Here is a 56,520-nt window from a genome sequence, read left to right on the forward strand (position 1 = left end):
TCGAACAAAGTGGGGCTGGAATCAGACCCGCAGAACTTCCTGCTGATGCACGCGATGGGCCCGAACGTGGCGGGGGTTATCGGTTCGGCCATTGCGGCGGGCGTGATGCTGAAATATGTGCTGGCGATGTAATCCAATCTAATCGGGAGCAGTGATTCTGCTCCCGCAAAATGAGGACACAGTAATGAGTGAAATGGTTGCGTTTTGGCAAGGTACATCCATGCCATCCAGAGAAACCATCTTGCGTTATGTTGTTGAGACGGTGAATCAGATAACTGAGCTTGAGCCAGCGCTGCATTTGCTGCCGTGGTCTGGCGTCAACTCAGCAATATATGAGCAACGTTTTGCACAGTGTTACGACGAGGGGCTTTGTGCCGCACAGACGTCGGCACCGAATGTTCCGCAGGGGATTCTGCCATCAACCGATTGGGCTCAGGGTATCGGGTTACTCTGTTTTGCCGCAGGGTATATGAGCGCAGGCGAGCGGCCATTAACACACAATCAGTTATGCGATTTCGTCAAACAGGCGGCTGTTGGTTTATCGCCGATTGAGGGGGAGGCGGCGAGCGGTTTCTCGACGGTACGTAGTATTGCATTACCCGTATTCAGGCGATTACAACGCGATGGTCACGCGTCTCGGGTCCTGCTGTTACAAACGTTGCTGCATCTGGTCGCCTGGAAAAGCGCATCGCAGTATGCGCGTCAACAGGCGCAACGACTGCTCTGGATGGGCGGCATTCTGGGGGAAGGGGGCGAGTCTGGCTTATTGGCACTCGATAAGGCGCTGCGTGAAGAGGCCGTCGGGGAGAAAAGTCTCCCCGCTCTGCTGATCTTCACGAGTTTCCTGGCGCATTTTCCGGCAGGGCCAGTCTTTATTGACTAGCCGTCGAACGACGCAGGCAAAAGCTGCGTCGTTTTAGTTCGACGCCGGGTATTCCTGCACCGTCACCTGGAACGTGAGCTGCTTATCATCCCGCATTACCACGACCGGAATGACGGAGCCCGGGCGGATTTCCGCCACCTGATCCATCGTCTCCAGCGCGGACACGGCGGGTTTATTATTGACCGAAATAATCAAATCATTAACCTGAATACCGGCAAGCGCGGCGGGGCCGTTTGGCGTCACTTCATTAACGACAATGCCCTGAATCGGGTCCATGCCGCTACCCTGCTGCGCGTGCAGCGGCGCGATTTCTCGTCCGCCAATACCGATATAGCCGCGAATCACGCGACCGTCGCGGATAAGCTTATCCATAATTTTCGTGGCTAGCTGGAAGGGAATCGCAAAACCAAGGCCTTCCGGCGTTTCGCCATCGTTACTCTTATCAAAAGAGAGGGTGTTGATCCCCATCAGTTCGCCTAACGAGTTGACCAGCGCGCCGCCGGAATTACCGTGGTTAATCGAGGCGTCGGTCTGGAGAAAATTCTGTCGCCCCGTCGGGTTCAGGCCGATACGACCCGTTGCGCTGATGATTCCCTGGGTGATGGTCTGTCCCAGATTATATGGGTTGCCGATAGCCAGTACGACGTCGCCAATATGCGGTGTACGCTTTGTATTAATCGGGATGGTAGGCAGCCCGCCAGTGGCGTTGATCTTCAGCACCGCCAGGTCGGTAAGCGAATCGGAGCCAACCAGTAGCGCTTCAAAGACGCGGCCATCCTGTAGCGCGACGATAATCTGATCGGCATCGTTAATCACGTGCTTGTTGGTAATAATATAACCACGTTGATCCATGATCACGCCGGAACCCAGCGTGCGGATCTCCAGTTGATTATGCGCGGTACTGTTCATACTGCGGTTATAGACGTTGACGACGGCAGGCGCGGCGCGGCGAACCGCAAAATTATAACTGGCTGGCGTCTCATCGGTACTGTCGAATTGCGGGACGGTGATAGGATTAATTTTGCGCAAAGAAGGCATGACGGCCAACAGAATAGCGCCGACAATTAAACCTATTGCGACCGAACGTAAGAGCTTCACAAACATGATGGAGGCGTCGTTAAAAAAGGGAACGGCAGCAGCATACCATGAGTTAACCGGACATCACATCGCAGGCTGATGCCCGGTTTAAGACAGGATTAGCGCAGCAATAGATAAATGTTCTCGTTGCCGCGTACTACCTGAAGAGCAATGATGGACGGTTTTGCCGCCATCACTTTGCGCATTTCGGCGATAGAACTGATGCGATCGCGATTAACGCCGATGATAACATCATCTTTTTGCAAACCGGCCTGCGCGGCAGGACTGCTTTTTTCGACGCTATCAACCTTAACGCCTTTCGTCCCGTCTTTCAGTTGGCCGTCGCTCAACGTCGCGCCTTGCAACGCCGGGGCGATCATTTCGGCGCTGGCGGAAGAAGAGGTATTGGAATCCAGCGTGACTTCCACCTCCAGCGGCTTACCATCGCGCAGCAGGCCCAGCTTCACTTTCGTGCCCGGTTCGGTGGTGGCGATACGTGAACGCAGTTCGGCAAAGCTATTCAGCTGCTTACCGTTAAGACTGATAATCACGTCTCCGGATTTCACCCCGGCCTTCGCCGAACCTGAATTGGGTAAAACCTCGCTGACAAAAGCGCCACGCTGAACGTTCAGTTTGAATGCCTTGGCGATATCAGCGGTCATTTCAGTGCCTTTAATTCCCAGCAATCCGCGTTTGATTTCGCCGAACTGAATCAACTGCTGCGCCAGCGTCTGCGCCATATTGGAAGGAATAGCAAAGCCAATGCCGATGCTCCCGCCCCCTGGCGCGAGGATCGCGGTATTAATCCCGATCAGCTCGCCGTTCAGGTTAAGCAGCGCGCCGCCGGAGTTGCCGCGGTTAATAGAGGCATCGGTTTGAATAAAGTTCTCAAGCCCTTCCAGATTAAGCCCGCTGCGTCCCAGCGCTGAAATAATCCCGGAGGTGGCGGTTTGTCCAAGACCAAACGGATTACCGACCGCCACGGCGAAATCGCCGACGCGGAGTTTGTCGGAATCGGCGATGGCAATTTGCGTTAACTTGCTGGGATTCTGAATTTGTAACAGAGCGATATCGCTCTGGTCGTCGCCGCCGATCAGCTTCGCGTCGAATTCGCGTCCGTCATTCAGTTGAATACTGATCTTCTGTGCCTGATTAATCACATGATTATTGGTTAATACATAGCCTTTCGCGGCATCGATAATCACCCCCGAACCGAGTCCTTCAAACGGCTGGGACGGCTGGTCTGGCAGATCCTCGCCAAAGAATTTTTTAAACTCCTCCGGCACTTTTTGGCTCTGGGCGGCGGTTCCCTCGACTTTTACGCTGACGACAGCAGGCAGCACTTTCTCCAGCATAGGGGCAAGGCTTGGCAGCGTCGCCTGGCCTGGCACCTGGCCTGGTATCGATGCAAGGGCTGGAAACGGCGCCGAAAGAGTTAACCCGACACTTAACGCTAATGCACTTAACAGCTGGGTGTGTTTTTTCATGGATGCTGCTCTCGTACCTTGAATGAACGGATAGACAATTCAAAACAGATTGATGTTATTGAATTTTCAGCCTGGTAACAATGATAATAGCTGGGACAGGAAAGATAGAGAGAGGGCGCAAGCGATGCGCCCGATAAATTTCTTAACGGCGTGCGATTAATCGCGTTTCGCGCCGCTACGTAACAGGCCAGACGCGCCTTCAGAATAATCACGTGGCATTTGTACTGGCGCCTGATCGTTGCTCGCCTCAGACTCCGCCAGACGGTTACGGAACGGATTCGACTCCGCAGACATTTCCGGCAGCAGGCTGCTGGAGCTTTTCGCCATATGCTGATACAGCTGGCGGTAATCATGCGCCATGGTATCCAGCAGTTCCGCGCTGCGAGCAAAGTGGCTAACCAGCTCTTCACGGTACTCTTCCAGCTCAGCTTTGTTTTTTTCCAGTTCGTACTGCAATGCCTGCTGTTGACGTAACTTACGATTACCAAAACGCATGGCCACGGCACCAATGATGATACCGACGACTAATCCAATTAGCGCATATTCCCAGGTCATGAACATCTCCCGTTGTCTTATGTTTCCGTAGGGTGTTGGCTCCAGGCTCCATGCCCGCGCCTGATTATGCCACTATAACCGCTAATTCCGTAGAAGTGGAATCCCGACAGCATATCGCGTAGTGTAGAACGGCCTTTTTTTCGTCAGCCGTGAACGACGGCACATCGATTTTCAAGGAATAACAATAACATTATGCAAAGCCTTTCCCCTACATCGCGTTATCTCCAGGCACTCAACGAAGGCACCCATCAGCCTGACGACGTACAGAAAGAGGCGGTCGACCGTTTGGAAACCCTTTATCAGGCGCTCACCGCGAAAAAATCGTCGGCTACGCCACCCGGCGGTCTGATAGCGCGACTGGGGAAATTATTAGGCAAAAACGAACCGGACGTGCAAATACCGGTTCGCGGGCTGTATATGTGGGGGGGCGTGGGGCGCGGCAAAACATGGCTCATGGATCTCTTCTACCACAGCCTGCCGGGCGAGCGAAAACTACGCCTGCATTTTCATCGGTTTATGCTGCGCGTGCATGAAGAGCTTACCGCGTTACAGGGACAGATCGATCCGTTAGACATTATTGCCGATCGGTTTAAAACCGAGACGGACGTACTGTGTTTCGATGAGTTTTTCGTCACCGATATTACCGACGCCATGCTGCTGGGCGGTTTAATGAAAGCGCTGTTTGCACGCGGCATTACGCTGGTCGCGACCTCCAATATTCCGCCGGATGAACTCTACCGCAACGGTTTGCAACGCGCCCGCTTCCTGCCGGCTATCGATGCCATTAAACAGCACTGCGATATTATGAATGTGGACGCCGGCGTCGATTACCGACTGCGGACGCTGACGCAGGCCCATTTATGGCTAACGCCGCTTAATGATGAAACCCGGCGGCAAATGGATAAACTGTGGCTGGCGTTAGCGGGGGCTGCGCGCGAGCACGCTCCGACGCTGGAAATCAATCATCGCCCTTTATCCACCCTGGGCGTTGAAAACCAAACGTTAGCGGTCTCTTTCGCTACGCTGTGCGTCGAGGCCCGCAGCCAGCATGATTACATTGCGCTCTCAAGGTTATTTCACACGGTTCTGCTGTTTGACGTGCCGGTCATGACGCCGCTGATGGAGAACGAAGCGCGCCGCTTTATTGCGCTGGTGGATGAGTTTTACGAGCGCCACGTTAAGCTGGTGGTCAGCGCCGCCGCGCCGTTATATGAAATTTATCAGGGGGAGCGGCTCAAGTTTGAATTTCAGCGCTGTCTGTCACGCCTGCAAGAGATGCAGAGTGCGGAGTACCTCAAGCGGGAGCATATGCCGTAAGCCGGACAAGCGCAGCGTCCCGGCATTGTGCGGTATTATATCTGTGCAACCTCCCCGACCGAGGGTGAACCAGGCCTGAACAAAACCCGCGGCAAATCGCAAAAAGGGGTCGATCTTTGACCTGGACTTCTCTATAATCCTGCGACCCCACGTTACAAGAGAGTTTTTTCCCAAACTTTCTCTGTGCCGGCCAAACATATCCGAGGGGGTAGGTTTACCGGACTTTGTCGTGTGAACCTCAACTATTTAAAACGTTTGGGTGTTCACCAACGTGTAACTTATTTATTTGGGTAAGCTTTTAATGAAAACTTTTACAGCTAAACCAGAAACCGTAAAACGCGACTGGTATGTTGTTGACGCGACCGGTAAAACTCTGGGCCGTCTGGCTACTGAACTGGCTCGTCGCCTGCGCGGTAAGCACAAAGCGGAATACACTCCGCACGTAGATACCGGTGATTACATCATCGTTCTGAACGCTGACAAAGTTGCTGTAACCGGCAACAAGCGTACTGACAAAGTGTACTATCACCACACCGGCCACATCGGTGGTATCAAACAAGCGACCTTTGAAGAGATGATTGCCCGCCGTCCTGAGCGTGTGATTGAAATCGCGGTTAAAGGCATGCTGCCAAAAGGCCCGCTGGGTCGTGCTATGTTCCGTAAACTGAAAGTTTACGCGGGCAACGAGCACAACCACGCGGCACAGCAACCGCAAGTTCTTGACATCTAATCGGGATTATAGGCAATGGCTGAAAATCAATACTACGGCACTGGTCGCCGCAAAAGTTCCGCAGCTCGCGTGTTCATCAAACCGGGCAACGGTAAAATCGTTATCAACCAACGTTCTCTGGAACAGTACTTCGGTCGTGAAACTGCCCGCATGGTAGTTCGTCAGCCGCTGGAACTGGTCGACATGGTTGAGAAACTGGATCTGTACATCACTGTTAAAGGTGGTGGTATCTCTGGTCAGGCTGGTGCGATCCGTCACGGTATCACCCGCGCTCTGATGGAGTACGACGAGTCCCTGCGTGGCGAACTGCGTAAAGCTGGCTTCGTTACTCGTGACGCTCGTCAGGTTGAACGTAAGAAAGTCGGCCTGCGTAAAGCACGTCGTCGTCCGCAGTTCTCCAAACGTTAATGGGTTTCTGCTTCGGCAGACAACTGTTAGCGAAAAAACCCGCTTCGGCGGGTTTTTTTATGGCTAAAGTCCGAATCCAGTCTCTTTTCCTCCCTATCTTTAGCATTATTCTCATCTTATTCATCTTTCATGCACGCTCAGAGAAAAGGAAGTCGCAGTGGGATTTTTTAACGCATTGTTTACTAAGAAAGAGTCGTTAATGCTGTCGAATAAATGGGAATTCTTTATAACAACGGTGGATGACCATGTTACGGGGATACGTGTGGATATCGGCGCCATTCAGGATGAAAAATTTGATCGCCTTATCCATACCTGGTTCTTACGTGTTCATTACACCAACTGTTATGAAAATGGTTTACCGCAGCCCGATGAAACACAGCGTTTAAATCGTATAGAGGACTGGCTTGATGAAAAGGGGAAGACGTTTCCGATCTGGCTGGTGGGTGTGGTTACCCAACAAGGCTGGCGCGATTTTGTGTTCATGTCGGAAGAGGATCTTAACTGGGAAAAGACGCTGGATAAATTGCTCGCTGGTGGCCCGGAAATCTCTTTTAGTTATAGAGAGAGTCACAATGATAAAGGAAACTTTTACCGCCAGTTCTTGTATCCAACCCGATACGACTGGAACTGGATACACGATTCCCGCGTGTGCCGGGGATTACAGGAACAAGGTGATGATCTGACGCTTCCGCGCGCTATTGATTATTATGCGACATTGCCTACAGAAGTCGCCGCGCGCGACCTGGCGCAAGATATTGCTGCATTACCGTATGGCATAACGCTGGTCAGTATTCGAATGAATGACCCGCAACAGGGGTTTATGGCGTCTTTTATCAGCACCGATGCTCCGCAACAATGGCATATGACAGAAATCACTTGCCAGCTTACCGATCTGGCTGAAAAACATGGCGGCAGTTTTGATGGCTGGGGCGCACCGGTAGTACAGGCATAACAGGCGAAAGACAATATCTCAGGTGGGGCGAGCATTTCAGACCAGGAATATCTCTTTTTCCTCATTTCCAGAATCGACTCACCACAAAGGTCACAAAATCTGGTAAACTATCATCCAATTTTCTGCCCAAATAGCGGGGAATGTTCATTTTTTGTCTCGTTTCTGAGCAATGATGGCTTTTTTCGCCCTGGGTGACATAACATCTGGCTGGTCACATTGTGGCTGGTAGCAGTAAAAATTCTGAATATACCTGGAGGTTTTCATGGCTGTCGCTGCCAACAAACGTTCGGTAATGACGCTGTTTTCTGGTCCTACTGACATCTATAGCCATCAGGTCCGCATTGTGTTGGCTGAAAAGGGTGTTAGTTTTGAGATCGAACATGTGGAAAAGGACAATCCACCTCAGGATCTGATTGACCTCAACCCGAATCAAAGCGTTCCGACACTGGTGGATCGTGAGCTGACCCTGTGGGAATCTCGCATCATTATGGAATATCTGGATGAGCGTTTCCCTCATCCGCCGCTGATGCCGGTTTATCCGGTCGCGCGCGGTGAAAGCCGTCTGTACATGCACCGTATTGAAAAAGACTGGTATACGCTGATGAACGTCATCGTAAACGGGTCTGCTTCCGAGGCCGACTCTGCGCGTAAACAACTGCGTGAAGAGCTGCTGGCGATTGCGCCGGTATTTGGTCAGAAACCGTATTTCCTGAGCGACGAATTCAGCCTGGTTGATTGCTACCTGGCGCCTCTCCTGTGGCGTTTACCGCAGTTGGGTATTGAATTCAGCGGCGCAGGGGCGAAAGAGCTGAAAGGCTATATGACCCGCGTCTTTGAACGTGATTCTTTCCTGGCTTCTTTAACCGAAGCTGAACGTGAAATGCGCCTCGGTCGGGGTTAACCTGTATGGATTTGTCACAGTTGACGCCGCGTCGTCCTTATCTGTTGCGTGCTTTCTACGAGTGGTTGCTGGATAACCAGTTGACCCCGCATCTGGTGGTGGATGTGATGCTGCCTGGCGTGCATGTCCCTATGGAATATGCGCGCGATGGGCAAATCGTCCTCAATATTGCGCCGCGGGCGGTAGGTAATCTGGAGCTGTCTAATGATGAAGTGCGTTTTAATGCGCGCTTCGGCGGCGTTCCCCGTCAGGTTTCTGTGCCTTTGGCTGCGGTGCTGGCGATTTACGCCCGTGAAAACGGCGCAGGCACCATGTTTGAGCCTGAAGCCGCCTATGATGAAGACGTTGTCAGCTTAAATGATGATGACAATACCGCAGGCGCGGAAAGCGAGACCGTGATGTCCGTCATTGATGGCGATAAGCCCGACCACGATGACGACAGTAGTCCTGATGACGAGCCGCCTCCGCCGCGTGGCGGACGTCCGGCGCTACGCGTAGTAAAATAATCAACAGGCCCTGAAGGGCCTGTTTTGTTTGGTCTCCTCGCGGGTTCACCCTGCTTTTGAAGCTGTGTTACGATAAGCTTGCTATTATTTGCCACCGACCACTCATGAATGGACGTTATGAACGCATTTGATTCGCAAGCAGAAGATTCACCGACATCCCTCGGGCGTAGTTTGCGCCGCCGCCCGCTGGCGCGTAAAAAACTGTCTGAAATGGTTGAGGAAGAGCTGGAGCAGATGATCCGCCGTCATGAGTTTGGCGAGGGAGAACAGCTACCGTCTGAACGTGAATTAATGGCCTTCTTCAATGTGGGACGTCCCTCCGTGCGTGAAGCGTTAGCTGCGCTGAAGCGTAAAGGTCTGGTGCAAATCAATAACGGCGAACGCGCCCGCGTCTCGCGCCCCTCCGCTGATACCATCATCAGTGAACTGTCGGGTATGGCGAAAGATTTTCTTACTCATCCTGGCGGCATCGCTCACTTTGAACAGCTACGGCTTTTCTTTGAATCCAGCCTGGTACGCTATGCGGCGGAACATGCTACCGACGAGCAGATCGCGTTGTTAACGAAAGCGCTGGAAATTAATAGCCAGTCGCTGGATGACAACGCGCTGTTTATTCGTTCAGATGTCGAGTTTCACCGGGTGCTGGCTGAAATTCCCGGCAATCCGATCTTTATGGCTATTCATGTTGCTCTGCTGGACTGGCTAATCGCCGCTCGCCCAAGCGTTCCCGATCGTGAGCTGCATGAACATAATAACGTGAGTTATCAACAGCATATTGTGATTGTTGATGCCATTCGCCAGCGAGATCCCGATAAAGCGGATCGCGCTCTGCAAACCCACCTCAATAGCGTTTCCGCTACCTGGCACGCGCTCGGTAAAAAAAGTCAAAAAATGCGGTAGCGATCGCACCTCCGATCCCGGTTTAGTGAAGCAGATCGCACTATAAGCGTTCTGTATTATTTGCTGCTTATTTGATCTGGTATAACAGGTATAAAGGTAGGTAGTTAATATATTCATCATCCGTAGAGGTAGGTATGGCAAAAGCATTGCAAGGCGTAATGGCGGCGTTGTTGACCCCATTTGATCATCAGCAGCAACTGGATAGCGAAAGCCTGCGCCGTCTGGTGCGTTTTAACATCGGGCAGGGTATCGACGGGCTGTACGTTGGCGGTTCCACCGGGGAAGCATTCGTACAGAGCCTTGCTGAAAGAGAGCAGGTACTGGAGATTGTCGCCGAAGAGGCGAAGGGAAAAATCACGCTGATCGCCCATGTCGGGACGGTAAGCACCGCAGAAAGCCAGCAGCTTGCCAGCGCCGCAAAGCGTTACGGTTTTGATGCGGTCTCTGCGGTGACGCCTTTTTATTACCCTTTCAGTTTTGAAGAGCACTGTGACCATTATCGGGCAATCATTGATTCCGCAGATGGATTGCCGATGGTGGTATACAACATTCCGGCGTTAAGCGGCGTAAAACTTACCCTCGATCAGATCAATACGCTGGTGACATTACCGGGCGTGAGCGCGCTGAAGCAAACCTCCGGCGATCTCTTCCAGATGGAGCAGATCCGCCGCGCGCATCCGGATCTGGTGCTGTACAACGGTTATGACGAAATCTTCGCTTCCGGTCTGCTGGCGGGCGCGGACGGCGGTATCGGCAGCACATACAACATTATGGGCTGGCGTTATCAGGGGATTGTTCAGGCATTGCGTGAGGGTGATATGGCGAAAGCGCAGCGTCTGCAAACCGAGTGCAATAAGGTTATTGATTTACTGATTAAAACCGGCGTATTCCGCGGCCTGAAAACGGTCCTGCATTATATGGATGTGCTATCGGTGCCGCTGTGTCGTAAACCGTTTGCGCCTGTTGATGAAAAATACCTGCCGGCGCTCAAGACGCTGGCTCAACAACTGATGGAAGAAAAGGCGTAACAGCATAATGCCGGGGGCGCTACGCTTGCCCGGCCTACAACAGTGTGAACAGTAGGCCGGATAAGGCGGAGCCGCCATTCGGCATAACGACAACAAAAATCGTCGGGAGAGTAAAATGAGTACTTCTACCCAAAACATCCCGTGGTATCGCCATCTCAACCGGGCGCAGTGGCGGGCATTTTCCGCTGCCTGGCTGGGATATCTGCTTGATGGTTTTGATTTTGTGTTGATTGCTCTTGTACTGACTGAGGTACAAAGCGAATTTGGGCTGACGACGGTACAGGCGGCAAGCCTGATTTCTGCGGCTTTTATCTCTCGCTGGTTCGGCGGGTTATTACTGGGCGCGATGGGCGATCGCTATGGGCGTCGTCTGGCGATGGTCAGCAGCATCATTCTGTTTTCGGTGGGAACCCTGGCATGCGGGTTTGCGCCCGGTTACACCACCATGTTCATCGCCCGACTGGTGATTGGTATGGGCATGGCGGGCGAATATGGTTCCAGCGCGACCTATGTGATTGAAAGCTGGCCAAAACATTTACGCAATAAAGCCAGCGGTTTTCTGATTTCCGGCTTCTCCGTCGGCGCGGTCGTTGCCGCGCAGGTGTACAGCCTGGTGGTGCCTGTCTGGGGCTGGCGCGCGCTGTTTTTCATTGGCATTTTGCCAATTATCTTCGCTCTCTGGCTGCGGAAAAACATTCCGGAAGCGGAAGACTGGAAAGAGAAACACGCGGGTAAAGCGCCGGTACGCACGATGGTCGACATTCTTTATCGGGGCGAGCATCGCATCATCAACATTTTAATGACTTTCGCCGCCGCCGCTGCGCTGTGGTTCTGTTTTGCCGGTAACCTACAAAATGCTGCGATTGTGGCGGGGCTGGGACTACTGTGCGCGGTTATCTTTATCAGCTTTATGGTGCAGAGCAGCGGTAAACGCTGGCCCACTGGCGTCATGCTGATGCTGGTGGTACTGTTTGCTTTCCTCTATTCCTGGCCGATTCAGGCGCTATTACCCACTTATCTGAAAACCGAGCTGGCCTACGATCCGCATACGGTGGCGAATGTCCTGTTCTTTAGCGGATTTGGCGCGGCGGTTGGTTGCTGCGTAGGCGGTTTTCTTGGCGACTGGCTGGGAACGCGTAAAGCATATGTCTGTAGCCTGCTGGCCTCGCAAATCCTCATTATTCCGGTCTTTGCGATTGGCGGCACAAACGTCTGGGTTCTGGGTCTGCTACTGTTTTTCCAACAGATGTTGGGGCAGGGGATTGCCGGGATTCTACCGAAACTGATCGGCGGTTACTTCGATACCGATCAGCGCGCGGCGGGGCTGGGCTTTACTTATAACGTCGGCGCGCTCGGCGGCGCGCTGGCGCCGATCCTGGGAGCGCTGATCGCTCAACGTCTGGATTTGGGCACTGCGCTGGCATCGCTCTCTTTCAGCCTGACGTTTGTCGTGATCCTGCTTATTGGGCTTGATATGCCGTCTCGCGTACAGCGTTGGCTACGTCCGGAAGCGTTACGCACCCACGATGCTATTGACGACAAACCGTTCAGCGGAGCCGTACCGCTTGGCAGTGGTAAAGGTGCCTTTGTAAAAACGAAAAGTTAATCCGCTTGCCCGGTTTTCAACCGGGCAATATTTGTAAGGGAGTAGTATGTCGTTACTTGAACAACTGGATAAAAATATTGCCGCTTCTGGCGGCCTGATTGTCTCCTGCCAGCCCGTTCCGGGCAGTCCGCTGGATAAGCCGGAGATTGTAGCGGCAATGGCGTTGGCAGCGGAACAGGCGGGCGCGGTTGCGGTGCGTATTGAAGGCATAGACAACCTGCGTATGACCCGCTCGCTCGTTTCGGTACCCATTATCGGCATTATCAAACGCGATCTGGACGACTCTCCAGTGCGCATTACCCCTTTTCTCGACGATGTAGATGCGCTGGCACAGGCCGGAGCAGCTATTATCGCCGTTGATGGAACCGCTCGGCAACGGCCGGTAGCCGTTGAGGCGTTGTTGGCGCGCATTCATCACCACCATCTACTGGCGATGGCCGACTGCTCATCCGTGGACGATGGTCTCGCCTGTCAACGGTTGGGCGCGGACATTATCGGCACGACGATGTCTGGCTACACCGCCCCCGATACGCCGGAGGAACCCGATCTGCCCTTAGTCAAAGCGTTGCATGACGCCGGATGCCGGGTAATAGCCGAAGGGCGCTATAACTCGCCAGCACTGGCGGCGGAGGCGATCCGCTATGGCGCATGGGCGGTGACGGTGGGGTCCGCCATTACCCGTCTGGAACATATCTGTGGATGGTATAACGACGCATTAAAAAAGGCGGCGTCATGACTACGTTAGCAATCGATATTGGCGGTACTAAACTTGCCGCCGCGCTCATCGACAACAACTTGCGCATTAGCCAGCGTCGCGAGCTACCAACCCCCGCGAGCAAAACGCCGGATGCGTTACGTGAAGCATTAAAGGCGCTGGTTGAACCACTACGGGCAGAGGCGCGTCAGGTAGCGATAGCTTCTACCGGGATCATTCAGGAAGGGATGCTGCTGGCGCTAAACCCCCATAATCTGGGCGGCTTGCTACACTTTCCGTTAGTACAAACACTGGAAACGATCGCTGGCCTGCCGACGCTGGCGGTGAACGACGCGCAGGCGGCGGCCTGGGCGGAGTATCACGCGCTCCCTGATGATATCCGCGATATGGTATTTATCACCGTTTCAACCGGCGTTGGCGGCGGCGTTGTCTGCGACGGCAAACTCCTTACCGGAAAAGGCGGTCTGGCCGGGCATCTGGGACACACCCTGGCGGACCCACACGGTCCCGTATGCGGCTGTGGACGCGTTGGCTGCATAGAGGCCATCGCCTCCGGACGAGGGATGGCCGCGGCGGCGCGGGACGATCTGGCGGGATGCGACGCCAAAACCCTATTTATTCGCGCTGGCGAAGGTCATCAGCAGGCGCGACATCTGGTAAGCCAATCCGCGCAGGTAATAGCGCGGATGATCGCCGATGTGAAAGCGACTACCGACTGCCAGTGTGTGGTCATTGGCGGCAGCGTAGGGTTAGCTGAGGGATACCTGGAGCAGGTTCGCGCGTTTTTGATGCAAGAGCCTGCGCCTTATCACGTGGCGCTGAGCGCCGCTCGCTATCGGCATGACGCAGGATTATTAGGCGCTGCGTTGTTAGCTCAAGGAGACACATTATGATGATGGGGGAAGTACAGTCGTTGCCTTCTTGCGGGTTGCATCCGCGATTGTTGGATGCCTTGACTCTCGCGCTGGCGGCAAGGCCGCAGGAGAAAGCGCCGGGGCGCTATGAATTGCAGGGCGACAATGTCTTTATGAATGTAATGCAGTTAACGACGCAAATGCCGGCCGAGAAGAAAGCGGAATTGCATGAACAATACATTGATATTCAGCTACTACTAACCGGCGTCGAGCGTATTGCGTTTGGGATGTCCGGTGCCGCTCGCCAGTGCGAGGGGATGCACGTTGAAGAGGATTACCAGCTTTGTAGTCAAATTGCCGACGAGCAGACTATTACGCTGCAAGCGGGGATGTTTGCTGTGTTTATGCCAGGAGAACCGCATAAACCGGGATGTGCAGTGGGTGAGCCGGATGACATCAAGAAAGTGGTAGTGAAAGTACGCGCCAGTCTGCTGGCGGCCTGAATCTCTTGCCGGAGCAGTCTTCCGAACGCAGCCCCTTACGGGCTGCGTGGTGAATGTGCCGGAGAGCGCGGGTATGACGGGTTAACGCTTAAACGTCACGGCTTCCGGCTGGGTCAGGTGCAGCGTCGTCTGGCTCGGCACCGTCTCGGCAATCACTCGCCCGTGGCGAATCGAGTAACGCGCAGGCGTCTGGCGACGTACCGCATCGAATCCATTCTCAGCGGGTAAGATAACCAGATTCGCGGCATTGCCGACGCTCAGACCGTAGTCCTGCAGGTGCAAAGTTTTTGCGCTGTGGATAGTGATCAGATTTAACCCGTCGTTGATTTGCCCATACCCCATCAACTGGCAAACGTGTAACCCCATATGCAGCACCTGCAGCATATTGGCGGTGCCTAATGGATACCACGGGTCGAAGACGTCATCATGGCCAAAGCAGACGTTGATCCCCGCTTCCAGCATCTCTTTCACCCGCGTGACGCCACGACGTTTCGGGTAAGTGTCAAACCGTCCTTGCAGATGAATATTCACCAGCGGGTTGGCGACGAAGTTAATCCCCGACATTTTCAACAGGCGGAACAAGCGTGACGCATACGCGCCGTTGTACGAGTGCATAGCCGTGGTATGGCTGGCGGTCACGCGCGCCCCCATGCCATCACGATGCGCCAGCGCCGCGACCGTTTCGACAAAGCGAGACTGCTCGTCATCAATTTCGTCGCAGTGCACATCGATCAAGCGATCGTATTTCTGCGCCAGGGCGAAGGTTTTGTGCAGCGATTCAACGCCATATTCCCGCGTGAACTCAAAGTGCGGAATGGCGCCAATAACGTCAGCGCCCAAACGCACGGCTTCCTCTAACAGCGCTTCACCGTTAGGATAAGACAGAATACCTTCTTGCGGAAAGGCGACAATTTGCAGGTCTACCCACGGCGCAACCTCTTGCTTCACTTCCAGCATGGCTTTCAGCGCGGTGAGCGTAGGATCTGAAACGTCAACGTGAGTACGAACGTACTGGATGCCGTTAGCCATCTGCCATTTCAGGGTCTGCATCGCGCGCGCTTTCACATCTTCATGCGTGAGCATTGCTTTACGTTCTGCCCAGCGCTCAATCCCTTCAAACAGTGTGCCGGACTGGTTCCAGCTCGGTTCACCCGCCGTTTGCGTGGTATCCAGGTGGATATGTGGCTCAACAAACGGTGGAATAGCCAGACCGCCTTCGGCATCAAGCACTTCGCCCTGCGGTAACGATGCGGCTTCCTGAGGCTCAATCCGGCTAAAGCGCCCGTTTTCAATCGTAATCTGCCATAATCCTTCGTGTCCCTGCAGACGCGCCTGACGAATGGTGATGTTATTGTTCTGCATGGCTGACCTCTGGTGATTTAGCAAGGCTGCGGTTGAAAAGTGGACTCAGCAGGATATAGCTGAAGACGCCGCCGAGTACGGCGTTGACGGGCACAATACCAGGAACATAATGTCCGGCGGCGATGCCCAGCGCGACGGAAAGAATAGCAATCCAGTTAACGGGAATAAAGCGCACGGTGTTGAAGTCGGCATAGCGGCGACGGTTCAACAGATAGTCGGCAATAATCACTCCGCCAATCGGTGGGATGGCAGATGACAGGAACGTCAGCCAGCCGACAAAATTATTGTAAAGCCACAGCGCGCACACGGTACCGATAATCCCGTTCACCACCGACAGCGTACGGCTGGAAAGACCGGTAATATTGGCGAAGCCCAGACCCGATGCGTACAGCGCGTTATCGTTGGTGGTCCAGATATTCAGGCCAAGCACCACGATCGCGGGCAGCAGCAGCCCCTGCGCTATCATCACGTCAGAGATATCCGCCTGACCGACGGCGGCAGCGCCTGCCGCGCCAAAGATAAACATCAGCGAGTTGCCGAGGAAAAAAGCGACCATCGCAATCAGTACGGCGCTTTTGGCATGACGCCCGAAGCGGACGAAGTCAGCGGTCAATGTACCGGCGCTGACAAACGAGCCCACCACCAGCGCCAGCGCGCTGGAAAAATCCAGCGGCGTCTGCGGCACTATCGTTTTTAAATGCTCCAGCCCACCCACGCCGCTGACCGCCAGCCAGACGGAGTAGCTGCCCAGAATCACGATCGCGGGTACGGCAATGATAGACAAAATGGTCAACGCCGAGATGCCGAAAAAAATGGTCAGGGTCATCAGTAGACCCGAAACGGCAATCAGAATATTGGCATCAATGCCCGTCGCTTTACTGACCGGAATAGCGAACATCGCTACGCCAACGCCAAACCAGCCCACTTGAGTACCGCCTAGCAGTAGCGAGGGAAGCCATGAGCCTTTAACGCCAAAGGAGTAACGTGCAAGGAGGTGGGTGGAGAGTCCGGTTTTTGCGCCGATGTAACCAAGAAATGCAGTGTAGATACCGAGGAGGAGATTACCGAAGAGAACTGCGAGGAAGAAATCATTATAAGAAAGACCGGTGCCGAGTGTCCCTCCGGTCCACATACTGGCGGAAAAAAACGTTAAACCCAACATGACAAACGTCAGTGGAATCACGCCCTTCCGCGCCGCCAGAGGGACGGGGCCCTGGCTATAATTGTTGTCCTGCGACACAACGCCTCCATGAATTTTGCTCAAAAAATCCGCCGCATAATATACAGTTCTCAAAATAAAGCAAACGTTTTCGTATGATATTTTTTTGATAATTATTCATGGCATTAATGGTTCGCTAGTTTTTCTCCGTTGTCAGTGAACCACCGCGTGTGAGCTGAGTTTCCAGCATGGTTTGCGAACGAATAAGTTCGTCTGTGAGTAATTTTTCGTCGGGCAACTGCACTTTGTACTCGCTCGCCATGATGGTGTTTGGCAGGCCAGTCAGCGCGTAATGCGCTTCCCCCGCGCCTTTCCCTGCGCACAAAACCAGGCCGACTGGCGGGTTTTCTCCGGGCATTGTCCAGTGCTCTTTGGCATAGTTCAGGTACATATTCATCTGCCCGGCATCCGCATAACCGAATTTGCCTACCTTCAGGTCAACGAGCAACAGGCAGCGCAAGCGACGATGGAAGAACAGCAGGTCGACGCGGAACCAGCTATCGTCTATGCGTAGTCGGCGTTGGCGGCCAACAAAAGCAAAATCGTCACCAAGCTCCAGCATAAAGTCCATCAGGTGGCTGAGCAGCGCGTCTTCGAGATCTGATTCGGAATATTCGTCCTTCAGGTTAAGAAATTCCAGAATGAACGGGTCGCGTATGGCTTGCTCCGGCAAAACGTTTGGCTCGGCGGGTGCAGGCTGCTGCAACATGGCGGATTTGTCGTGGGACAGTAGCGTTCGTTCGTAAAATTGAGTGGCGATTTGCCTGTCGAGTTGCCGTACGGACCAGCCGTTACGTAGCGTCTCTTTCTCGTAAAAAGTGCGGGCATTGGGATTTTTTACCGACAGCAGACGCACATAAGCTGACCAGAGAAGAGGGAATGTTTTGGCGAGCGGTATGAGATTTGAAGATTCCGCAGACAGTGTCTGCGGAATTTCAATGTGTTGAAAACAAAGATAAAATGTACGAATTTGCCATAGGTTTCTGGTGGAAAAACCGCGCTTATAGCGCTGACTTAAATCTACCGATAATCGTTCGATAAGCTGGGTGCCATAGGCCGCTCGCGCTTCTCCTCCCTGTTCAAATTCGACAATGCGTCGGCCAATTTCCCAGTAGGTGGCAGTCATAATGGCATTGATGCTGCGCACGGTCTCGGTACGTGCCGTATCGACCAGACGAATAATACCGTCATGAATTTGCTGATATTCATCAGACTGTGGCGCTAAAGTTGGATTCGTCATGTCATCCCTTTCGTGATAGTTTCATTGTGAAATTAGAACGCTATCAATACGCTTCAGGCGTAAACGGATCAATCCATGAACGGATTTTACATGGCATTACATCTCGATTTACGAGCGGGTTTCCAGAATCGGCAGGAGAGATATTGAGGAGAGGAATATCGGCTCCCCAGCCATCAGCCAAGGCAGTAAGCGGGGAGCCGGAAGGGTTATACTTCGAGGTAGTTCATAATCCCGTCAGCCGCTTTACGGCCTTCCGCAATCGCCGTCACCACCAGATCGGAACCGCGCACGATGTCGCCACCGGCGAAGATTTTCGGGTTGCTGGTCTGGAAAGCATTATCGCTGCGTTCCGGCGCGATAATTCGTCCCTGCGAGTCCAGTTCCACGCTGTGTTTCGCCAGCCATTCCATGCTGTGTGGACGAAAACCAAACGCCATCACCACCGCATCAGCCGGAACCACATGCTCGGAACCGGCGACGATCTCCGCCCGCCGACGGCCTTTGGCATCCGGTTCGCCCATTTCAGTGCGCACCATTTTTACGCCGCTCACTTTGCCGTTGGCATTGACTTCAATGCCCAGCGGTTGAACGTTAAACTGAAATTCGACACCTTCCTCGCGCGCGTTCTTCACTTCGCGTCTGGAACCCGGCATGTTCTCTTCATCACGACGATAAGCACAGGTTACGTGCGTTGCGCCCTGACGAATGGAGGTACGTACGCAGTCCATTGCGGTATCGCCGCCGCCCAGCACCACCACGCGCTTGCCTTCCATACTGACATATGGTTCGTCGCTGGTTTCGCCAAACCCCATGATCTGCTTCGTATTGGCGATCAGGAACGGCAAAGCGTCGAAAACCCCGTCCGCATCTTCATTTTCCAGCCCGCCGCGCATCGACTGATAGGTGCCGACGCCAAGGAATACCGCATCGTAATCTTTCAGCAGATCTTCAAGCTGTACATCACGACCCACTTCGGTATTAAGTTTGAACTCAATACCCATGCCGGTGAAGATCTCGCGACGGCGGGTCATCACCTCTTTTTCCAGTTTGAAAGCTGGAATACCGAAGGTCAGCAGGCCGCCGATTTCCGGATGGCGATCAAAAACCACCGCCTTCACGCCGTTGCGGGTCAGCACGTCGGCGCACGCCAGCCCTGCCGGACCTGCGCCGATAATCGCTACCCGTTTGTCCGTCTGGCGTACGCCGGTCATATCCGGGCGCCAGCCCATCTCAAACGCTTTATCGTTGATATAGCGCTCAATGTTACCGATGGTCACTGCGCCGAACTCATCGTGCAGCGTACAGGAGCCTTCGCACAGGCGGTCCTGCGGGCAGACGCGGCCACACACTTCCGGCAGGGTGTTGGTCTGGTGCGATAGCTCAGCCGCCTCAAAAATACGCCCTTCGTTAGCCAGTTTCAGCCAGTTCGGGATGTAGTTATGTACCGGACATTTCCACTCGCAGTAGGGGTTACCGCAGGACAAACAGCGATCCGCCTGGGCTTTCGCCTGACCTTCAGAAAACGGTTCGTAGATTTCAACAAACTCGATCTTACGGATCTTCAGCGGTTTCTTCGGCGGATCAACGCGCTGCAGGTCGATAAATTGATAAACATTCTGGCTCATTTCAATTCCTTACTGCGCCTGCACGCGCAATTCTGCCGCACTACGACTACGGTGGCCCAACAGGGCTTTGACATCGCTGGACTTGGGCTTAACTAACGCGAATTGGGTTGAGAAGCTTGACCACCTGGACAGGATCTCTTCGCCGCGTTGCGAACCAGTATGTTGCACGTGCTCGGTGATCAGGCCGCGCAGATGCTCTTCGTGGATAGCCAGCGAATCAACGTCCAGTACTTCTACCAGTTCCGGGTTCACGCGTTTACGGAATTCGCCATCTTCGTCCAGCACATAGGCGAAGCCGCCGGTCATCCCCGCGCCGAAGTTAACGCCGGTTTTACCCAGCACGCAGACGATGCCGCCGGTCATGTATTCACAGCCGTTGTCGCCGATGCCCTCTACTACGGTAATCGCCCCGGAGTTACGCACGCCGAAACGTTCGCCCGCGCGCCCCGCTGCGTACAGACGGCCACCGGTCGCTCCATACAGGCAGGTGTTGCCGATAATGCTGGCTTTATGACTGAGGAAGGCGGAACCTACCGGTGGTCTGATGGCGATCAAACCGCCTGCCATACCTTTACCGACATAGTCGTTGGCATCGCCAGTCAGATATAACTCCACGCCGCCCGCGTTCCACACGCCAAAGCTCTGGCCTGCGGTACCGCTGAAGTGCGCTTTAATCGGATCGGAAGCCAGCCCCTGATCGCCGTGGGTCTGTGCGATATAGCCGGAAAGCGACGCGCCGACGGAACGATCGGTGTTGCGGATGTCGAACCAGAAGGTTTTGCTCTGGCGCGCATCGACAAACGGTTTCGCCTGCTGCAACAGTTGCGCATTCAGCACGCCGTTATCAAACGGCGGGTTATTCTCGGTGCAGTACAGCGCTTTACCCGGATGAGGTTCAGCGGTTTCCAGTAGACGAGACAGCGCCAGCTTCTGCTGTTTCGCCGTAAAGCCATCCAGCTCTTTCAGCAGGTCGGTGCGGCCAATCAAATCCACCAGGCGGGTCACGCCAAGCGAAGCCATCAGCTCGCGCACTTCGCGGGCGATAAATTCAAAGTAGTTGGTTACTTTGAACGGCAGGCCGTGATAGTGGTTCTTACGCAGTTTTTCATCCTGCGTCGCCACGCCGGTTGCGCAGTTGTTCAGATGGCAAATGCGCAGGTATTTACAGCCCAGCGCCACCATCGGACCGGTGCCGAAGCCGAAACTTTCCGCACCGAGAATCGCCGCTTTAATGATGTCGACGCCGGTTTTCAGACCGCCGTCCACCTGCAGACGAATCTTGTGACGCAGACCGTTGGCGACCAGCGCCTGCTGGGTTTCAACAAGTCCGAGTTCCCACGGACAGCCCGCATATTTCACCGAAGAGAGCGGGCTGGCGCCGGTACCGCCGTCGTAACCGGCGATGGTGATCAGATCCGCATAGGCTTTCGCCACGCCGGTCGCGATGGTGCCGACGCCCGGTTCGGACACCAGCTTCACGGAGATCATCGCCTTCGGGTTGACCTGTTTGAGGTCGAAAATGAGCTGCGCTAAGTCCTCGATAGAGTAAATATCGTGGTGCGGCGGCGGGGAGATCAGCGTCACGCCCGGCACTGAATAGCGCAGTTTAGCGATATACGGAGTGACTTTATCCCCCGGCAACTGACCGCCTTCGCCCGGTTTCGCGCCCTGCGCGACTTTAATCTGAATCACATCGGCATTGACCAGGTAGGCCGGCGTCACGCCAAAGCGACCGGAGGCCACCTGCTTGATGCGCGACACTTTATTGGTGCCGTAGCGCGCCGGGTCTTCGCCGCCTTCGCCGGAGTTGGAGTTGCCGCCGAGGCTGTTCATCGCTTCCGCCAGCGCTTCGTGCGCTTCCGGACTTAATGCGCCGATAGACATGGCTGCGGTATCAAAGCGTTTAAACAGCTCACTGGCGGGCTCAACCTCGTCGATAGTCACCGCCTCGCCGTCTGGATGTATCGCCAGCAGATCGCGCAGCGTTGCCGCCGGACGCTCATTAACCAGTTTGGCGTATTCCTGATAATCGCTGTACTCGCCGCTCTGTACCGCCTGTTGCAGGGTACGCACGACATCCGGGTTATAGGCGTGATATTCGCCGCCGTGGACGTACTTCAGCAGGCCGCCCGGGCTAATGGGTTTGCGCGCCAGCCAGGCGCGTTTGGAGAGATTCAGCAGATCCTGCTGGAAGTCATCAAAGCTTGCGCCGCCGATACGGCTGACCACGCCCTGGAAGCACAGGTTTACCACATCATCGTGCAGTCCGACCGCTTCAAACAGTTTGGAGCAGCGGTAAGAGGCAATGGTCGAAATGCCCATTTTGGACATAATCTTGTACAGCCCCTTGTTGATGCCGTTACGGTAGTTCTGCATCACGGTACGGTAGTTTTTAGCGATGGCCTGGGTATCAATCAGGCGCCCCAGCGTTTCGTAGGCCAGGTACGGATAGATGGCCGTTGCGCCAAAGCCGAGCAGTACCGCAAAGTGATGCGGATCGCGGGCGCTTCCGGTTTCTACGATGATGTTGGCGTCGCAGCGCAGGCTTTGTTCTACCAGACGCGTTTGCACCGCGCCCACCGCCATCGGCGCGGGGACCGGCAGGCGATTCTTACCGATATTGCGATCCGAGAGCACCAGCAGGACGGTACCGCTGCGCACCATCTCTTCCGCTTTATCGCACAGCGCCTTAACCGTCGCGTCCAGTGTGGTTTCGGTGACATCAAAGGTAATATCAAGCCAGTCGGCGCGGTAGTGATGCTCGCTCATGGTGGTGAGCTGTTTGAAATCGGAGTACAGCAGAATTGGCGATTTAAAACTCAGACGATGGGCCTGACCTTCCGCTTCGCAGAAGACGTTCATTTCGCGACCGATGCTGGTGGCGAGCGACATGACGTGCGCTTCACGCAGCGGGTCGATAGGCGGGTTAGTGACCTGCGCGAACTGCTGGCGGAAGTAGTCGTAAATAATACGCGGCTGGCTGGAGAGCACGGCAAAGGGGGTATCGTCGCCCATTGAACCGACGGCTTCCTGGCCGTTTTCGCCCAACACGCGGATAACCGAGTCCAGCTCTTCGGCGCTGTAGTTAAACTGTTTTTGATAGCTGGCGAGCAGGTCATCGTCCAGTTCGCGGCTACCGACTTCTTCATCAGGCAGCTCTTCAAACGGCACCAGGCGGCGGACGTTTTTCTCCATCCACTCTTTATATGGATGGCGGCTTTTCAGGTCGTCATCGGTTTCCGCGGAATGCAGAATACGTCCGCCGCGGGTGTCGATCACCATCAGCTCGCCTGGGCCGACGCGGCCTTTCTCGACCACTTCATCCGGCTGATAGTCCCAGATACCGACTTCGGAGGCGCAGGTGATCAGCTTGTCTTTGGTAATGACGTAGCGCGCCGGGCGCAGGCCGTTACGGTCAAGGTTACAGGCGGCGAAGCGCCCGTCGGACATCACGATGCCTGCCGGACCGTCCCACGGCTCCATATGCATGGAGTTAAAGTCAAAGAAGGCGCGCAGATCCTGGTCCATATCGGGGTTGTTCTGCCAGGCGGGCGGCACCAACAAGCGCATGGCGCGGATGATGTCCATCCCGCCTGCCAGCAGCAGTTCCAGCATGTTGTCCAGCGAGCTGGAATCCGAACCGGTTTCGTTAACAAACGGCGCAGCGGACTGTAAATCCGGGATCAGCGGCGTCTGGAATTTATAGGTACGGGCGCGCGCCCACTGGCGGTTGCCGGTGATGGTGTTAATCTCGCCGTTATGCGCCAGGTAGCGGAACGGCTGCGCCAGCGGCCAACGTGGCACGGTGTTAGTGGAAAAGCGCTGGTGGAACAGGCAGATGGCCGATTCCAGACGCAGATCCGCAAGATCCAGGTAGAAGCGCGGCAGATCCGCCGGCATACACAGACCTTTATAAATGTTGACCAGGTTCGACAGGCTGCATACGTAGAAATCTTTGTCGTCCTGCAGGCGTTTTTCAATGCGTCGGCGGGCGATAAACAGACGGCGCTCCATATCACGCGGACGCCAGCCCGCCGGAGCGTTGACAAAAATCTGCTCAATACGCGGCAGGGAGGAGAGGGCGATTTCACCGAGCACGCCTTCATTGGTGGGCACATCGCGCCAGCCGACAATCGACAGGGTTTCCTGCTGTAATTCTTCTTCGACAATATGGCGTGACGCGGCGGCCAGTTCAGGATCTTTATTTAAAAAGATCATCCCGACGGCGTAGTTTTTGGCTAAGCGCCAGCCGCGCTCTTCGGCCACGATGCGAAAGAAACGGTCAGGTTTTTGTAACAGCAAGCCGCAACCGTCGCCGGTTTTACCGTCGGCAAGGATCGCGCCACGGTGCTGCATCCGGGCCAGCGCGTGTATGGCGGTACGCACTACCTTGTGGCTAGGTTCGCCTTCTATGTGGGCGATCAGGCCGAAACCACAGTTATCCTTCTCAAGGGATTTATCGTACAACATATCAGTGAACCTCCCCAGGCTCTACGGGACGCTCTCCCAACCGATGGCGCGCGGGCACAGCAAGAGCATGGCGACGGGGCTGGCGCATCATACGCTTACCTCGCATTCGCCCTCTTTGTGTCCTTTGCGCATTGGTAAATACGGTTAAGAGGGAATCTCAATTACTGCATAAATATGATGAGCAGACGGCTCATCCAGAAAGCTTCCAGCGGATCCCCAACTTATCGGGAATCCACACCCAGGTCAAATGGCAAACTGATTTATGCAAAAGTGTGCTGTAGCACAGATAACTTTTTGAATCTATTGAAATTAAAAGGTTTTTTATAGAGTGGCTGCTAATACGGAGCGGCAGAAAGCCTGTGATCTGTCTCACTATAAGAGCCGCTCGCCAGGCGTTATCTGACCTTGTTTTTTCAAAAATCTTGGCATTTTATGCTGTTTTAAGCGTGAGCAGTATTGAATGCTACTGTTTTTATCGATGACCCAGCAGACGCTGAAAAAAGAGGGGAATATCAGGAAAAATCATCAGCGGGATTATGAATGAAATGTCGTTTATTTTGCTTGATTATGCAATGGATAAAAGCCTTCCGGGACGATTGATCCAGGTCATCGCCAAAGGAGACTAAAAATGGCAGGCTTTGGCCTCTTTTTAAGAGGCGGTCTATCAGATTATGCAGTTACAGAAATTAGTCAATATGTTTGGTGGGGATCTTTTACGTCGGTATGGGCAAAAGGTTCATAAGCTGACGCTTCATGGCGGTTTTAGCTGCCCTAATCGCGACGGCACCATCGGGCGTGGCGGTTGCACCTTCTGTAATGTCGCCTCTTTTGCCGATGAGGCGCAGCAGCATCATTCGATTGCCGAGCAGCTTGCGCATCAGGCGCATCTGGTGAACCGCGCTAAACGCTATCTGGCCTATTTCCAGGCCTACACCAGCACCTTTGCAGAAGTGCAGGTGCTGCGTTCCATGTATCAACAGGCGGTCAGCCAGGCCAGTATCGTCGGGTTATGCGTCGGTACGCGTCCGGATTGCGTCCCGCAGGCAGTAGTAGATTTACTGTGTGAATATAAAGATCAAGGCTACGAGGTGTGGCTGGAACTGGGATTGCAAACCGCGCACGATAAAACCCTGCGCCGAATTAACCGCGGGCATGACTTCGCCTGCTATCAGCGTACCACCCGGATTGCCCGGGAACGCGGGCTGAAAGTGTGCGCGCATCTGATTGTGGGGCTGCCGGGAGAAGGGCAGGCAGAATGCCTGCAAACCATGGAGCGTGTGGTGGAGACGGGCGTTGACGGTATTAAACTGCATCCGCTGCATATTGTGAAAGGCAGTACGATGGCCAAAGCCTGGGAAGCGGGGCGGCTGAACGGGATCGAACTGGACGACTACACGCTAACGGCAGGTGAGATGATTCGTCATACGCCGCCGGAGGTGATTTATCACCGAATTTCAGCCAGCGCTCGCCGTCCGACGCTGCTTGCCCCGCTGTGGTGCGAGAATCGCTGGACGGGGATGGTTGAGCTGGACAAATACCTGAATGAGCATGGCGTGCAGGGCTCTGCGCTGGCCCGTCCCTGGATACCACCTGTAGCGTAGCGTGATGAGGGGCGCTACGCATATTTCGCACAATATTCAACGCGGTTCCCATAATTGGGTATTATGTGCGAAGTTGTGGTGAAGGAATCCTCTATGAAGCAAATTCGTATGCTGGCGCAATACTATGTCGACCTGATGATGAAATTGGGTCTGGTGCGCTTTTCCATGCTCCTGGCGTTGGCATTGGTGGTGCTGGCGATTGTCGTGCAGATGGCGGTGACCATGGTGCTGCATGGTCAGGTTGAAAGTATCGACGTTATTCGCTCCATCTTTTTTGGCCTGTTAATTACGCCCTGGGCGGTCTATTTCTTATCCGTTGTTGTTGAACAACTGGAAGAGTCAAGGCAGCGACTGTCGCGTCTGGTGCAAAAGCTGGAGGAGATGCGCGAGCGCGATCTCAAGCTTAACGTACAGTTGAAGGACAATATTGCCCAGCTTAATCAGGAAATTGCCGATCGCGAAAAAGCGGAAGCGGAGCTGCAAGAGACATTTGAACAGCTAAAAGTAGAAATTAAAGAGCGTGAAGAGGCGCAAATCCAGCTAGAACAGCAATCCTCTTTTCTGCGTTCCTTTCTGGACGCCTCGCCGGATTTGGTTTTTTATCGTAATGAGGATAAAGAATTTTCCGGCTGTAACCGCGCAATGGAATTGCTAACCGGCAAGAGCGAAAAACAGCTGGTGCATTTGAAGCCGGAAGATGTGTACTCTCCCGAAGCGGCGGAGAAAGTCATTGAAACCGACGAAAAAGTATTCCGCCATAACGTCTCCCTGACCTATGAACAGTGGCTGGATTACCCCGACGGACGAAAGGCCTGCTTTGAAATTCGTAAAGTGCCTTATTACGACCGTGTCGGTAAACGTCATGGCTTGATGGGATTTGGTCGTGATATTACCGAACGTAAGCGTTATCAGGACGCGCTGGAGCGCGCCAGCCGCGACAAGACCACGTTTATCTCTACCATCAGTCATGAACTGCGCACCCCGCTTAACGGCATCGTCGGTTTAAGCCGCATCCTGCTGGATACCGATCTCACCGCCGAACAGGAAAAATACCTTAAGACAATCCATGTCTCCGCCGTGACGTTAGGCAATATTTTCAATGATATCATTGATATGGATAAGATGGAGCGGCGTAAGGTTCAGCTTGATAACCAACCCATTGATTTCACCAGCTTTATGGCCGATCTGGAAAACCTTTCCGGTTTGCAGGCGCAGCAAAAAGGGCTACGTTTTGTGCTTGAGCCGACGCTGCCGTTGCCGCACAAAGTCATTACCGACGGAACGCGTCTGCGCCAGATTTTATGGAATTTGATCAGCAATGCGGTGAAGTTTACTCAGCAGGGCCAGGTGACGGTGCGGGCGCGCTATGATGAAGGCGACATGCTGCACTTTGAAGTGGAAGATTCCGGGATCGGCATTCCGCAGGATGAGCAGGATAAAATTTTCGCCATGTATTATCAGGTGAAAGACAGTAACGGCGGCAAACCGGCAACGGGTACCGGTATCGGGCTGGCGGTCTCCCGTCGGCTGGCGAAAAATATGGGCGGCGATATTACCGTTTCCAGTCTGCCGGGCAAAGGATCGACCTTTACGCTAACGGTTCATGCGCCAGCGGTGGCGGAAGAGGTGGAGGACGCCTTTGATGAAGATGACATGCCGCTGCCCGCGCTGCATGTTCTGCTGGTCGAAGATATTGAACTGAACGTGATCGTGGCGCGTTCGGTACTGGAAAAACTGGGTAACAGCGTGGATGTCGCGATGACCGGCAAGGCGGCGCTGGAGATGTTCGCGCCGGGCGAATATGACCTGGTCTTACTGGATATTCAGCTACCGGATATGACGGGTCTGGATATCGCCAGAGAACTGACCCGTCGCCACACGCGGGAAGATTTACCGCCGCTGGTAGCGCTTACGGCTAACGTTCTGAAAGATAAAAAAGAGTATCTGGACGCTGGTATGGACGATGTGCTGAGTAAGCCGCTGTCGGTGCCAGCCTTAACCGCGATGATTAAAAAATTCTGGGATGCCACCGATAAAGAGGAGAGTACCGTGACGCCTGAAGAGAGCGATAAAGCGCAAGCGCTGCTGGATATCCCGATGCTGGAACAATACATCGAGTTGGTCGGGCCTAAATTGATCACCGATGGCCTCGCGGTATTTGAAAAAATGATGCCTGGCTATTTAAGCGTGCTGGAGTCCAATCTGACGGCGCGTGACAAAAAAGGCGTCGTTGAGGAAGGGCATAAGATTAAAGGCGCCGCCGGTTCGGTAGGGCTGCGTCATCTGCAACAGCTTGGCCAGCAAATCCAGTCGCCGGATCTTCCCGCCTGGGAAGATAATGTCGCGGAATGGATTGAAGAGATGAAGCAGGAGTGGCAGCACGATGTCGCGGTGCTGAAAGCCTGGGTGGCAAACGCGGAAAAAAAATGACCCCGGTTTGACCGGGGTGCGCGAATACTGCGCCAACACCAGGGAAATCGTGGCTGCGCCGTGCTTATTATGATGATGTCAAAGGCGCAGTCCTGTTTTCAGGCCGCACGCAGTTAAGATAGCAAATCCTAAATGATTTGTTACATGAATCATTTAAATGTGTGAAGCGTAGCATTTTAATCAAAATTATTAATGGGCTTGAGTCGGTTGCAGGAGGATGTTCACCATGAAAAAAATTGGCGTAGTGCTCAGCGGATGCGGCGTCTATGACGGCGCCGAAATTCATGAGGCCGTTCTGACGCTGTTGGCCATTGCCCGCAGCGGCGCACAGGCTGTCTGCTTCGCGCCGGATAAACCACAAGCGGATGTTATTAATCACCTGACCGGCGAAGCGATGGCGGAAACGCGTAACGTTCTGATTGAGGCGGCGCGTATTACGCGGGGCGATATTCGTCCCCTGTCCCAGGCGCAGCCAGAGGAACTGGATGCGCTCATTGTGCCCGGTGGTTTCGGCGCGGCGAAGAACCTGAGTAATTTCGCCAGCCAGGGGAGCGAATGCCGGGTGGATAGCGATGTCGTCGCGCTGGCGAAGGCCATGCACCAGTCCGGCAAGCCGCTGGGATTCATCTGTATCGCGCCCGCAATGTTGCCGAAAATCTTTGACTTCCCGCTACGTCTGACAATAGGGACGGATATTGATACCGCTGAAGTACTTGAAGAGATGGGGGCCGAACACGTACCTTGCCCGGTTGATGATATCGTTGTGGACGAGGATAACAAGGTCGTGACCACCCCTGCCTATATGCTGGCGCAGGATATCGCCCAGGCGGCAAGCGGCATTGATAAATTAGTGTCGCGCGTGCTGGTTCTGGCGGAATGAGCAAACGACGCATCGCGCCGTTAACGTTTTTGCGCCGTCTACTTTTACGTATCCTTGCTGCGCTCGCCGTCTTTTGGGGCGGCGGCATTGCGCTGTTTAGCGTGGTTCCGGTGCCTTTTTCGGCGGTGATGGCGGAACGGCAGATTAGCGCCTGGCTAAGTGGAGAATTTGGTTATGTGGCGCATTCTGACTGGGTCAGTATGGCGGATATCTCGCCGTGGATGGGGCTGGCGGTAATTGCGGCGGAAGACCAGAAGTTCCCTGAGCACTGGGGCTTTGATGTTCCGGCGATTGAAAAAGCGCTGGCGCATAATGAGCGGAATGAGAGCCGTATTCGCGGCGCCTCTACGCTTTCGCAGCAAACGGCGAAAAATCTCTTTTTATGGGATGGACGCAGTTGGCTGCGCAAAGGTCTGGAGGCCGGGCTAACGCTGGGCATTGAAACTGTCTGGAGCAAAAAGCGCATTCTCACAGTTTATCTGAATATCGCAGAGTTTGGCGATGGTATTTTCGGCGTGGAGGCTGCGGCACAACGGTATTTTCATAAACCTGCCAGTCGCTTGAGTGTGTCTGAAGCCGCGTTACTGGCGGCTGTGCTGCCTAACCCGATTCGCTATAAGGCGAATGCGCCTTCCGGCTATGTGCGTAGCCGGCAGGCGTGGATTATGCGCCAGATGCGCCAACTGGGCGGGGAATCTTTTATGACACGCAACCAGCTTAATTAATTTTGCCGATTGGCGGCGCGAACGCCTTATCCGGCCTGCGATCTGTGTCGTCCAGGCCTGATAAGCACAGGCCATTAAGCTTCGTGAGAAGTAAGCGCCAGCCGTTTCTTGTCTTTTGGCTGTGCGTCCCTCTCCAGGGCAACGGCCAGCGCAGGCTGGGCGATAAACCGCTGCCACACTCTCTCCAGTTTGCGTTCACAGCACCATGTTGACCAGGTCGCCAGCGGGATAAAGGTACTTTCCCCCAGATTGTCGCAAACCACCGGAACCACTTCTGACTCGCTGATACGCTGGCACAGGATGTTTTGCGGCTTCAGCGACATCGTCACAATATGGTTATCCAGCAGGTAGCGTTTCAGTTTTTTCAGTAGCCGCCGCAGGACAGCGACATCCTCTTCATAACGACATTGCGCGGCGAACTCGGTCAGGGTAATAGAGGGCGCGCCGTTGAAATCGGTAATCATGTCGTAGACATAGCCGGTGCCGCAATCGGTTTCTACCGTGCCGTAATAACGGGGGATAGCGCTCCAGTCTGTCAGGTAGCGGGACAGATGCGCATAGTAGCTCAGTTCACGCCGAATCTCTTTATCACCGCCGTGGTCACGGTTGTAAATAACTTTTATGCAACGCCGGGCATTATCCGGATGCGTATAGCATTTACGATGTCGACCGGCGCCCAGCGGAGTCTGTTTCGATAAGAGGATCATGGCAAGTCCTGGAAAAATTTATTCACATAAATTTAGTATGGACAAAGAACTTAAACAAAACCTAAACGAAATTTTTTAAGGTTTTCTTAATGTTTTTATGCATAGGTAAAGCGCACGAAATGTACAAATCTTACGAAAGGGTGGGGCTGCGGGACAAGTGGCAGGCAGGCGTAACACGCCCGGTTTTGGGGGTGACTGTCATCAAATACCGGGACGGCGTTGGGGGAAATAAGGTATAGAGGGGGAGGTTTAGTCTTCGTCAAAGCCGGAATTGAACAGCGCGATAACCGCCGCCAGCGCTTCAACTTCTTGCGGGCCGGTGGCTTCAATTTCGATCTGACGCCCTTTGGCGGAGTCGAGCATTAACAGCGCGATGACGCTGTTTGCTTCCGCTTCGGTGCCTTCGTCATTGCGTAATAGCACCTCGGCGTCAAAACCCTGCATCAGTTCGAAAAGCTTCATGGCAGGCCGGGCATGCATGCCCAGCTTATTGGTGACTTCAACAGTTTGCTTTACGGTCATGTTTTGCGTTTTTCCAGCGTGCGATGGCGAGACTGGACATTTTTACCGCGCGAGCGGAAGTAGTCTGCCAGCTGTTCTGCAATATACACCGAACGGTGTTTCCCGCCGGTACAACCGATAGCGACGGTAAGGTAGCTGCGGTTGTTGGTCTCCAGCATCGGTAACCATAGCTCAAGATAGCTGCGAGTCTGATAGATAAAATTGTGAACTTCTGTGTGTCGGTCAAGAAACGCGGCTACCGGCTTATCAAGCCCGGTCATGGGGCGCAGTTTTGGGTCCCAGTGCGGGTTGGGCAGAAAGCGGACATCAAACACATAGTCCGCATCAATCGGGATGCCATGTTTAAAGCCGAAGGACTCAAATACCATCGTCAGTTCGCGCTCGCGTTTGCCCAACAGCCGGGTACGCAGCATCTCCGCCAGCTCATGGACGGACATTTCTGAAGTGTCGACGATCAGATCCGCACGTGAGCGTAACGGCTCCAGCAAGTCACTCTCTTTATCGATCGCACTCTCTAAAGAAAGATTTTTGCTGGAAAGCGGATGCAAACGGCGCGTGTCGCTGTAGCGGCGAATCAAGGTATTGCGGTCGGCATCAAGAAACAGCAATTGCGGCGAGAAAGCGCCAGGCAGATTATTCATCGCCTGTTCAAAAATCTCAGGTGATTCAGGCATATTGCGCACATCAATGCTGACGGCGGCGGAAATCTGGCGATCGGCCAGCGTTCGCGCCAGATCGGGCAACAGCACGACGGGGAGGTTATCCACGCAGTAAAATCCCATATCTTCCAGCGCGCGCAGAGCGACAGATTTACCTGATCCGGAACGCCCGCTGACGATCATCAGTACCATGTACCGTTTCTCCTCACAACGACAGAAATAAATGCCATTGAGTTGTTATGCCTCATTCTGCTCACCTTCGGTGTCAGTAATGATTTGATACAGCTCTTCATCATTCAGCGCCGCGCGCAGGCGGCGGCAGATCGTTTTATCCGCCAGACGTTTCGCCACCAGCGACAGCGTGTGCAGATGCGTTTTAGTTTGATCGGCGGGCACCAGCAGGGCGAAGAGGAGATCGACCGGCTGGTTATCGATGGCGTCGAACGCGATTGGCGTTTCGAGCTGAACGAACACGCCGACGGCGCGTAAGGTATCTTCTTCCAGTTTCCCGTGCGGGATGGCGATACCATTACCAATACCGGTACTGCCCATTTTTTCGCGTGTCAGAATGGCTTCAAACACGACCTGAGGAGGTAAACTGAGCTGTTTTGCCGCCAGTTCGCTGATGATTTCCAGCGCGCGTTTCTTACTCTGACAATGAACGCCGCTACGCGTACACTCCTGGTTAAGTACACTGCTCAGTTGTAGAGTCGTATCGTTATTTATCATAATTTCACCTAAGAACCTGTCCTGTCAGGTTGATGGCCAGGTTCGGAGCGCTAACTGTACAAATGGCCCGTTGTGTCACACAACAGGCCGTCCTGCACTGGCTAACTGCCCGGACAATTAGTGTTGTTTCAGTTTATCTTTATGCCTGGTTAACTGCCTTGCCAGTTTATCAATCAAGCCGTCAATGGCGGCATACATATCCTGGCCTTCCGCGCTGGCGTGAATTTCGCCGCCGTTAACGTGTAGCGTCGCATCCGAGATGTGCGTGACCTTCTCCACTTTCAACACCACGTATACCTGATTAATCCGCTCAAAATACTGTTCAAGTTTGGCGAATTTTGTCGTCACAAATTCACGCAGGGCTTCAGTAATTTCGACATTATGTCCGGTGATATTGAGCTGCATAGTGTCTTCCTTATCGGTTGGGTCAAACCAGCTGTTTGCGTTGGTTTGACGGCGGAATGGATAAAGACTCTCGGTACTTCGCAACAGTGCGGCGCGCCACCATGATACCTTGTTCTGACAGCAGAGAGGTTAACTTGCTGTCGCTCAGTGGTTTCGCGGGGTTTTCCGCCGCAATTAACTTCTTCACCAGCGCGCGAATCGCGGTGGAAGAGGCTTCGCCTCCGCCTTCGGTATTGACGTGGCTGGAAAAGAAATATTTGAGTTCAAAAATACCGCGCGGGCTGTGCAGATACTTCTGCGTGGTCACGCGGGATATGGTGGATTCGTGCATCTCGACGGCCTGGGCGATATCCGCCAGTACCATCGGTTTCATATATTCTTCGCCCTGTTCAAAAAAGGCTTGCTGTTGCTCGACGATGCAGCGACTGACGCGCAGCAGCGTGTCGTTACGGCTTTCAAGGCTTTTTATCAGCCATTTCGCATCCTGTAAATTACTGCGGATGAACTGGCTGTCGGCATCGTTGCGCGCGCTATTGCACATGGCGGCATAGTGCTGGTTAATCTGTAAACGGGGAATACTGTCGCTATTAAGCTCCACCGTCCAGCGACCGTTATGCTTGCGTACCAGCACATCCGGGATAACGTACTCCGGCTCGCCGGTCTGGATCGATTGACCGGGTCTGGGATCGAGCGACTGAATCAGGTTTACCGCCTCTTTCAGCACCTCTTCTTTCAGTCGGGTAACGCGCATCAACGTGCGGAAATCGTGATTGGCCAGCAGATCAAGGTGATCGCAGATAATAAGCCGCGCCTCTTCCAGCCACGGCGTGGATTTGTCGAATTGTGAAAGCTGGATCAGCAGACAGTCGCGAAGATCTTTTGCCGCGACGCCTACCGGATCAAAACGCTGAATACGCTTCAGGACGGCTTCGACCTCATCGAGATCCACCTCTACATCGCCCATGCTTTCGCGAATTTCGTCCAGGGATACGGTGAGATAACCGGTATCATCTACCGCATCGACAATGGATGTCGCAATAGCGCGATCGGTATCCGAGAAGGGCGTTAGCTCAACCTGCCACATCAGATAATCCTGCAACGACTGCGTCGTTTCGCCCTGATAGACGGGCAGCTCATCGTCGATATAATCACCGCTGGGGCCGGACGGCGTCCCGGCGGTGTAAATTTCATCCCAACTGGCGTCAAGCGGCAGCTCTTCCGGCATCTCTTTTTGTTCGAGCGCGTCGGCGGTATCGAGAGGATCGTTATCCTGAGGTTGCTGAGTGTCGATTTCGTCATGAAGATCGGTTTGCTCAAGCAGCGGGTTATTTTCCAGCGCTTGCTGGAGTTCCTGCTGAAGTTCCAGCGTAGACAACTGCAACAGACGGATGGCCTGTTGTAGCTGAGGCGTCATCGCCAGTTGTTGGCTAAGCCTGAGTTGCAAACCTTGCTTCATATTCAGAGTCGTTTTCTCCCGCTAGAGCAGCATAGCCCTCTACCCTATCAGAGTCTGAAGTCTTCCCCAAGATATACACGCTTAACGTGTTCGTCTTGCAGGATTTCTGTCGGCGTACCGTGGGCAATAAGGTGGCCCTGGCTCACGATATAGGCGCGTTCACAGACTGCCAGCGTCTCACGGACGTTATGATCGGTGATCAGCACGCCGAGCCCGCTATCGCGCAGATGCTCGATAATGCGTTTGATGTCGATAACGGAAATCGGGTCAACGCCGGCAAAGGGTTCATCCAGCAGGATAAATTTGGGATTAGCGGCCAACGCGCGGGCAATTTCTACACGACGGCGTTCACCACCGGACAGCGCCTGTCCCATGCTGTCGCGCAGATGCTCGATATGAAACTCTTCCATCAGCTCGTTGGCGCGGTCTTCTCGCTGTTCTGCGGTCAAATCGTCACGAATTTGCAGTACCGCCATCAGGTTATCAAATACGCTGAGACGGCGGAAAATAGAGGCTTCCTGCGGCAAATAGCCGATACCGCGGCGCGCGCGCGCGTGCAGCGGCAGCAGACTGATATCTTCATCATCAATGATGATATTGCCCGCGTCACGCGGCACGATACCGACGACCATATAAAAGGTGGTGGTTTTACCCGCGCCGTTTGGACCGAGCAGCCCGACAATCTCCCCGGAGTTAACGGTCAGACTGACATCTTCCACTACGCGACGGCCTTTATAGGCCTTCGCCAGATTCTTTGCAGTTAATGTTGCCATAACGAATTAGTTACTCTTCTTTTGCGCCGGAGTCTGGCCTTTGTTTTTGTCTTGCAACTGCGACGGCACCAGAACGGTGGTGACGCGTTTGCCTTTCTCGCTGAAGGCCTGCATTTTCTGCTCTTTCACCAGGTAGGTGATTTTGTCGCCGGTAATGTTGCTGTCAAGCTGCTCCAGATAAGCGTTGCCGGTCAGCACCACAAAATCTTTCGCCAGCTCGTAGTGCATATGGGAAGCGTGGCCTTTCACCGGCTTACCGTTGTCCTGCATCTGGTAGAAGGTGGCCGGATTGCCGTAACCGTCGATCACCTCTTTCCCCTGTTCGCCGCCAGGGCGGGTAACCACGACTTTATCGGCGTTGATCTTAATCGTGCCCTGGGTCATCACCACGTTGCCCGTAAAGGTCACGACGTTGCCTTGCATATCCAGCGACTGTTGATCCGAGTCAATATGAATAGGCTGTTCGGTATCGCCCGTGACGGCGAAAGCCGGAATGCTGGCGGCCAGCAGCGAGCCGGCAAGCATAAGATTAAGGCTGAGTTTGTTTGTTTTGAATTTCATAAGAGGTTCTAACCTTTTCAATCAGCTCGGCGTTCTTGCTGCGTAAGTTACCGCGCATTTTCAGTCCGCTGGAGTTAAATGTTGTGCCGTATAACGTCACCAGATCGTTCGAGGTAACATCCTGCGTCACCAGATTAATCTGCGCGTTATCGGTGGTAATTCTGCGTAATTGAGCGTCAGGCACCAGGGCGTTGACTTCAACATGGCCATACAGATAGAGCATCCGATCGTTAGTCAATTTGGCTTTATCGGCCTTGATCGACCATGTCGGCACCTTATCCTTATCAAAGGTGGTTAATACCGGTTGCGTAAACCATGAGACCGCCTGATCGGAAAAATATTCAACGTGCTGCGCAATCAGACGATAGCTCAACGCGCCTTCCGGACTGTACACGACGGTATCCGTATGCTCGCTTTTATACGTGGGATCGTTGCTGTTGACCATCACGGCAGCAGGATCGTCTTTATCCGCCAGATTGATACCAATCAGTACCAGAATGGCCAGCGACAGTAGAATGATAACCCAACGTCTGGTTTTACTCATATCGATTGCCCTTTGGCCTCATCCAGCTTGCCCTGCGCCAGCAGCAGCAAGTCGCACACCTCACGTACCGCGCCGCGCCCGCCGGCAATGTGCGTCACATAGTCAGCGCGGGGGATCAGCAGCGGATGCGCATCCGCAACGGCAACGCTTAACCCCACTTTTTCCATCACTGGCCAGTCAATCAGATCATCGCCGACATAGGCAACATTTTCCGGCGCAATGGCCAGTTTTTCCAGCAGATCGCTAAAGGCGATCAGCTTATTCGACTGTCCCTGATAAAGATGGACAATCCCCAGCGTGGCGCAGCGATCTTCTACAAGTTTAGCCTTTCGTCCGGTAATAATGGCAACCTCGATATTGGAGGTCAAAGCACAGCGAATACCATAGCCGTCACGAACGTTGAAAGCCTTCAGCTCTTCGCCGTTATTGCCCATATAAATCAGGCCGTCAGACAATACGCCATCCACGTCCAGGATGAGCAGGCGGATATTCTCCGCTTTGGTCATGACATGGGGGCTGACGGGGCCATAACAGGTCGCAAGCGACGCACCTGCTTTACTCATCGTTAATTATCCTTGAGTTTCTACACGACGCCTGCACGCAGGAGATCATGCATATGTAACACACCGAGTAACTGGTCGCCATCAGCAACCAGTACGGAGGTGATATGGCGGGACTGCATTAAATTCAGCGCATCGACGGCGAGAATACCGGGACGCACGCGAATGCCCCCTGGCGTCATCACCTCGGCGATCCCCAACTGGCGCATATCGCCGCCCATATCGAACACGCGACGTAAATCGCCGTCGGTGAAGATACCGTCGATCTTCATGGATTCATCGCAAATGACGGTCATACCGAGATTTTTACGCGTAATTTCTAACAGCGCATCACGCAGGGTGGCATGTTTATTAACATGCGGGATTTCATCGCCAGTATGCATAATATCGCTTACGCGCAGCAGTAGCTTACGTCCCAGCGCGCCGCCAGGATGCGACAGAGCGAAATCCTCGGCGGTAAAGCCGCGCGCTTTTAACAACGCCACGGCGAGCGCGTCGCCCATCACCAGCGTTGCGGTGGTACTACTGGTAGGCGCCAGTCCTAACGGACACGCTTCTTTGGGCACTTTAACACACAGATGCACATCTGCCGCACGCGCCATGCTGCTTTCCGGTCGCCCGGTAATGCAAATTAACGGCACGTGCAGACGTTTAAGTACCGGTATTAGCGCCGCGATCTCGCTGGATTCGCCGGAGTTGGAGATAGCGATAACCACATCCTGCGGCGTAACCATCCCCAAATCGCCGTGCGCGGCTTCGCCCGGATGTACAAAAAAGGAAGAGGTGCCGGTACTGGCGAACGTGGCGGCCATTTTCCGTCCGATATGGCCGGATTTTCCCATCCCCATGACCACCACTTTTCCGGTGCAGTTGAACATTTTTTCACAGGCCAGGGTGAAATTCTGATCGATGTATTGATCAAGCTCCGCCAGGCCTTCACGTTCAATTTCCAGGACCTCTTTGCCTGCCTGCTGAAAGTCAAACCCCGGTTGCAACGCTAAATGCGACATAATCCGTTTCCAGTTATCCAACAAGAAGTGGCGATAGCCAATAGAGCATCGCCAGCCATACGATAAACCCGCCGGTCAGCAGTATACCTGCGCCCCGACCAATCTGGCGCGGATGCCGCCAGCAAAGTAAAGCGAAAACCACGCTAACCAGCAACATCACGCTATAATCACGCCCAAACGCCAGCGGGTTGATCTCCCCCGGCGCGATCAGCGCAGGCAGTCCCAGCACGATGGCGAGATTAAAAATATTGGCGCCAATGAGATTACCAACGGCAATATCATTTTCGCCTTTTCGCACGCCGGCAATCGCCGTCGCCAGCTCTGGCAGACTGGTGCCGACAGCGATGACTGTCAGACCGAGCGTTAATTCACTCATGGCGAAATAGTTCGCCAGCACCGTAGCGTTATCGATTACCATGCGCGTCGCCATCGGCATGATGACCAGCGCAATGCCCAGCCATAAGAACGCGACGGGGAGCCCGCCTTCGCGCGGTAGCTCCGCCAGTTGTTCGCGGGTGAGGCTGTCATTCCCCTGGCGTTCGGCCAGACGCGCGATTTTAACAATGAATAACAGCCATAGCACAGCCAGAAGCAGGAGAAAGATACCATCACTGCGACTTAACTGTCCGTCATGCAGTACGGAACCGGCTACCACGCTAACAAATAACATTAATGGCAATTCGCGACGTAGAACATCGGAATGCACGGTAAATGGACGAACCAGCGCCGCCAGCCCTAAGATCAGCAAAATATTGGTGATGTTAGAACCGAGCGCCGCGCCGACGGCCAAATCGAGCTGACCGTGTAGCGATGCGGCGGCCGACACAATAATTTCCGGCAGCGAGGTGCCGATACTCACGACCGTCATCCCGATGATCAGCGGGGGAATACCGAATGTACGGCATAAAATAGAGGCCGCAAACACCAGACGATCGGCGCCGTAGGCCACCAGAAGCAAACCAATTATGAGTAGCGCCATCGCTAAAAGCATCTAAAGTCCTTTCTTCAGGTATACTCGCCGGTCCCCTGGAAGGGATATCTGGAAGCCGTAACGAAGTCCTAATTTTGACTTTATGCGGCTAAAAAGTAAAACGAATGCCAGCTTTCGCTAACCCTGTCAGTTAATATTCTGTAATTATGTCGAACCCATGGTTAAATTCAGCGCCATGGTTACCTCAACAAGGCAATACGAAGGATGAATCAATGGGTCAGTCTGCGGCCAATTTAGTCGATATGCGCGACGTCAGCTTTTCCCGTGGCGAACGCTGCATTTTCGATAATATTTCCCTGACGGTGCCGCGCGGGAAGATCACGGCGATCATGGGGCCGTCGGGCATCGGTAAAACCACGCTGTTGCGCCTGATTGGCGGACAGATCCCGCCGGATAAGGGCGAAATCTTATTTGATGGCGAGAATGTGCCGGCCATGTCCCGTTCGCGGCTCTACACCGTCCGCAAACGTATGAGTATGCTGTTTCAGTCGGGAGCGCTGTTTACCGACATGAACGTGTTTGACAATGTGGCCTATCCGCTACGGGAGCACACCAATTTACCCGCGCCGCTGCTAAAAAGCGTTGTGATGATGAAACTGGAAGCTGTCGGGCTGCGCGGCGCGGCAAAACTGATGCCTTCCGAGCTCTCCGGTGGGATGGCGCGTCGCGCCGCGTTGGCGCGCGCCATCGCTCTGGAACCGGATCTCATCATGTTCGATGAGCCGTTTGTCGGCCAGGACCCGATTACCATGGGCGTTCTGGTGAAGCTGATTTCAGAATTGAACAGCGCGCTGGGCGTGACCTGCGTGGTGGTCTCGCATGATGTGCCAGAGGTGCTCAGTATTGCGGATCACGCCTGGATCATGGCGGACAAAAAAATCGTCGCTCACGGTAGCGCTCAGGCGTTGCAGGAGAATACGGACCCGCGCGTGCGTCAGTTCCTTGACGGTATTGCCGACGGGCCGGTTCCGTTCCGCTATCCGGCGGGCGACTATCACCTTGATTTACTCGAAACAGGGAGTTAAGCCACTCATGCTGTTAAATGCGCTGGCAGCACTCGGACACAGCGGGATCAAAACCGTCAGGACGTTCGGGCGCGCCGGGTTAATGTTATTTAATGCGATTATCGGTAAGCCGGAGTTTCGCAAACATGCGCCGCTGCTGGTGCGCCAGCTTTATAATGTGGGCGTCTTGTCGATGCTTATCATTATTGTCTCCGGCGTATTCATCGGTATGGTGCTGGGGCTGCAAGGCTATCTGGTTCTGACCACTTACAGCGCGGAGACCAGTCTTGGCATGTTAGTGGCGCTTTCGCTGCTGCGCGAGCTGGGGCCGGTGGTCGCGGCGTTGCTGTTTGCCGGGCGGGCCGGGTCGGCGTTGACGGCGGAAATCGGCCTGATGCGGGCGACGGAGCAGCTCTCCAGTATGGAGATGATGGCGGTCGATCCATTGCGCCGGGTGATTTCGCCGCGCTTTTGGGCGGGCGTGATTTCATTGCCGCTACTGACCATTATCTTTGTGGCGGTCGGTATCTGGGGCGGCTCGCTGGTCGGCGTAAGCTGGAAGGGAATCGACGCCGGGTTCTTCTGGTCCGCGATGCAGAATGCCGTCGACTGGCGTATGGACCTGGTGAACTGTCTGATAAAGAGCGTGGTGTTCGCCATTACGGTAACATGGATTGCGTTATTCAACGGTTATGACGCAATACCGACTTCTGCCGGGATTAGCCGGGCAACGACGCGTACCGTGGTTCACGCATCGTTGGCCGTTCTGGGGCTGGATTTTGTGCTGACCGCACTGATGTTTGGGAATTGAGTTCATGCAAACGAAAAAAAATGAAATTTGGGTAGGCGTTTTTTTGCTGGTAGCGTTGCTGGCGGCGCTGTTTGTTTGCCTGAAGGCGGCAAATGTGACCTCTATGCGCACGGAGCCGACCTATAAGGTTTATGCGACCTTCGATAACATCGGCGGTCTGAAAGTGCGTTCCCCGGTACGCATCGGCGGGGTGGTTGTCGGGCGGGTTGAAGATATCTCGCTTGATCCGAAAACATACCTGCCGCGCGTAACGCTCGACATCGAAGAGCGTTATAACCATATTCCCGATACCAGCTCGTTGAGTATTCGTACTTCCGGACTGCTGGGGGAGCAATATCTGGCATTAAACGTCGGTTTTGAAGATCCTGAGCTGGGAACGTCTATCCTCAAAGATGGGAGTACGATTCAGGACACCAAGTCTGCAATGGTGCTGGAAGATATGATTGGTCAGTTCCTCTATAACAGCAAAGGCGACGACAATAAGAATTCTGGCGATGCGCCAGCCGCAACGGAAGACCATACTGAAGCCACAACGCCCGCGGGCGCAACGAAATAATCTCAGGAGAATTGAGGCATGTTTAAACGACTGATGATGGTGGCCCTGCTGATCATTGCGCCATTAAGCGCAGCAACGGCAGCGGATCAGAGCAATCCTTATAAACTGATGAACGAGGCGGCGCAGAAAACGTTTGATCGCCTGAAAAACGAACAGCCGAAAATTCGTGCCAATCCGGATTACCTGCGCGACGTTGTTGATCAGGAACTTCTGCCGTACGTGCAGGTAAAATATGCCGGCGCGCTGGTGTTGGGCCGCTACTACAAAGAGGCGACCCCGGCGCAGCGTGAAGCCTATTTTGCCGCGTTTCGCGAATACCTGAAACAGGCCTACGGTCAGGCGCTGGCGATGTACCACGGCCAGACTTACCAGATAGCGCCTGAGCAACCGCTGGGCGATGCGACCATTGTGCCTATCCGTGTAACGATTATCGATCCCAACGGTCGTCCGCCGGTACGCCTGGATTTCCAGTGGCGCAAAAACACTCAGACCGGCAACTGGCAGGCGTATGACATGATTGCGGAAGGCGTCAGCATGATCACCACCAAGCAAAATGAGTGGAGCGACCTGCTGCGTACTAAAGGCATCGACGGCCTGACCGCACAACTGAAATCTATCTCTCAACAGAAAATTACTTTGGACGAGAAACAGTAATGACGCCGCAACTCACCTGGACGCGTGAGGCGGACACTCTGGTGCTGGCGGGAGAGCTGGATCAGGACGTGTTGGCGCCGCTATGGGACGCGCGCGTAGAAGCGATGACTGGCGTTACCCGTATCGACCTGAGCCAGATCTCCAGGGTGGATACGGGGGGACTGGCGCTGCTGGCGCACCTTGTGAACCAGGCAAAAAAGCAGGGTAATGCCGTATCGCTGTCTGGCGTTAACGACAAGGTTTACGCGCTGGCGCAATTATATAACTTGCCTGAAGACGTACTTCCCCGTATGTAATGAATGCCGGATGGTTTATCCGGCCTACACTTCGCATGATCCCCGTAGGCCGGATAAATTGCGTTAGCAGCACCATCCGGCACTTTTACCGCGCTGATTTATCAGCGTAATCTTTTGCTTATTTAAGACGGCGCGACTTTGCTCTAAGATGTTGGGCTGTTTTCACTATTTGACGAATAAAGAACCCATGGAAAATCATGAAATTCAGAGTGTGCTGATGAATGCCCTCTCCCTCCAGGAAGTCCACGTCTCCGGCGATGGCAGTCACTTTCAGGTTATTGCCGTGGGCGAGATGTTTGACGGCATGAGCCGGGTCAAGAAACAGCAAACGGTCTATGGGCCGCTAATGGAGTACATTGCGGACAACCGTATCCATGCCGTATCGATCAAAGCATATACCCCGGCGGAATGGGCGCGCGATCGTAAACTTAACGGATTTTAAGCTACGGGTAACCTGCCGGTAGCGGAGATGAATGCTTAACTGAGAATACAATAATGGATAAATTTCGTGTACAGGGGCCAACGACGCTCCAGGGCGAAGTCACAATTTCCGGCGCCAAAAACGCCGCGCTGCCGATCCTGTTCGCCGCTCTGCTGGCAGAAGAACCGGTAGAGATCCAAAACGTCCCAAAACTGAAAGACGTGGATACGTCGATGAAGCTCCTGAGCCAATTAGGCGCGAAAGTGGAACGCAATGGATCGGTACACATTGACGCCAGCCAGGTGAACGTATTCTGCGCGCCTTATGATCTGGTTAAGACCATGCGCGCCTCGATATGGGCGCTGGGGCCGCTGGTTGCCCGTTTTGGTCAGGGACAAGTCTCTCTGCCGGGGGGCTGTACTATCGGCGCGCGTCCGGTTGATCTACATATTACCGGTCTGGAACAACTGGGTGCGACCATCAAGCTGGAAGAGGGCTACGTAAAGGCATCCGTCGAAGGGCGTCTTAAAGGGGCGCATATCGTGATGGATAAGGTCAGCGTCGGCGCGACCGTCACCATTATGTGCGCCGCTACGCTGGCGGAAGGGACGACCATCATTGAAAACGCCGCGCGCGAGCCGGAAATTGTCGACACCGCTAACTTCCTGGTTACGCTGGGGGCGAAGATCGCCGGGCAGGGCACCGATCGTATTACGATCGAGGGCGTAGAGCGTCTGGGCGGCGGCGTTTATCGTGTGCTGCCGGATCGTATCGAAACGGGGACTTTCCTGGTGGCGGCAGCGATCTCTCGCGGCAAAATCATCTGCCGTAACGCGCAACCGGACACTCTGGACGCGGTACTGGCGAAACTGCGCGATGCGGGCGCGGATATCGAAGTGGGCGAGGACTGGATTAGTCTGGACATGCACGGCAAACGACCGAAGGCGGTCAATGTCCGTACCGCGCCGCACCCGGCATTCCCGACCGATATGCAGGCGCAGTTCACGTTGCTGAACCTGGTGGCGGAAGGGACGGGCTTTATCACTGAAACCGTCTTTGAAAACCGTTTTATGCACGTGCCTGAACTCAGTCGCATGGGCGCGCGTGCGGAAATTGAAAGCAATACCGTCATATGCCATGGCGTAGAAACGCTCTCTGGCGCCCAGGTCATGGCGACAGATCTGCGGGCATCTGCGAGCCTGGTGCTGGCGGGCTGTATTGCGGAAGGCACGACGATTGTGGATCGCATTTATCACATCGATCGCGGTTATGAGCGCATCGAAGACAAACTGCGCGCGCTAGGCGCGAATATTGAACGCGTGAAAGGCGAATAACCTTCTGTACGCTGAATAACCCCCGCGAACGCGATTGCGGGGGTTGTTTTACAGGCACTTACTCTACATTCTGTTTGTCTTTATTACGCGCTCTCATAAGCCGCGTTCTGTCGATAAACTCATGCGTGCGCGGATCGTGATAACGCGATGGCCAAATAACCCAGGGTTCCGTTCCCAATGCTTTCGCGATAATCAACTCTCCTTTCGGCCACGGGCGCGTTAATGCATTGGCCAGCGTGGATGAACTCAATCCATTCCGACGTGACTCAGCGGCCATTGAAGTCCCTTTTTTACGTAGTCCGGCAATGATATCGGCCGGATGCCAGTCAATAAGCTTGCTTTCCATACATCCATCACTCCTTAGGTTAATCACTTACGGTTTTAACAACCCGACGACGTTCGATACTATAACGCTTCGTGAAGGAATGTTCTAAAAAGTTCATGTAAGTAGCGACAATATTCAGAATATGCCAGGGTAAGTCCTGGATGAGTATGTGAACGACAGGCGATAGGGTATCTGGAGTTTATTAGAACTTAATGGGATATCCCGCGCAGTACGCGGGATAAGAGAACGGCATTAACGATCGCGCTGCACCGCGATGTGTGCGAGACCGATTAGCGCCTCACGCCATGGGGTATCCGGCAATATCTGCAACGCGGATATCGCTTTGTCGGCTTCTTCTTCCGCGCGCTGACGCGTCCATTCCAGCGAGCCGCAGGTGGTCATCGCTTCCAGAACCGGTTCCAGAAGATGACGGCCATTACCTTGTTCAATAGCGGTACGGATCATCGCTGACTGTTCTGGCGTACCGTGGCGCATGGCGTGAAGCAACGGTAAGGTGGGTTTGCCCTCATTGAGGTCATCACCCACATTTTTACCGAGATGCTCGCCGTCGGCGCTGTAATCCAGCAGATCGTCAATGAGCTGGAAAGCCGTACCAAGGTAGCGGCCATAGTCCTGCAACCCTTTCTCTTGCTCAGGCGTACAACCGGCGAGAATACCGGAGCACTGGGCGGCGGCTTCGAACAGACGGGCCGTTTTACTGTAAATCACCCGCATGTAATTTTCTTCGGTAATGTCCGGGTCATTCACGTTCATCAATTGCAGCACTTCGCCTTCTGCAATCACGTTGACCGCTTCCGACATCACTTCCAGCACTTTTAACGAGCCGAGGCTGGTCATCATCTGGAAGGCGCGGGTATAGATAAAGTCGCCGACCAACACGCTGGCGGCATTACCGAAAGCGGCATTTGCCGTCGCTTTGCCGCGACGCATATCGGATTCATCCACCACATCATCATGTAGCAGCGTCGCCGTGTGGATAAACTCGATCAGAGCGGCGATAGTCACGTGCGCGTTACCCTGATAACCCACCGCGCGCGCGGCAAGAACGGCAATCATCGGACGAATGCGTTTTCCGCCGCCGCTAATAATGTAATATCCTAGCTGATTAATCAGTTGAACGTCGGAATTAAGCTGTTCAAGGATTGTCGCATTGACACCCGCCATATCTTGCGCGGTTAACTCGTTGATTTTTTCTAAATTCATCGCAAAAGCCGGGCTTATCGCCCCGATTATCCCATGTCTGAATGAGGTAACGTAGGGTTTATGGTTAGAAATATACCCTGATTGTACTGAAAAAACGCCGCAGATAAACGTTACCGTATGCGTTGTGTTTTTTTTCTTCATGTATTGATGGTAGCACTTGTCAAAGCCGTGCAATTTGCGTAATATTCGCGCCCTATTGTGAATATTTATAGCGCGCTCTGAATCATTGAAAGGTGTGCGCGGAAGCGGAGTTTTTTATGTACGCGGTTTTCCAAAGTGGTGGTAAACAACACCGAGTAAGCGAAGGTCAGACCGTTCGCCTGGAAAAGCTGGACATCGCAACTGGCGAAACTATCGAGTTCGCTGAAGTTCTGATGATCGCAAACGGTGAAGAAGTCAAAATCGGCGTTCCTTTCGTTGATGGCGGCGTAATCAAAGCTGAAGTTGTTGCCCACGGTCGTGGCGAGAAAGTTAAAATCGTTAAGTTTCGTCGCCGTAAACACTACCGTAAGCAGCAGGGCCATCGTCAGTGGTTCACTGATGTGAAAATTACCGGCATCAGCGCTTAAGATTAGGGGAGCAGATTAAATGGCACATAAAAAGGCTGGCGGCTCGACTCGTAACGGTCGCGATTCTGAAGCTAAACGTCTGGGCGTAAAACGCTTTGGCGGTGAAGCAGTTCTGGCAGGCAGCATCATCGTTCGTCAACGTGGTACTAAATTCCACGCTGGTACCAACGTTGGTTGCGGTCGTGACCACACTCTGTTTGCTAAAGCAGACGGTAAAGTGAAATTCGAAGTTAAAGGCCCGAAAAACCGTAAATACATCAGCATCGTTGCTGAGTAAGTTTTTTGTGGTCCGGTAACGGATGAAAGCCCCGCACCTGTTGCGGGGCTTTTTACATTCGATGGCCGACTAAAATATACCCGTGTGGCTGTGCGAATGCCGTTAACGGGTCTTTGCAGGGAACACGGCATGAAGCAGCAGGCAGGCATTGGCATTCTTTTAGCGCTCACTACCGCGATGTGCTGGGGAGCGTTGCCAATAGCAATGAAGCAAGTGCTGGAGGTGATGGAGCCTTCAACCATTGTCTTCTACCGCTTCTTAATGGCCAGTATTGGCCTCGGGGCGATACTGGCAGTAAAAAGAAAGCTGCCGCCGCTGCGTATTTTTCGTAAGCCGCGCTGGTTGGTGTTATTGGCGATAGCGACCTGCGGACTGTTCGGTAATTTCATTTTGTTCAGTTCTTCCCTGCAATATTTAAGCCCAACCGCGTCGCAGGTTATCGGTCAGCTCTCGCCGGTTGGCATGATGGTCGCCAGCGTCTTTATTCTGAAAGAAAAGATGCGCGGTACGCAGGTGATTGGCGCGCTGATGTTATTGAGCGGGCTGGTAATGTTTTTTAACACCAGTCTGATCGAGATTTTTACCCGACTGACCGACTACACCTGGGGCGTTATTTTTGGCGTAGGCGCGGCGATGGTGTGGGTGAGCTATGGCGTGGCGCAAAAAGTATTATTGCGACGTCTGGCCTCGCAGCAGATCCTGTTTTTACTGTACACTTTATGTACGATAGCGCTCTTGCCGCTGGCAAAACCGATGGTGATAGCGCAACTGAGCGACTGGCAGCTCGCCTGTTTGATTTTCTGCGGGCTAAATACGCTGGTAGGATATGGCGCCCTGGCGGAAGCGATGGCGCGTTGGCAGGCGGCGCAGGTGAGCGCGATAATCACGCTTACACCGCTATTTACCCTGCTGTTTTCAGATCTTTTATCTATGGCCTGGCCCGATTTCTTCGCCAGACCGATGTTAAACCTTTTAGGTTATCTCGGTGCGTTTGTCGTGGTTGCGGGCGCGATGTATTCCGCCATTGGTCATCGTATTTGGGGCGGTTTACGCAAGCATGAAACGGTGGTTTCGCAACCCCGCTCAGGCGAATGATTTACGGAGAATAAAATGAAGTTTGTTGATGAAGCATCGATTCTGGTCGTTGCAGGCGATGGCGGTAATGGCTGTGTGAGCTTCCGCCGCGAAAAATATATCCCGAAAGGCGGCCCGGACGGCGGTGATGGCGGCGACGGCGGCGACGTCTGGATGGAAGCCGATGAAAACCTGAATACGCTGATCGATTACCGCTTTGAAAAATCGTTCCGCGCTGAACGTGGTCAGAATGGCGCGAGCCGCGACTGTACCGGTAAACGCGGTAAAGACGTGACCATCAAAGTGCCGGTCGGTACGCGCGTTATCGACCAGGGAACCGGTGAAACGATGGGCGACATGACCAAACACGGTCAGCGTCTGTTGGTCGCGAAGGGCGGCTGGCATGGGCTAGGCAATACCCGTTTTAAATCCTCGGTTAACCGTACGCCGCGCCAGAAAACCAATGGTACGCCGGGCGATAAGCGCGACCTGCTGCTGGAACTGATGCTGCTGGCGGATGTCGGGATGCTGGGGATGCCAAATGCCGGTAAATCAACGTTCATTCGCGCGGTATCGGCAGCAAAACCGAAAGTCGCGGACTATCCGTTTACCACGCTGGTGCCGAGCCTGGGCGTGGTACGTATGGACAGCGAAAAGAGTTTTGTGGTGGCCGACATTCCGGGGTTGATCGAAGGCGCGGCGGAAGGCGCGGGCTTGGGGATTCGCTTCCTGAAGCACCTCGAACGTTGCCGCGTACTGCTGCACCTCATTGATATCGATCCGATCGACGGTTCCGATCCGGTGGAAAACGCCCGTATCATTATTGGCGAACTGGAAAAATACAGCCAGGATCTGGCGGCTAAACCGCGCTGGTTAGTGTTCAACAAGATCGATCTGATGGATAAAACCGAAGCGGAAGAGAAAGCGAAAGCGATCGCCGAAGCGTTGGGCTGGGAAGGGAAATACTATCTGATTTCCGCTGCCAGTCAGCTAGGGGTGAAAGATCTTTGCTGGGATGTGATGACCTTTATCATCGAGAATCCGATCGCGCAGGCTGAAGAAGCAAAACAGCCGGAAAAAGTCGAGTTCATGTGGGACGATTATCATCGCCAGCAGTTGGCTGAAGTGGAAGAAGACGCAGACGATGACTGGGATGACGACTGGGATGAAGACGACGAAGAAGGCGTCGAGTTCATCTACAAACGTTAATCTCGTAGCCGGATGGCGCTAACGCTTATCCGGCCTATAAAAGCCAACGGGCCGCATTTGCGGCCCGTTTTATTATGTTCGTTGTAGGCCGGATAAGGCGCGTTAGCGCCGCCATCCGGCAATAATGCACTCAGTTATTCTGATAAATATCCTTATACAACCGACTCTCGAAGCGTACCAGCGGGATTCGGCGATTACGCTGATCGGCAGGTGGAACCGCGTAGCCGGACAAATACTGTACAAATGCCATCCGTTGCCCGCTTGCGGTGGTAATAAAGCCCGCCAGATTATACACGCCCTGCAGTGATCCGGTTTTCGCCGAAACCTTACCGTCTACGCCCGCCTGATGCAGCCCGGCGCGGTATTGTAATGAACCATCATAGCCCGCCAGCGGCAGCATAGAGATAAAGTTCAGCTCGTTATCATGTTGGGCGATATATTGCAGCACCTGCATCATCGTGGCGGGAGCGATCAGATTATGGCGAGAAAGACCGGAACCGTCGGCAATAATGGTATTGCCGATATCAATTCCCGCCTGTTGGCGCAGAATCTGGCGAACGGCATCCGATCCCGCCCGCCAGGTGCCAGGCACGTTAAACCTGACATGACCAATCATCCGAAAAACAGTATCGGCGATCATGTTGTCTGACTTTTTCAGCATAATCTTAAGCAGATCGTGCAGTGGCGCCGACTGTTTACTGGCGACGATCGTTCCGGGCTCGTTAACCTGCGTCTGGCGCAGCAGCGTGCCGCGGTAAGTTATCCCGGCCTCTTTCAGTTCCTGCTTGAGGATCGCGCCCGCGTAGCTGGCGCCGTCCTGAATAGCAAAGGCCAGCGGCAGCGGGTCGGCGCGCTGTGGTAAACAGCCGGTAAGCGTATAACGGTTCAAATCGCCAGGCACAACATCCAGCTCGCAATACTGCGCGTCTGCCGAACCGCGCGGTAGAGTCCGTACCTGGCTGAACATCGTTACCGGATAATAAGAGGCCACGCGAATAAAGGCTAAATCGTTTGGTTTTTGCGCGCTATAAAGCGACACAGAAAAACAGTTGCGGTCAACAATGGCGGCGGCGGGAGGCGCGCTGAAACACTGCGTCAGGTCGTTCCACGGCCAGCCTGGCGCTTTATCGTGGCTGGCGAAAATCGACGTGTCGATAAGCACATTGCCGTCGATTTGCGTGACGCCGGACTTTTTCAGCGTCGCGACCATATTGCGAATATCCTGACGTTTTAGCGTTGGATCGCCACCGAAGCGCGCAATTACGTCACCTTTCAGGATGCCGTTATCGACGTTGCCTTTAGTCTCCAGCGTGGTCGTAAAACGGAAATCCGGGCCGAGTTGAATCAGCGCCGCCAGCGCGGTAATCACCTTTTGGGTACTGGCGGGAAGCGCCATCTGCTGACTATGATAATCAATAGCCGGCGCGGGCGCGCCAATCTTTTGCACCATCAGCGCGAGGTTGGCGCCGGCCGGAAGCTGTTTGATGTATTCGTCAATATTCGCGGCCTGAACGCTGAACGCTATACTGGTGGTCAATCCGATGATAAATCTGGAAAATCGCATAATCTCGCGCTAACACCCTGGAAACAAGCCGTCATACTACGGCGCAACGCCCTAAAAAGTAAACGATGACCCATAGGGAACTCCAGGGTAAAATGGTTATCAAAGAGGAAATTGTAGCTGACCTGGGACTGCGCGCCCGGGTTGGTGTTTTTTTGCTTCTGACCCTGGTATGGCATATGCCGGGGCTGGCTTAGCAGCCGGGGTAGAGTTCATTGCCCCCTACAGGAATGTTCAAGAGGTATAACAAATGCAAGCTATTCCGATGACCTTACGCGGAGCCGAAAAACTGCGCGAAGAGCTGGATTTTCTGAAATCTGTGCGCCGTCCTGAAATCATCGCCGCTATCGCCGAAGCGCGCGAACATGGCGATTTAAAAGAAAACGCGGAGTATCATGCTGCACGCGAACAGCAGGGTTTCTGCGAAGGGCGCATTAAAGATATCGAAGCAAAACTGTCGAATGCGCAGGTGATTGATGTCACTAAAATGCCGAACAATGGTCGCGTGATTTTCGGCGCTACCGTCACGGTGCTGAACCTGGACACCGACGAAGAGCAGACCTACCGCATTGTTGGCGATGATGAGGCGGATTTTAAGCAAAATCTCATTTCGGTAAACTCGCCAATCGCTCGCGGTCTGATCGGCAAAGAGCAAGATGACGTCGTGGTGATCAAAACGCCTGGCGGCGATGTGGAATACGAAGTGCTTAAAGTGGAATACCTTTAAGTAGTACTCAATACGCAAATTGTTGGTGTATTGTAAAGAAAGGAAAAAGGCCGCATAGCGGCCTTTTATCAACGGAGAGAGCGTGGCATTTTGCTCTCCTGCTCGTGGAAAACCCCTCGTTTTACACAGATTTTGTGTTCGACTTTAGGATATCCTTAACGCGGCAGCGAGATTTTACGCTCTTTAGTTGGGCGATACAGCACCAGCGTTTTACCGATGACCTGTACGTTACAGGCGCCGGTTTCGCGCACGATAGCGTCCACGATCAAGGTTTTTGTTTCGCGATCTTCCGAGGCGATTTTCACCTTGATAAGTTCATGGTGCTCTAACGCTTGTTCAATCTCGGCCAGTACCCCTTCGGTCAAACCATTATTGCCAAGCATAACAACAGGCTTGAGCGGATGTGCCAGACCTTTTAGGTGCTGTTTTTGTTTAGTACTCAGATTCATCGTATATTTTTGCTTACGTTGGGATTGAAAACGGGTCATTCTACCGCCATCTCCCTTATATCGCCAAATAGGCGTGTAGAAATTTACGCCATTGGCTACGATGAACTGCCCCGACGGGAAAGTTAAATGACAGGTAAAAAGCGTTCTGCCAGCTCAAGCCGCTGGCTTCAGGAACACTTTAGCGATAAATATGTTCAACAGGCGCAGAAAAAGGGGCTACGCTCCCGTGCCTGGTTTAAACTTGATGAAATACAGCAAAGTGACAAACTTTTTAAGCCGGGAATGACGGTAGTTGATCTCGGCGCTGCGCCAGGAGGCTGGTCACAGTATGTGGTCACGCAGATTGGCGGCAAAGGCCGCATCATCGCTTGTGATCTTTTACCTATGGATCCTATCGTTGGTGTGGACTTTCTTCAGGGCGATTTTCGTGATGAACTTGTCATGAAAGCGTTACTGGAACGCGTGGGTGACAGTAAAGTACAAGTTGTCATGTCGGATATGGCACCAAACATGAGCGGAACACCGGCGGTGGATATCCCCCGCGCCATGTATCTGGTGGAGCTGGCGTTAGAGATGTGCCGCGATGTGCTGGCGCCAGGCGGAAGTTTTGTAGTGAAGGTGTTCCAGGGCGAAGGTTTCGATGAGTATCTAAGGGAAATTCGCTCCCTGTTTACGAAGGTTAAAGTTCGTAAGCCGGACTCTTCGCGTGCGCGTTCGCGTGAAGTGTACATTGTAGCGACCGGGCGAAAGTGATAACCGGCAGATTTCAGACGTAAGGTTTGAAAGAAACTGGATATAGAGTATCCTGACGCTGTTTTTAACACAGTTGTAATAAGAGGTTAATCCCTTGAGTGACATGGCGAAAAACCTAATACTCTGGCTGGTCATTGCCGTTGTGCTGATGTCAGTATTCCAGAGCTTTGGGCCCAGCGAGTCTAATGGCCGTAAGGTGGATTACTCTACCTTCCTGCAAGAGGTCAATCAGGACCAGGTTCGCGAAGCGCGTATCAACGGACGTGAGATCAACGTTACCAAGAAAGATAGTAACCGTTACACGACTTACATTCCGATTAATGATCCGAAGCTGCTTGATAACCTGCTGACTAAAAACGTCAAGGTTGTTGGCGAACCACCTGAAGAGCCAAGCCTGCTGGCTTCTATCTTCATTTCCTGGTTCCCGATGCTGTTGCTGATCGGCGTCTGGATCTTCTTCATGCGTCAGATGCAGGGCGGCGGTGGCAAAGGCGCCATGTCGTTCGGTAAGAGCAAGGCGCGTATGCTGACGGAAGATCAGATCAAAACCACGTTTGCTGACGTCGCGGGTTGTGACGAAGCGAAAGAAGAAGTGGCGGAACTGGTTGAATACCTGCGTGAACCGAGCCGTTTCCAGAAGCTGGGCGGTAAAATTCCGAAAGGCGTCCTGATGGTCGGCCCGCCGGGTACCGGTAAAACCCTGCTGGCAAAAGCCATTGCGGGTGAAGCGAAGGTGCCATTCTTTACGATTTCCGGTTCTGACTTTGTGGAAATGTTCGTCGGTGTCGGCGCGTCTCGTGTGCGTGACATGTTCGAACAGGCCAAGAAAGCGGCGCCGTGCATTATCTTCATCGATGAAATCGACGCCGTAGGTCGCCAGCGTGGCGCAGGTCTGGGCGGCGGTCACGATGAACGTGAGCAGACGTTGAACCAGATGCTGGTTGAGATGGACGGCTTCGAAGGTAACGAAGGTATCATCGTTATCGCCGCAACTAACCGTCCGGACGTTCTGGACCCGGCGCTGCTGCGTCCAGGCCGTTTTGACCGTCAGGTGGTGGTAGGCCTGCCGGATGTGCGCGGTCGTGAGCAGATTCTGAAGGTGCATATGCGTCGCGTACCGTTAGCGACGGATATTGATGCGGCGATCATTGCGCGCGGTACGCCGGGCTTCTCCGGTGCTGACCTGGCGAACCTGGTCAACGAAGCGGCGCTGTTTGCAGCTCGTGGTAATAAGCGCGTTGTGTCGATGGTTGAGTTCGAGAAAGCGAAAGACAAAATCATGATGGGCGCCGAACGTCGCTCCATGGTGATGACGGAAGCGCAGAAAGAGTCGACCGCGTACCACGAAGCGGGCCACGCGATTATCGGTCGCCTGGTGCCGGAACACGATCCGGTGCACAAAGTGACGATTATCCCGCGTGGTCGTGCGCTGGGCGTGACCTTCTTCTTGCCTGAAGGCGACGCGATCAGCGCCAGCCGTCAGAAGCTGGAAAGCCAAATCAGCACGCTGTACGGCGGCCGTCTGGCGGAAGAGATTATCTACGGCGTTGAGCATGTTTCTACCGGCGCGTCGAACGACATTAAAGTCGCGACTAACCTGGCGCGTAACATGGTCACCCAGTGGGGCTTCTCGGAGAAACTCGGTCCGTTGCTGTATGCGGAAGAAGAGGGCGAAGTATTCCTCGGCCGTAGCGTCGCAAAAGCGAAACATATGTCTGATGAAACTGCGCGTATCATCGACCAGGAAGTGAAAGCGCTGATTGAACGTAACTACAATCGCGCTCGTCAGATCCTGACTGACAATATGGATATTCTGCACGCGATGAAAGATGCGCTGATGAAATATGAAACCATCGATGCGCCGCAGATTGATGACCTGATGGCGCGTCGTGAAGTGCGTCCGCCTGCGGGCTGGGAAGATCCAAACGGCACCAATAACTCTGACAGCAATGGTACGCCTCAGGCGCCGCGTCCGGTTGATGAACCACGCACGCCGAACCCGGGCAACACGATGTCAGAGCAGCTGGGCGACAAATAAACGTTTGTTGTACAACATTATGTTTAGCGCTCACCGAAACCCTGGGGCTTGCCCCGGGGTTTTTCTTTTTTTAACTCACCACAAATAAAACAGGGATTTTGACCATGAAACTCTTCGCTCAGGGCGCCACGCTCGATCTCACTCATCCGCATGTTATGGGGATCCTGAACGTAACGCCGGATTCGTTCTCCGACGGCGGCGCGCATAACACGCTGATTGAGGCGGTGAAACATGCGAATTTAATGGTGAATGCCGGGGCGACAATTATTGATGTGGGGGGGGAATCAACGCGACCAGGCGCGGCAGAAGTGAGCGTGGAAGAAGAGCTGGATCGCGTTATTCCGGTACTGGAAGCAATCGCGCAACGTTTTGAAGTGTGGATTTCTGTGGATACCTCTAAACCCGAGGTGATCCGTGAAGCGGCAAGGGCGGGCGCGCATATTATCAATGATGTCCGTTCACTCTCCGAACCCGGCGCGTTGGAAGCGGCAGCGGAAACCGGCTTGCCGGTCAGTCTTATGCACATGCAGGGCAACCCCAAAACCATGCAGGAGGCGCCGAAATATGACGATGTCTTTGCCGAGGTGAATCGCTACTTTATTGAGCAAATAGCACGTTGTGAGAAGGCCGGCATCGCAAAAGAGAAATTGTTGCTCGACCCAGGATTCGGTTTCGGTAAAAATCTCTCTCACAATTATACCTTACTGGCGCGACTGGGTGAGTTTCATCATTTTAACCTGCCGCTGCTGGTGGGCATGTCACGTAAAACGATGGTTGGTCAGTTACTTAACGTGGGACCATCAGACCGTCTGAACGGTAGCCTTGCGTGCGCGGTAATTGCCGCGATGCAGGGCGCGCAGATCATTCGCGTCCATGACGTCAAAGAAACCGTAGAGGCGATGCGGGTGGTAGAAGCCACTCTGTCTGCAAAGGAAAACAAACGCTATGAGTAATCGTAAATATTTCGGTACCGATGGGATTCGCGGACGTGTAGGCAATGCCCCCATTACACCTGATTTCGTGCTTAAACTGGGTTGGGCTGCCGGAAAAGTGCTGGCGCGTCATGGTTCGCGTAAAATCATTATCGGTAAAGATACGCGTATTTCCGGCTATATGCTGGAGTCCGCGCTGGAGGCGGGCCTTGCCGCTGCGGGACTGTCGGCCTCGTTTACCGGGCCTATGCCAACGCCAGCCGTCGCCTATCTGACGCGGACTTTCCGCGCGGAGGCGGGTATCGTTATCTCGGCTTCGCATAACCCGTTCTATGATAACGGCATTAAATTCTTCTCTATCGACGGTACGAAACTGCCTGACGATGTGGAAGAAGCCATCGAAGCCGAAATGGAAAAAGAGATCACCTGCGTAGACTCCGCCGAGCTGGGGAAAGCGAGCCGCATCGTCGATGCCGCCGGACGCTATATTGAGTTCTGTAAAGGCACCTTCCCGAACGAACTGAGCCTCAATGGCCTGAAAGTGGTTGTGGATTGCGCCAACGGCGCTACCTACCATATCGCGCCGAATGTGCTGCGCGAGCTGGGCGCGACCGTTATCGCCATCGGCTGTGAGCCAAACGGCGTCAACATTAACGAAGAAGTGGGCGCGACCGACGTGCGCGCGTTGCAGGCGCGCGTGTTGGCGGAGAAGGCGGAACTCGGCATCGCGCTTGACGGCGACGGCGACCGGGTCATCATGGTTGACCATGAAGGCAATAAAGTCGATGGCGATCAGATCATGTATATCATCGCGCGCGAAGGGCTGCGCCAGGGGCAACTGCGCGGCGGCGCGGTGGGGACGCTGATGAGCAATATGGGGCTGGAGCTGGCGCTCAAGCAGCTTGGCATTCCGTTTGCCCGGGCGAAAGTGGGCGACCGCTACGTGCTGGAAAAATTGCAGGAAAAAGGCTGGCGCATCGGCGCGGAAAACTCTGGTCACGTTATTCTGCTGGATAAAACGACCACTGGCGACGGTATTGTAGCGGGGCTACAAGTTCTGGCGGCGATGGTGCGTAATCATATGAGTCTGCACGATCTGTGCAGCGGTATGAAAATGTTCCCGCAGATTCTGGTTAACGTGCGTTACACCGCCGGTAGCGGCGATCCGCTGGAAAATGAAGCGGTGAAAGCGGTAACGGCGGACGTAGAAGCCACGCTCGGCAATCGTGGGCGGGTACTGCTACGTAAATCCGGTACCGAACCGCTGATTCGCGTGATGGTTGAAGGCGAGGATGAAGCGCAGGTTACGGCATTCGCCCATCGTATCGCGGATGCGGTAAAAGCCGTTTAAGCGTTTAAGTGACTAAAAAGGCGGCGGTTGCCGCCTTACGGCCCGCAAAAAACAACGCTTTTGC

General features: G+C 53.9%; 58 protein-coding genes. 34 read left to right on the top strand and 24 right to left on the bottom strand.

Annotated elements, in window-relative coordinates:
- Together NA197_RS04375 and NA197_RS04380 are read left to right on the top strand one after the other, a co-directional pair.
- Positions 1-132, top strand: a 132-nt coding sequence (locus tag NA197_RS04375; protein WP_074181114.1) for a sodium ion-translocating decarboxylase subunit beta, incomplete at its 5' end; no start/stop codon positions are given.
- A 19-nt stretch (positions 133-151) separates the two neighbouring features.
- A complete protein-coding gene (locus NA197_RS04380) occupies positions 152-883 on the top strand; it encodes a triphosphoribosyl-dephospho-CoA synthase (RefSeq protein WP_000602039.1) in 732 nt (243 codons plus the stop codon).
- Between the two features lie 33 nt (positions 884-916).
- On the opposite strand, the gene degS is transcribed toward NA197_RS04380, so the two are convergent.
- The 3 genes from degS to zapG all read right to left on the bottom strand — a co-directional run bounded on the left by degS (position 917) and on the right by zapG (position 4,002).
- Positions 917-1,987, bottom strand: a complete 1,071-nt coding sequence (gene degS, locus NA197_RS04385) for an outer membrane-stress sensor serine endopeptidase DegS (protein WP_000497707.1) — start codon at positions 1,985-1,987, stop codon at positions 917-919.
- A 92-nt stretch (positions 1,988-2,079) separates the two neighbouring features.
- Entirely contained in the window at positions 2,080-3,447 is a 1,368-nt protein-coding gene (gene degQ / locus NA197_RS04390) for a serine endoprotease DegQ (protein WP_000716692.1), read from the bottom strand.
- A 156-nt stretch (positions 3,448-3,603) separates the two neighbouring features.
- On the bottom strand, positions 3,604-4,002 hold the full coding sequence (gene zapG / locus NA197_RS04395; protein WP_001519074.1) for a Z-ring associated protein ZapG: 399 nt from the start codon (positions 4,000-4,002) through the stop codon (positions 3,604-3,606).
- A 192-nt stretch (positions 4,003-4,194) separates the two neighbouring features.
- Here zapG and zapE point away from each other — a divergent pair, with 192 nt between their 5' ends.
- The 12 genes from zapE (at position 4,195) to nanQ (ending at position 14,422) form a co-directional block, all read left to right on the top strand.
- A complete protein-coding gene (gene zapE / locus NA197_RS04400; RefSeq protein ID WP_064043107.1) occupies positions 4,195-5,319 on the top strand; it encodes a cell division protein ZapE in 1,125 nt (374 codons plus the stop codon).
- A gap of 301 nt (positions 5,320-5,620) precedes the next feature.
- Complete coding sequence (gene rplM / locus NA197_RS04405; protein WP_000847559.1) at positions 5,621-6,049, top strand: 50S ribosomal protein L13; 429 nt, start codon at positions 5,621-5,623, stop codon at positions 6,047-6,049.
- 15 nt (positions 6,050-6,064) lie between these two features.
- The gene (rpsI, locus tag NA197_RS04410) at positions 6,065-6,457 is read left to right on the top strand and encodes a 30S ribosomal protein S9 (RefSeq protein WP_000829815.1); all 393 of its coding nucleotides are present in this window, start codon (positions 6,065-6,067) and stop codon (positions 6,455-6,457) included.
- A 199-nt stretch (positions 6,458-6,656) separates the two neighbouring features.
- On the top strand, positions 6,657-7,409 hold the full coding sequence (locus tag NA197_RS04415) for a DUF695 domain-containing protein (RefSeq protein WP_069142180.1): 753 nt from the start codon (positions 6,657-6,659) through the stop codon (positions 7,407-7,409).
- 262 nt (positions 7,410-7,671) lie between these two features.
- Entirely contained in the window at positions 7,672-8,310 is a 639-nt protein-coding gene (sspA, locus tag NA197_RS04420; protein ID WP_000257298.1) for a stringent starvation protein SspA, read from the top strand.
- A gap of 5 nt (positions 8,311-8,315) precedes the next feature.
- Positions 8,316-8,816 (top strand): ClpXP protease specificity-enhancing factor, encoded by a 501-nt coding sequence (gene sspB, locus NA197_RS04425; protein WP_000366112.1) that lies wholly within the window; start codon positions 8,316-8,318, stop codon positions 8,814-8,816.
- A 108-nt stretch (positions 8,817-8,924) separates the two neighbouring features.
- On the top strand, positions 8,925-9,716 hold the full coding sequence (gene nanR, locus NA197_RS04430; RefSeq protein WP_000382926.1) for a transcriptional regulator NanR: 792 nt from the start codon (positions 8,925-8,927) through the stop codon (positions 9,714-9,716).
- A gap of 134 nt (positions 9,717-9,850) precedes the next feature.
- The gene (gene nanA, locus NA197_RS04435) at positions 9,851-10,744 is read left to right on the top strand and encodes an N-acetylneuraminate lyase (RefSeq protein WP_064043106.1); all 894 of its coding nucleotides are present in this window, start codon (positions 9,851-9,853) and stop codon (positions 10,742-10,744) included.
- Between the two features lie 115 nt (positions 10,745-10,859).
- Positions 10,860-12,350, top strand: coding sequence for a sialic acid transporter NanT (gene nanT, locus NA197_RS04440; protein WP_000108071.1), 1,491 nt, complete (start codon positions 10,860-10,862; stop codon positions 12,348-12,350).
- Positions 12,351-12,396: 46 nt separating this feature from the next.
- Positions 12,397-13,086, top strand: coding sequence for an N-acetylmannosamine-6-phosphate 2-epimerase (locus NA197_RS04445; protein WP_064043105.1), 690 nt, complete (start codon positions 12,397-12,399; stop codon positions 13,084-13,086).
- The gene (nanK, locus tag NA197_RS04450) at positions 13,083-13,958 is read left to right on the top strand and encodes an N-acetylmannosamine kinase (RefSeq protein WP_064043104.1); all 876 of its coding nucleotides are present in this window, start codon (positions 13,083-13,085) and stop codon (positions 13,956-13,958) included. The genes NA197_RS04445 and nanK overlap by 4 nt, the downstream gene beginning before the upstream one ends.
- Positions 13,955-14,422: an N-acetylneuraminate anomerase gene (nanQ, locus tag NA197_RS04455; RefSeq protein WP_000979907.1), complete on the top strand. Its 468-nt coding sequence runs from the start codon at positions 13,955-13,957 to the stop codon at positions 14,420-14,422. Before nanK ends, nanQ begins: the two co-directional genes overlap by 4 nt.
- A gap of 81 nt (positions 14,423-14,503) precedes the next feature.
- Here nanQ and NA197_RS04460 read toward each other — a convergent pair whose 3' ends face one another.
- The 5 genes from NA197_RS04460 to gltB form a co-directional block, all read right to left on the bottom strand.
- Complete coding sequence (locus NA197_RS04460; RefSeq protein WP_058107382.1) at positions 14,504-15,784, bottom strand: cytosine deaminase; 1,281 nt, start codon at positions 15,782-15,784, stop codon at positions 14,504-14,506.
- On the bottom strand, positions 15,771-17,024 hold the full coding sequence (codB, locus tag NA197_RS04465) for a cytosine permease (protein ID WP_064043103.1): 1,254 nt from the start codon (positions 17,022-17,024) through the stop codon (positions 15,771-15,773). The genes NA197_RS04460 and codB overlap by 14 nt, the downstream gene beginning before the upstream one ends.
- A 115-nt stretch (positions 17,025-17,139) precedes the next feature.
- Positions 17,140-18,243: a PDDEXK nuclease domain-containing protein gene (locus NA197_RS04470; protein WP_064043102.1), complete on the bottom strand. Its 1,104-nt coding sequence runs from the start codon at positions 18,241-18,243 to the stop codon at positions 17,140-17,142.
- A 206-nt stretch (positions 18,244-18,449) separates the two neighbouring features.
- Positions 18,450-19,868, bottom strand: coding sequence for a glutamate synthase subunit GltD (gene gltD, locus NA197_RS04475; protein ID WP_000081635.1), 1,419 nt, complete (start codon positions 19,866-19,868; stop codon positions 18,450-18,452).
- 9 nt (positions 19,869-19,877) lie between these two features.
- Positions 19,878-24,338, bottom strand: a complete 4,461-nt coding sequence (gene gltB / locus NA197_RS04480) for a glutamate synthase large subunit (RefSeq protein WP_064043101.1) — start codon at positions 24,336-24,338, stop codon at positions 19,878-19,880.
- Positions 24,339-25,009: 671 nt separating this feature from the next.
- Between gltB and NA197_RS04485 the strand changes: the two genes are divergently transcribed.
- The 4 genes from NA197_RS04485 (at position 25,010) to mtgA (ending at position 29,974) form a co-directional block, all read left to right on the top strand.
- The gene (locus NA197_RS04485) at positions 25,010-25,939 is read left to right on the top strand and encodes a TIGR01212 family radical SAM protein (protein ID WP_001176887.1); all 930 of its coding nucleotides are present in this window, start codon (positions 25,010-25,012) and stop codon (positions 25,937-25,939) included.
- Between the two features lie 93 nt (positions 25,940-26,032).
- Entirely contained in the window at positions 26,033-28,369 is a 2,337-nt protein-coding gene (gene arcB, locus NA197_RS04490; RefSeq protein ID WP_000809813.1) for an aerobic respiration two-component sensor histidine kinase ArcB, read from the top strand.
- Between the two features lie 226 nt (positions 28,370-28,595).
- Entirely contained in the window at positions 28,596-29,249 is a 654-nt protein-coding gene (gene elbB, locus NA197_RS04495) for an isoprenoid biosynthesis glyoxalase ElbB (RefSeq protein WP_000719811.1), read from the top strand.
- Positions 29,246-29,974 (top strand): monofunctional biosynthetic peptidoglycan transglycosylase, encoded by a 729-nt coding sequence (gene mtgA / locus NA197_RS04500; protein ID WP_064043100.1) that lies wholly within the window; start codon positions 29,246-29,248, stop codon positions 29,972-29,974. The genes elbB and mtgA overlap by 4 nt, the downstream gene beginning before the upstream one ends.
- 74 nt (positions 29,975-30,048) lie before the next feature.
- On the opposite strand, the gene yrbL is transcribed toward mtgA, so the two are convergent.
- The 12 genes from yrbL to NA197_RS04560 form a co-directional block, all read right to left on the bottom strand.
- A complete protein-coding gene (gene yrbL, locus NA197_RS04505; RefSeq protein WP_000602196.1) occupies positions 30,049-30,681 on the bottom strand; it encodes a PhoP regulatory network protein YrbL in 633 nt (210 codons plus the stop codon).
- Between the two features lie 249 nt (positions 30,682-30,930).
- Positions 30,931-31,203, bottom strand: a complete 273-nt coding sequence (gene npr / locus NA197_RS04510) for a PTS phosphocarrier protein NPr (protein ID WP_000216797.1) — start codon at positions 31,201-31,203, stop codon at positions 30,931-30,933.
- Positions 31,200-32,054 (bottom strand): RNase adapter RapZ, encoded by an 855-nt coding sequence (rapZ, locus tag NA197_RS04515; RefSeq protein ID WP_000243749.1) that lies wholly within the window; start codon positions 32,052-32,054, stop codon positions 31,200-31,202. Before rapZ ends, npr begins: the two co-directional genes overlap by 4 nt.
- Positions 32,055-32,099: 45 nt before the next feature.
- Positions 32,100-32,591 carry a PTS IIA-like nitrogen regulatory protein PtsN gene (gene ptsN, locus NA197_RS04520; RefSeq protein WP_000609332.1) on the bottom strand — a complete coding sequence of 164 codons (492 nt, stop codon included), beginning with the start codon at positions 32,589-32,591 and terminating at the stop codon, positions 32,100-32,102.
- A 117-nt stretch (positions 32,592-32,708) separates the two neighbouring features.
- Positions 32,709-32,996 (bottom strand): ribosome hibernation promoting factor, encoded by a 288-nt coding sequence (gene hpf / locus NA197_RS04525; protein WP_001176589.1) that lies wholly within the window; start codon positions 32,994-32,996, stop codon positions 32,709-32,711.
- A gap of 22 nt (positions 32,997-33,018) precedes the next feature.
- Positions 33,019-34,452, bottom strand: a complete 1,434-nt coding sequence (gene rpoN / locus NA197_RS04530) for an RNA polymerase factor sigma-54 (protein ID WP_000809020.1) — start codon at positions 34,450-34,452, stop codon at positions 33,019-33,021.
- Positions 34,453-34,499: 47 nt separating this feature from the next.
- Positions 34,500-35,225, bottom strand: coding sequence for an LPS export ABC transporter ATP-binding protein (gene lptB, locus NA197_RS04535; protein ID WP_000224104.1), 726 nt, complete (start codon positions 35,223-35,225; stop codon positions 34,500-34,502).
- Positions 35,226-35,231: 6 nt separating this feature from the next.
- On the bottom strand, positions 35,232-35,786 hold the full coding sequence (gene lptA, locus NA197_RS04540) for a lipopolysaccharide ABC transporter substrate-binding protein LptA (RefSeq protein ID WP_000669770.1): 555 nt from the start codon (positions 35,784-35,786) through the stop codon (positions 35,232-35,234).
- Positions 35,755-36,330 (bottom strand): LPS export ABC transporter periplasmic protein LptC, encoded by a 576-nt coding sequence (gene lptC, locus NA197_RS04545; RefSeq protein WP_000047845.1) that lies wholly within the window; start codon positions 36,328-36,330, stop codon positions 35,755-35,757. Before lptC ends, lptA begins: the two co-directional genes overlap by 32 nt.
- On the bottom strand, positions 36,327-36,893 hold the full coding sequence (gene kdsC, locus NA197_RS04550) for a 3-deoxy-manno-octulosonate-8-phosphatase KdsC (protein ID WP_000030021.1): 567 nt from the start codon (positions 36,891-36,893) through the stop codon (positions 36,327-36,329). Before kdsC ends, lptC begins: the two co-directional genes overlap by 4 nt.
- A 20-nt stretch (positions 36,894-36,913) precedes the next feature.
- Positions 36,914-37,900: an arabinose-5-phosphate isomerase KdsD gene (gene kdsD, locus NA197_RS04555; RefSeq protein WP_000018612.1), complete on the bottom strand. Its 987-nt coding sequence runs from the start codon at positions 37,898-37,900 to the stop codon at positions 36,914-36,916.
- A 13-nt stretch (positions 37,901-37,913) separates the two neighbouring features.
- Positions 37,914-38,891 carry a calcium/sodium antiporter gene (locus NA197_RS04560; RefSeq protein WP_000922736.1) on the bottom strand — a complete coding sequence of 326 codons (978 nt, stop codon included), beginning with the start codon at positions 38,889-38,891 and terminating at the stop codon, positions 37,914-37,916.
- A 212-nt stretch (positions 38,892-39,103) separates the two neighbouring features.
- Here NA197_RS04560 and mlaF point away from each other — a divergent pair, with 212 nt between their 5' ends.
- The 7 genes from mlaF to murA all read left to right on the top strand — a co-directional run bounded on the left by mlaF (position 39,104) and on the right by murA (position 43,967).
- Positions 39,104-39,916 carry a phospholipid ABC transporter ATP-binding protein MlaF gene (gene mlaF / locus NA197_RS04565; protein WP_000531566.1) on the top strand — a complete coding sequence of 271 codons (813 nt, stop codon included), beginning with the start codon at positions 39,104-39,106 and terminating at the stop codon, positions 39,914-39,916.
- A gap of 7 nt (positions 39,917-39,923) precedes the next feature.
- Positions 39,924-40,706 (top strand): lipid asymmetry maintenance ABC transporter permease subunit MlaE, encoded by a 783-nt coding sequence (gene mlaE, locus NA197_RS04570; RefSeq protein ID WP_000925786.1) that lies wholly within the window; start codon positions 39,924-39,926, stop codon positions 40,704-40,706.
- A 4-nt stretch (positions 40,707-40,710) separates the two neighbouring features.
- Positions 40,711-41,262 (top strand): outer membrane lipid asymmetry maintenance protein MlaD, encoded by a 552-nt coding sequence (mlaD, locus tag NA197_RS04575; protein ID WP_001193589.1) that lies wholly within the window; start codon positions 40,711-40,713, stop codon positions 41,260-41,262.
- Positions 41,263-41,280: 18 nt separating this feature from the next.
- A complete protein-coding gene (mlaC, locus tag NA197_RS04580) occupies positions 41,281-41,916 on the top strand; it encodes a phospholipid-binding protein MlaC (protein ID WP_000476467.1) in 636 nt (211 codons plus the stop codon).
- Positions 41,916-42,212, top strand: a complete 297-nt coding sequence (gene mlaB, locus NA197_RS04585) for a lipid asymmetry maintenance protein MlaB (protein WP_000188844.1) — start codon at positions 41,916-41,918, stop codon at positions 42,210-42,212. Before mlaC ends, mlaB begins: the two co-directional genes overlap by 1 nt.
- Positions 42,213-42,399: 187 nt before the next feature.
- Entirely contained in the window at positions 42,400-42,654 is a 255-nt protein-coding gene (gene ibaG / locus NA197_RS04590; protein WP_001518349.1) for a BolA family iron metabolism protein IbaG, read from the top strand.
- A 53-nt stretch (positions 42,655-42,707) separates the two neighbouring features.
- Positions 42,708-43,967: a UDP-N-acetylglucosamine 1-carboxyvinyltransferase gene (murA, locus tag NA197_RS04595; protein ID WP_000357286.1), complete on the top strand. Its 1,260-nt coding sequence runs from the start codon at positions 42,708-42,710 to the stop codon at positions 43,965-43,967.
- A 58-nt stretch (positions 43,968-44,025) separates the two neighbouring features.
- Here murA and sfsB read toward each other — a convergent pair whose 3' ends face one another.
- Complete coding sequence (gene sfsB, locus NA197_RS04600) at positions 44,026-44,313, bottom strand: DNA-binding transcriptional regulator SfsB (RefSeq protein WP_000444167.1); 288 nt, start codon at positions 44,311-44,313, stop codon at positions 44,026-44,028.
- A gap of 231 nt (positions 44,314-44,544) precedes the next feature.
- The gene (gene ispB / locus NA197_RS04605) at positions 44,545-45,516 is read right to left on the bottom strand and encodes an octaprenyl diphosphate synthase (protein WP_001047354.1); all 972 of its coding nucleotides are present in this window, start codon (positions 45,514-45,516) and stop codon (positions 44,545-44,547) included.
- A gap of 257 nt (positions 45,517-45,773) precedes the next feature.
- On the opposite strand from ispB, the gene rplU reads away from it, so the two are divergent.
- From rplU to cgtA, 4 genes are all read left to right on the top strand, one after another.
- Positions 45,774-46,085: a 50S ribosomal protein L21 gene (gene rplU / locus NA197_RS04610; RefSeq protein ID WP_000271396.1), complete on the top strand. Its 312-nt coding sequence runs from the start codon at positions 45,774-45,776 to the stop codon at positions 46,083-46,085.
- 19 nt (positions 46,086-46,104) lie between these two features.
- A complete protein-coding gene (rpmA, locus tag NA197_RS04615) occupies positions 46,105-46,362 on the top strand; it encodes a 50S ribosomal protein L27 (protein WP_000940593.1) in 258 nt (85 codons plus the stop codon).
- 129 nt (positions 46,363-46,491) lie between these two features.
- A complete protein-coding gene (locus NA197_RS04620) occupies positions 46,492-47,457 on the top strand; it encodes a DMT family transporter (RefSeq protein WP_000813052.1) in 966 nt (321 codons plus the stop codon).
- Positions 47,458-47,472: 15 nt separating this feature from the next.
- Positions 47,473-48,645, top strand: a complete 1,173-nt coding sequence (cgtA, locus tag NA197_RS04625) for an Obg family GTPase CgtA (RefSeq protein WP_000673556.1) — start codon at positions 47,473-47,475, stop codon at positions 48,643-48,645.
- Positions 48,646-48,775: 130 nt separating this feature from the next.
- Here cgtA and dacB read toward each other — a convergent pair whose 3' ends face one another.
- Entirely contained in the window at positions 48,776-50,209 is a 1,434-nt protein-coding gene (dacB, locus tag NA197_RS04630) for a serine-type D-Ala-D-Ala carboxypeptidase (RefSeq protein ID WP_001212680.1), read from the bottom strand.
- Positions 50,210-50,456: 247 nt separating this feature from the next.
- On the opposite strand from dacB, the gene greA reads away from it, so the two are divergent.
- On the top strand, positions 50,457-50,933 hold the full coding sequence (gene greA / locus NA197_RS04635) for a transcription elongation factor GreA (protein WP_001148008.1): 477 nt from the start codon (positions 50,457-50,459) through the stop codon (positions 50,931-50,933).
- A 155-nt stretch (positions 50,934-51,088) separates the two neighbouring features.
- On the opposite strand, the gene yhbY is transcribed toward greA, so the two are convergent.
- A complete protein-coding gene (gene yhbY, locus NA197_RS04640; protein WP_001592995.1) occupies positions 51,089-51,382 on the bottom strand; it encodes a ribosome assembly RNA-binding protein YhbY in 294 nt (97 codons plus the stop codon).
- Positions 51,383-51,508: 126 nt separating this feature from the next.
- On the opposite strand from yhbY, the gene rlmE reads away from it, so the two are divergent.
- The 4 genes from rlmE to glmM all read left to right on the top strand — a co-directional run bounded on the left by rlmE (position 51,509) and on the right by glmM (position 56,456).
- Positions 51,509-52,135, top strand: coding sequence for a 23S rRNA (uridine(2552)-2'-O)-methyltransferase RlmE (gene rlmE / locus NA197_RS04645; protein ID WP_000145974.1), 627 nt, complete (start codon positions 51,509-51,511; stop codon positions 52,133-52,135).
- Positions 52,136-52,238: 103 nt separating this feature from the next.
- Positions 52,239-54,173, top strand: a complete 1,935-nt coding sequence (gene ftsH / locus NA197_RS04650) for an ATP-dependent zinc metalloprotease FtsH (RefSeq protein ID WP_001107481.1) — start codon at positions 52,239-52,241, stop codon at positions 54,171-54,173.
- A 104-nt stretch (positions 54,174-54,277) separates the two neighbouring features.
- Entirely contained in the window at positions 54,278-55,126 is an 849-nt protein-coding gene (gene folP, locus NA197_RS04655) for a dihydropteroate synthase (protein WP_000764710.1), read from the top strand.
- Positions 55,119-56,456 (top strand): phosphoglucosamine mutase, encoded by a 1,338-nt coding sequence (gene glmM / locus NA197_RS04660; protein ID WP_021000809.1) that lies wholly within the window; start codon positions 55,119-55,121, stop codon positions 56,454-56,456. The genes folP and glmM overlap by 8 nt, the downstream gene beginning before the upstream one ends.
- The last annotated feature ends 64 nt before the right edge of the window (positions 56,457-56,520 follow it).

It is taken from the genome of Salmonella sp. NW884 (assembly GCF_051700745.1).
Classification (GTDB): Bacteria; Pseudomonadota; Gammaproteobacteria; order Enterobacterales; family Enterobacteriaceae; genus Salmonella; species Salmonella enterica.

Excerpts from the sequence above, each read along its gene's own strand:
- mlaD (WP_001193589.1), top strand. The coding sequence starts at position 40,711 with ATGCAAACGAAAAAAAATGAAATTTGGGTAGGCGTTTTTTTGCTGGTA.
- NA197_RS04620 (WP_000813052.1), top strand. The coding sequence starts at position 46,492 with ATGAAGCAGCAGGCAGGCATTGGCATTCTTTTAGCGCTCACTACCGCG.
- murA (WP_000357286.1), top strand. The coding sequence starts at position 42,708 with ATGGATAAATTTCGTGTACAGGGGCCAACGACGCTCCAGGGCGAAGTC.
- greA (WP_001148008.1), top strand. The coding sequence starts at position 50,457 with ATGCAAGCTATTCCGATGACCTTACGCGGAGCCGAAAAACTGCGCGAA.
- yrbL (WP_000602196.1), bottom strand. The coding sequence starts at position 30,681 with ATGATCCTCTTATCGAAACAGACTCCGCTGGGCGCCGGTCGACATCGT.
- nanQ (WP_000979907.1), top strand. The coding sequence starts at position 13,955 with ATGATGATGGGGGAAGTACAGTCGTTGCCTTCTTGCGGGTTGCATCCG.
- arcB (WP_000809813.1), top strand. The coding sequence starts at position 26,033 with ATGAAGCAAATTCGTATGCTGGCGCAATACTATGTCGACCTGATGATG.
- mlaB (WP_000188844.1), top strand. The coding sequence starts at position 41,916 with ATGACGCCGCAACTCACCTGGACGCGTGAGGCGGACACTCTGGTGCTG.
- lptC (WP_000047845.1), bottom strand. The coding sequence starts at position 36,330 with ATGAGTAAAACCAGACGTTGGGTTATCATTCTACTGTCGCTGGCCATT.
- zapE (WP_064043107.1), top strand. The coding sequence starts at position 4,195 with ATGCAAAGCCTTTCCCCTACATCGCGTTATCTCCAGGCACTCAACGAA.
- dacB (WP_001212680.1), bottom strand. The coding sequence starts at position 50,209 with ATGCGATTTTCCAGATTTATCATCGGATTGACCACCAGTATAGCGTTC.
- lptA (WP_000669770.1), bottom strand. The coding sequence starts at position 35,786 with ATGAAATTCAAAACAAACAAACTCAGCCTTAATCTTATGCTTGCCGGC.
- elbB (WP_000719811.1), top strand. The coding sequence starts at position 28,596 with ATGAAAAAAATTGGCGTAGTGCTCAGCGGATGCGGCGTCTATGACGGC.
- mlaF (WP_000531566.1), top strand. The coding sequence starts at position 39,104 with ATGGGTCAGTCTGCGGCCAATTTAGTCGATATGCGCGACGTCAGCTTT.
- NA197_RS04485 (WP_001176887.1), top strand. The coding sequence starts at position 25,010 with ATGCAGTTACAGAAATTAGTCAATATGTTTGGTGGGGATCTTTTACGT.
- rpsI (WP_000829815.1), top strand. The coding sequence starts at position 6,065 with ATGGCTGAAAATCAATACTACGGCACTGGTCGCCGCAAAAGTTCCGCA.
- nanA (WP_064043106.1), top strand. The coding sequence starts at position 9,851 with ATGGCAAAAGCATTGCAAGGCGTAATGGCGGCGTTGTTGACCCCATTT.
- glmM (WP_021000809.1), top strand. The coding sequence starts at position 55,119 with ATGAGTAATCGTAAATATTTCGGTACCGATGGGATTCGCGGACGTGTA.
- NA197_RS04560 (WP_000922736.1), bottom strand. The coding sequence starts at position 38,891 with ATGCTTTTAGCGATGGCGCTACTCATAATTGGTTTGCTTCTGGTGGCC.
- degQ (WP_000716692.1), bottom strand. The coding sequence starts at position 3,447 with ATGAAAAAACACACCCAGCTGTTAAGTGCATTAGCGTTAAGTGTCGGG.
- yhbY (WP_001592995.1), bottom strand. The coding sequence starts at position 51,382 with ATGAATCTGAGTACTAAACAAAAACAGCACCTAAAAGGTCTGGCACAT.
- rplM (WP_000847559.1), top strand. The coding sequence starts at position 5,621 with ATGAAAACTTTTACAGCTAAACCAGAAACCGTAAAACGCGACTGGTAT.
- mlaE (WP_000925786.1), top strand. The coding sequence starts at position 39,924 with ATGCTGTTAAATGCGCTGGCAGCACTCGGACACAGCGGGATCAAAACC.
- NA197_RS04470 (WP_064043102.1), bottom strand. The coding sequence starts at position 18,243 with ATGACGAATCCAACTTTAGCGCCACAGTCTGATGAATATCAGCAAATT.
- sspB (WP_000366112.1), top strand. The coding sequence starts at position 8,316 with ATGGATTTGTCACAGTTGACGCCGCGTCGTCCTTATCTGTTGCGTGCT.
- NA197_RS04415 (WP_069142180.1), top strand. The coding sequence starts at position 6,657 with ATGCTGTCGAATAAATGGGAATTCTTTATAACAACGGTGGATGACCAT.
- sspA (WP_000257298.1), top strand. The coding sequence starts at position 7,672 with ATGGCTGTCGCTGCCAACAAACGTTCGGTAATGACGCTGTTTTCTGGT.
- npr (WP_000216797.1), bottom strand. The coding sequence starts at position 31,203 with ATGACCGTAAAGCAAACTGTTGAAGTCACCAATAAGCTGGGCATGCAT.
- gltD (WP_000081635.1), bottom strand. The coding sequence starts at position 19,868 with ATGAGCCAGAATGTTTATCAATTTATCGACCTGCAGCGCGTTGATCCG.
- NA197_RS04460 (WP_058107382.1), bottom strand. The coding sequence starts at position 15,784 with ATGCAGAACAATAACATCACCATTCGTCAGGCGCGTCTGCAGGGACAC.
- kdsC (WP_000030021.1), bottom strand. The coding sequence starts at position 36,893 with ATGAGTAAAGCAGGTGCGTCGCTTGCGACCTGTTATGGCCCCGTCAGC.
- ispB (WP_001047354.1), bottom strand. The coding sequence starts at position 45,516 with ATGAATTTAGAAAAAATCAACGAGTTAACCGCGCAAGATATGGCGGGT.
- folP (WP_000764710.1), top strand. The coding sequence starts at position 54,278 with ATGAAACTCTTCGCTCAGGGCGCCACGCTCGATCTCACTCATCCGCAT.
- rapZ (WP_000243749.1), bottom strand. The coding sequence starts at position 32,054 with ATGGTACTGATGATCGTCAGCGGGCGTTCCGGATCAGGTAAATCTGTC.
- sfsB (WP_000444167.1), bottom strand. The coding sequence starts at position 44,313 with ATGGAAAGCAAGCTTATTGACTGGCATCCGGCCGATATCATTGCCGGA.
- ftsH (WP_001107481.1), top strand. The coding sequence starts at position 52,239 with ATGGCGAAAAACCTAATACTCTGGCTGGTCATTGCCGTTGTGCTGATG.
- cgtA (WP_000673556.1), top strand. The coding sequence starts at position 47,473 with ATGAAGTTTGTTGATGAAGCATCGATTCTGGTCGTTGCAGGCGATGGC.
- mtgA (WP_064043100.1), top strand. The coding sequence starts at position 29,246 with ATGAGCAAACGACGCATCGCGCCGTTAACGTTTTTGCGCCGTCTACTT.
- nanK (WP_064043104.1), top strand. The coding sequence starts at position 13,083 with ATGACTACGTTAGCAATCGATATTGGCGGTACTAAACTTGCCGCCGCG.
- lptB (WP_000224104.1), bottom strand. The coding sequence starts at position 35,225 with ATGGCAACATTAACTGCAAAGAATCTGGCGAAGGCCTATAAAGGCCGT.
- degS (WP_000497707.1), bottom strand. The coding sequence starts at position 1,987 with ATGTTTGTGAAGCTCTTACGTTCGGTCGCAATAGGTTTAATTGTCGGC.
- NA197_RS04445 (WP_064043105.1), top strand. The coding sequence starts at position 12,397 with ATGTCGTTACTTGAACAACTGGATAAAAATATTGCCGCTTCTGGCGGC.
- rpoN (WP_000809020.1), bottom strand. The coding sequence starts at position 34,452 with ATGAAGCAAGGTTTGCAACTCAGGCTTAGCCAACAACTGGCGATGACG.
- mlaC (WP_000476467.1), top strand. The coding sequence starts at position 41,281 with ATGTTTAAACGACTGATGATGGTGGCCCTGCTGATCATTGCGCCATTA.
- nanT (WP_000108071.1), top strand. The coding sequence starts at position 10,860 with ATGAGTACTTCTACCCAAAACATCCCGTGGTATCGCCATCTCAACCGG.
- nanR (WP_000382926.1), top strand. The coding sequence starts at position 8,925 with ATGGACGTTATGAACGCATTTGATTCGCAAGCAGAAGATTCACCGACA.
- kdsD (WP_000018612.1), bottom strand. The coding sequence starts at position 37,900 with ATGTCGCATTTAGCGTTGCAACCGGGGTTTGACTTTCAGCAGGCAGGC.
- ibaG (WP_001518349.1), top strand. The coding sequence starts at position 42,400 with ATGGAAAATCATGAAATTCAGAGTGTGCTGATGAATGCCCTCTCCCTC.
- rpmA (WP_000940593.1), top strand. The coding sequence starts at position 46,105 with ATGGCACATAAAAAGGCTGGCGGCTCGACTCGTAACGGTCGCGATTCT.
- rplU (WP_000271396.1), top strand. The coding sequence starts at position 45,774 with ATGTACGCGGTTTTCCAAAGTGGTGGTAAACAACACCGAGTAAGCGAA.
- zapG (WP_001519074.1), bottom strand. The coding sequence starts at position 4,002 with ATGACCTGGGAATATGCGCTAATTGGATTAGTCGTCGGTATCATCATT.
- gltB (WP_064043101.1), bottom strand. The coding sequence starts at position 24,338 with ATGTTGTACGATAAATCCCTTGAGAAGGATAACTGTGGTTTCGGCCTG.
- rlmE (WP_000145974.1), top strand. The coding sequence starts at position 51,509 with ATGACAGGTAAAAAGCGTTCTGCCAGCTCAAGCCGCTGGCTTCAGGAA.
- ptsN (WP_000609332.1), bottom strand. The coding sequence starts at position 32,591 with ATGATAAATAACGATACGACTCTACAACTGAGCAGTGTACTTAACCAG.
- hpf (WP_001176589.1), bottom strand. The coding sequence starts at position 32,996 with ATGCAGCTCAATATCACCGGACATAATGTCGAAATTACTGAAGCCCTG.